The organism is Enterococcus sp. AZ194 (genome assembly GCF_051713825.1).
Taxonomy (GTDB): domain Bacteria; phylum Bacillota; class Bacilli; order Lactobacillales; family Enterococcaceae; genus Enterococcus_K.
This window is the reverse complement of the sequence record NZ_JBIOQR010000001.1, coordinates 1,757,574-1,800,000: the sequence shown is the minus strand read 5'-3', so window position 1 is coordinate 1,800,000 and position 42,427 is coordinate 1,757,574. Positions and strand designations below refer to the sequence as shown.

The following is a 42,427-nucleotide window of genomic DNA, read 5'->3' as shown; positions in this document are numbered from 1 at the left end:
TTTCTTAGGAAACCTTATTCGATCATAACCAACCAAATAGAATAGCTAATCCACCAATAAGATTATTTAAAAAATGAATACTTATACTGACTTCAAGACGTTTTGTTTTATAATAGCTATAACTCAAGACGAATCCGATTGCAGCATAGATTAGAAAACTGATGAAATTATCTGATTGATGGATTGCACCAAAAATTAAGGTACTACAAATGATTCCGACTATCGGATAATCTTTAAAAATTAACCCAATGATTCCACCACGAAAGACAATTTCTTCCATAATTGGTGCAGCAATGGATATCATAATAAATGATAATAGAGGACTGATTAGTTTGGTCATTTCAAGAATGGCTTCATCATTTTGTGTAGACTCATTTCCTTGTGCCATCATTAAGATACTTAATACATAGACAATCAACCGAGCAATGATAAAGGCTAGAAAGATAAACTTAATATTTTTTTTTGTTAAAAAATCAAGTGAAAAATCCATTATCTTTAGTTTTTTTGCAAGGAATATCAACAGCCAGATGCTTAATAAGGTAAAAATAATGCATGCGACATTTGCTAGAGTAGACATTTTCTCCTGACCACCTAGTTTAGCAAATTCAAGACCAAAGCCTAAGAACAAACCGTACAGCTGACTTAAGATAAAAAGCCCAATGACTATCAAAAAATTTTTTACGTAGGTCAATAACTCACTCCCTTTCTTTTTATAAGTGTACCATAAAATAAAAGAGAGGAAGAGGAAAACATTATAAGTTACCATACATATATTATGTAAACAAAATGTTTATAAATTACTAAATATACTTAAGAGTTTTTTATTTTCATAAATAAACGATTAAGATTAGGCTAAGATGCCCTTATTTGAAATGATAAAGACTATTATAAAGGAGTGGCAATGAATTAAGCCAAACTTCACTATTGGGAGGAAAAAAGAATGAATATGAAACAAAATCTAACAATCGCAATTATAACACTATCAATTATAGGAACGGTAAGCTTGAGCACGAAAGTAGCATTAGCAGAGACCAATTCTAGCAACGAAACAGTTATAAATGAACGTTGGGGCAAGCCAACATTTGTAGCAGGTGCTGGTTTAAATCAGAATCAAATGAACGAAACAATGAAAGTATTAGGTATTACTTCAGATTCGGTGAATACACAAAAAGCAACAGGGAAGGATTTAGTTACCTATCTAGGTTATGGAAGTGGAGATGATAGCGTCATGCTCAGTTCTGTAGTGGTCAATCGTGAGGATGAGGGGAAAGGAATTAATGTGGATATTCTTACACCGGAGAATATTACTTTAATTACTGCAGATCAGTATAAGAACCCTCTTGTGACAGCAGGTATTAGTGATGCGACTATTAAAGTTGCTAGTGTGGTTAAAGTGACTGGTGAGAGTGCTTTAACTGGCGTTTATAAGGCTTTTGAAGCGAATGGTGAGGAAGTCGACCCAGATAGAGCCAAACTTGCACAAGAAGAATTAGATACGACAGCTGATTTGTCGAAGTCAATTGTCGATCAGGCAACTGAGGAGAATAAATCTGAAACATTAACAGAAGATGAACAAGCCAAAGCAGATGAAGCATATAAAGCACAACTGAATCAAACCCTGGTTGATATTAAAAAGGAACTCGCAGAATTGAAAGAAAAGCAAGGAGAACTTGCAACTAAAGCGGATGTTGAAAAAATCGTAAATGATGCACTAGAAAAAAATAACCTCTCTAGCTATTTAACAAAAGATGATGTGGCAAAATTAGTTTCATTAGCTGAAAAATATCAATCAACAGATGGCGTGTTGGATAAAGATTCCATTGCCCAGCTAGATAAAATTAGCAAAGGCTTCACGGATACCGTGGATCGATTGGGTGACGAACTAGGAAAATTTGGAGACAAACTCAAAGGAACATTAGATGAAAATGAAGGTTTCTTTTCTAATTTGTGGTCAAGTATTACTGACTTTTTTGGAAATCTAATGAACTAAAAATCAGTAGAAGAGGGGAGAATGTGCTGTTCTGATCCCTCTTCTTCATTTTAAATTCAAACGTAATTTATCAATTTATTGTTCTTTTAAAGACTCTAAAAATGAAAAAAACACGAAAAAACCCTTTTAAGTGCTCAAACGATTAGATATCCCTAAGAACTATTGCTTTAAATGATGAATCATTTTCATTATAATGATAAAATAGAGACAGGTATTTTAGTGTTTAAAAAGGAGGTACATCTAATGACCGCATCGGATAGTCATAATGAAACAAGTGATAAATTGGTTGATTTTAGGGTTGAAGTAACAAGCTCTGATGAGTCAGAGTCTCAGAAAAATTCAAATTCATTTGAAGAGGTAAAACAAGTTGCTAGTATGAATGTTAGCAAGCTACTTCATGATCTACAAGAGTTTGAGGAAGCAATATCTGCGGAAAATATTCCAGCAATCTATCGGTTATACAATGGTGAATTGACAGATGAACTGAAGAAGAGTTCAAATCAAAATCATGAAATTGACCATATGTTGATACAAAAGCTTCATGAGCATTTTAAAGAGGCCTTTCCATTCATGTATTTCGAGGAACAAGTAGATACGACCGTTAACTATTATCGAATTGGTAACTATTACCGACAAAGAGCGACGATTGGAATTGATGCGTCTGTTCCAGAGGTCTTCATTTTACCAACGATTGACAGTGAGTGGCATACGTATTATGAAGATAAAGAAATTGAACTGGCATTAATCAGAGAACAAATGAATCAGCTGGATGCGAAAATGATTGCTGGGAAAGCTGAAATCGAAGAAATTAATAAAAAAATTAAAGTGGTTCAAGAGCAAAAGAATGAAGCCAATGAAACGAAAGGGTTACTTAATCGAAAAAAAGTGGACACTGAAGTGGATGAGTTGGATAAGAAATTAGTTGCTTTAAACAAACAGAAGGAAGAATGGTTACCTTTTGTTGATGGAAAAGGATATGTAGAAAAAGAACGTGCAAAACTTTCTGCTCAGTACAAACAAGTAGAATTAAAGAATTCAATCGTTGAAAAAGAACACCGCTTGATTCAGCGATATTTCGGTGGCTTCGAAGAGCTACGAACAAAAATTATCGCCTTTTTAGATGACTACTTGACTGAACAACCGGCAAATGCTGAAGAGGGAGGTTTTGTAAATGAGTGAAGAGAAACAAGTTGAAGAAGTTGAAACAAAGATTAATGAGAAAAAAATAATTACTCCTGATGAAGTTGAAGCCACAAATCTTGATGTAGAGCATGCAGTAAACACAGCAGATTCGGTGAGCTCTACAAAGGAGTTAGAACTTTCGAAAGCAGAACTGGCTTATTACGAGAAAAAAGAACAGAATCGTAAAAATATCGTTGACATGATTCAGGTTGCTGAATCAGAATTGGCGGATTTGAAGCTCAGAAAATCCTTAATGGAATCAGATTTCCCTGAATTATTAAGCTACTATCAGGAGTTATTGTTGGATGGTTCTACGTATCCTGAGATGTCAACAATTGCTCAGGCAACCTTATTAGAGTATATCACGTACGAATTATTGAAGCCGTTAACTCATATCGGCCTGAAATACTCACTAGCAGAGCTTGATAATTGGGAGACTGTTCATTTTCAGATTCGCTACTCTTTAGGTGAAGGGAATCGTTTGCAGTTTGCTTTCAAAATGAAGCCGATTAACAACAAATATGAAGCAGCCTATATGGATATGTTTGAGCTGGATTTGGATTCGAAGGAAGTAGCAATTAATGACGACCAAGTGTTGGCCTTGATTCGCTATTGGTCTGTAGATAATTTGTATTCATCTGTTCAACTTTCTGTCTTGAATCATGAGTTAAATCAATTGATTGTTCATTTTAAAACGTTAGGGTTTAATGTTGATGAAAGCTTACTCGATAATAGTAAACCATTGGATCTTCACTTAGAAAGTGCCTTTGAGCTTTCTACAGAGATATTAGATAATATATTTATCATTACTATGTCTAATCCTGAGTATGATATGGAAAAAATAGGTGAATATGGTTATGAAATCCTTTTAGATAAGGAACAATCTTTAGCCGTGGAGGTTAATGAGCATGGCCATAGCAACCTAAATATTCAAACAGGTCGAACGAATCGATCAATCCTAGATTTTTTTGGCAGCTATCCATTCTTAGTGCCACTTATGGTCCGATAAGTGGACTTATTGGATGAAAATCGCTGATGGGAATAGTTGTACTTTTAAAAATTATCAATAAATAATGAGTTAACAAAAGATTGAGTATGCAAATTCTCGATCTTTTGTTTTGTAATAAGACTAAATGATAAAAATACCGTCTGATAATTGGCATTAAAGTTCATTTTAATTAGATCGATAATGCTACAAACTCACTGTTTATACATATTTGTAGGTCCAATAGAGCTATGTATGACAACAAATTATGTAGTTAACGGTTAACAATAGTTCGATTGATTTAAGAGGAAAATCGCTGTAACTGAAGGGAAGATAGTGAGAATAGCACCTGTTTCTTGAGGAATGAATTTGTAAAATTAGTTAGTTTACATAATATATATTATACAAAGTAGTCTTGTAAAAGGCTTGGTATGTTGCTAATCCCAGTTATGACTATAATCAAAATATAGTTTACAATCTGTACATAAATCCTCACTTGATTCACAATACATAATGCAATGCATACACATTTTATAATCAGTTTTCTTTTTGTGTTTATGTATTTTTAGGAGCCTTTGAATTTCTTTTTCAGTGTCTCGTTTCTCTAAGAATCTATAAGAAAAATATAAGCTAGGAACCAATAACATAACAATTATAGCAACCATATAAAAACCTCCTAAAATATTATTGCAAGCCATTGGCTCGTTCATGATTGTACCAAAACTCTGTTAATGATTCGGGATCATTGGATAATTTATCTATTAAATCACGCATATCACGTTTTAATAACATTTTATTAAAACTATCACTTTTAAATTCATTAGCAAGCTCAATCTGAGCTTTTGACATTCTAGATTTCCCTAAAGCCTTTATGTAATCAAAAAACAATCTATCATCATCTAATGCTGTGTACACAGTAGCAAGACTAGATACAACTTGCTTATCAATCCAATCTTTTTTTCGTAATATTGATGGATATGGATGTACATTAGTTAATTTAATACGTTCTGCAGAACCAAGAAAATTATCCCACCATTTACAATTATTCCAGCGACTACGATTTGAGTCCGTACCTTTAATTTTAAAAGCAATATAGTTCCGTAGGATTCCACAAATATAATAGCCTAAATCACCACCTTGAGAAATGATTTTACAAGCTTCCATAGCACGTTCTTTACGTATTTGTAATTCAGTTCTCTGCCAAAAATCTATTTCATGACTCAAAGCATAATTATTAGCTTCACGTTCTTCCAATTTATCGTAAAACCTTATTATAACGTCACTTTTGCCAAAATAAATTGTTTGTCCCAATGTTTCACCAGTCTCTAGTAAAAATTCTTCGAAATTCCGTCCAGTTCTAAATTTACTTACCACACAGCCACGTTTAATAGTGTTTTCTATTTGTTTTAAAGTGAAATATCCTGTAAAATCATCAATCGCCAAATCTAATCTAGTTATATTCACCTCATAGCCTAGTAAATACTCAAAAAAAGTCTGCCAGCTGAATCCTGTTTTCTCAAAGGTCAACTCAAATTGTCTACAGGCTTGCCCAGACATATCAATAAAAACACCCATATCTTCAGTGCCATCATAACAGATAGTAATTGACTGCCAAACAGCACTTTTTCGGTACCCGTTCCTCCCCTTCTCTTGTTCTACAAATAGGGTAGAATCTAACAAAAAAACACCACAAACTTCTTTCCAGTTGTTCACATTTTTAAAAGTGCATGAAAACCAGTCTACTATTGAGATTAGGTTACTTCTAGATGTATTTCTAACCCCCCTGTTAGTAACGGGGGTTTGTAAGTTTTGATTCAGCATATTTTTCCAACTCCAAATGTTATTTTTTCCTACAAGAAACCAGCGTCCTTCATTTCCATATCTGCCTTAACCATCTTCTTAATTTCTTCACTAACTGTATGACGACCGCTATAATACCATCTATTTCTTTCTTTCGAAGTTTTGGCTTTCTCCTCTAAATAATTCCAATACTCAACAGGCAACGTAATAAAACGTCTTTCATTTCCCTCAGCAACTCCCATCTTATTCACTCCCTCCATAATCATGATTGGCGTAACACTGTAACACTTTCAGCTGAAGGCAGAAGTGTTACACTTACCTGTATAGATCAAAAATATAAGTGTAACACCTAGCCCCTGGATCAAAAACGTAAGTGTTGCACAAAAAATCGATTTTAAGAGTAACACTTTTGACCTGGTTATTTTTGGCCGTTTCGGCCAACTGCGTGGTGCAATCGCAGACCCTGCATCACATCTTTTTAAATGTTGATAAATCAACATCTAAAAAAACGTCTATTTAACTATCTAATTTGATAACTGAGACAATTTTAAATTGTGGTACTGTACTATCGTATCCCTTAGTAAACCAATCTAATTTTAAACGCACTATGTCGCCTTTTTTTAGATGGTTAATGTTAATCTGTCTATTGATACTAAAACATAAATTAGTTTTGTCGTTCGGGATCTCGACAAATAATAATTGATATCGTCTATCAACACCATTTTTATCAACACCCCACGTAGCAACCTTAAGAATTTTTAAATAATCAAAGTCAGTAAACATATTAGTATCCTAGTCTTGGTACAAAAAATACAATAAATATAACTAACAAAAAAACCATAGTCAAAATCATTAATACATCTTTAATATACATCAACTAGCAACCTCCTCATTGTTCGTTTTTAGTAGGTAAAGTAATTGTGCCTGGGCGCTTGATTGTTCGTTTTCTAGCGTATCTAATGAGTCTATAACGGCGTAACTATCGTATAAATCCCGCAAATCATCTGTTTGTATAAAGCTATGCTTTCGTTTACAACTCATTTTTTCCTTTTTATCAGGATTTTGGATAAAATACTCAAATTCAATTGGGTCGTAAAATTTTTCGAACGTCCAGCGACCGCCTAAAGTTGAACATTGTACAACCTCAAAAGTCTGTTCTCTGATAGGCTTAGCAACCCTCGTAAACACTTGACTTGTCGCAAGTATCTTAATACCTTGTTTACGCTGTTGCGTGATTGTGCGTAGTATTGTGAGTGGAAAAGAACGGGTTTGATTATCAAAATCGTTCTGAATTTCGTCCCAACCAATCACAACCCCCACATAGCCCATTTCACGAGCAATTTTAGCCACAACAGGTATCTCTGACAATGATTTTAACGGCAAATCTTGATGGATATAGCCAAAATTCGTAGCAATCAAAAGCTTTTTATAGTCCATACGATAAGCTTCCAACTGTTCCACCATGCTCATTGTTTTCCCCGACCCCTGCACACCACTATAGAGCCTTAGACCGTATTCTTTAAACGGTCTTAACCCTTCTTTTCTCATCTTAAAAAACCTATGTATGTCCGATAAGACGTATTTAATAAATATAAGTATTTTCAAAGGTTTCTTTACCTCCATCAATTTTTACTAAAAATAAAATCTTGAAAATTAGGCAGTGCGGAATCTCACACGTGAGACTCCGCTCACTGCCCTTAATTTATAAAAGGTATTTTACGTACTATAGCCATCAAAATGTTTTTGAGAAAAATAAAGTTATCTCTTATGATGACTACTGATATAATCATTAACAAAACGCCTACATCAACAAATACATTGATATATTTAAAAACAGCAGATAAGCCACCTATCCAACCCAAATCGATGGAAATATCAAAAGAGGGTATCAACCCAATAATTAAGTCGATGATCCCGAAAAGGAGCTTAAAAAGCAACTCGATAATCACTCGATGACCTCCCCCTTAGTATGGAACCATTTATACATATCAATTAGAAACTCAAGTAATATAAAGCCTGTAACAACCACTTTAACGAAAGGAGCAAAGTTATTAATCACAGATAAGGGTACATTAACATTGCCCTCAAAAAAGCCTAACGACAAATCAAAATCTTGGAAATCAACTTGACCACTAAGTAAGCTTTTAAATGAGTCGACCCAATTAAACAAAAAATTAAATTTAAGCTTGATTTTACTAGATGTCCCTTGAAAGCCATCATCTAAAAAATCTAAATTTTTAGGGACAATCAAGCCGATAACATCATCAATTAGGCCACTCAAAATATCTAGAATTTTTTGCGCAAGCCCACTAATTTCGGTTAAGCCCGTCGTAATAATATCACCTAAAGTCTCTATAAGACTCTTTAAAAAGTCCCACATGTTGGTGCCTGCTTCATTGACGATTTTTCCAAAATTCAACCCGTCAAGCATATTTTGAAGTCTATTATAATCAAACGCAGGTATGCTTATTATGATGTTTTTTTCATAAATCAACTTGAGCCACTGAGTAATAACATTAGTCGTTGTTTTTAAATCAGTTATACCTTTATGTATCAACTCAAGCCAACCGTTACTTGTATTTTGACCCTTACCAAGCAGATTAAGCCCATCAAAAATATGTTGTAGCAAATCATTAGTCTGTTTGTAACCATCTACCATCGTATATCTAAGTGCATAGATAGCACTACCAGCTTGTAAGCCAAAATATTTATCAAAAAGAAATTGCGTGTTTTTTTGATTAGAGTTGAGAGTATCAACAATAGCACTCTTTAACATAGCAAACTGATACTTGATAAGCTTAACCGCCATGCCGTCGCCAGCAACGACCGTCGCACTGTAATCTGATGATTTAAAAAGATTATTATTACTATTCTTTAAATCCAAAATACTCGCTATAATCCCTACATCAGACCAAGCAAATCCATTAATCTGATTTTTTATATCGTTAATCGCTAACCAAATGTCAGTTACAGCTAATCGCCTCGTAGTAATTTCGGTCTGTAAAGCAGAGTTAATGTTATCAGCCTTTATAGTGACATCGGTAATAGCTAAACGCCTCGTGTCAATCTCAGCCTGTAAAGCAGAATTAATCCCATCAGCTTTATCAGCGACATCGGTGATAGCCTTACGTCTCGTAGCAATTTCGGTCTGTAAAGCAGAGTTAATGTTATCAGCCTTGGTAGTGACATCGGTAATAGCTAAACGCCTCGTGTCAATCTCAGCCTGTAAAGCAGAGTTAATCCCATCAGCTTTATCAGTTACATCAGTGATAGCCTTACGTCTCGTAGCAATTTCGGTCTGTAAAGCAGAGTTAATGTTATTAGCCTTGGTAGTGACATCGGTAATAGCTAAACGCCTCGTGTTAATCTCAGCCTGTAAAGCAGAGTTAATCCCATCAGCTTTATCAGTTACATCAGTGATAGCCTTACGTCTCGTAGCAATTTCGGTCTGTAAAGCAGAGTTAATGTTATCAGCCTTTATAGTGACATCGGTAATAGCTAAACGCCTCGTGTCAATCTCAGCCTGTAAAGCAGAGTTAATCCCATCAGCTTTATCAGTGACATCGGTGATAGCCTTACGTCTCGTAGCAATTTCGTTCTGTAAAGCAGAATTAATCCCATCAGCTTTATCAGTGACATCGGTGATAGCTTTACGTCTCGTGGCAATTTCGGTCTGTAAAGCAGAGTTAATATTATCAGCCTTAGTAGTGACATCGGTGATAGCCTTACGTCTCGTAGCAATTTCGGTCTGTAAAGCAGAGTTAATATTATCAGCCTTAGTAGTAACATCGGTGATAGCCTTACGACGATTCGAAATCTCATTATTTAAGCTTAACCACAAATCACTCACAGCATTCTGTCTTGTTGATATTTCTCCATTAATTTTATTAGTTAAAATCGATATATTCGTCTCGCTATTAGCAATCCTTTTAAATGCATTAGTAATATTAGTCCCATAAGTGCCTAATTTACTATTAATCGTATCAATCTCATGTTTGCGGTCATCTATACGTGCATTTGTAGCCCACACACTGTTTTGTGTAGCTCTTGTAAGTAAATTTATCCTACTATATGGATCAGGAGCAGCATACCTATAACCATCGAATGCAGCTCCAATCCAGTCCCCAATTTCGCCACCATTATGCACTCTAGCAAAAAATGTTCCGCCCCAAACCCCAAAAGGATTTATCTTTTTTTTCTCATAACCATCTTCAAAAAGTGATTCATCTTCCCAAAAACTACTTTTTTTTAAATCTGATGACGGTTCTATATACTCATACTGACCTATGTCAGACGCAGAACTCTTTTCGCTACTTTCTTCACTGTTTTCGGCATTTTTGCTCGTCCTAGAGCTATCTGTATCAATGTCCACGATATTTTGAGGACTATCGCTACTATCGCTAGTCTTAACACTATTGATGTCAATTCCTCGATATATATCGTTATTAAGGATACTAGTGGCATAAACATAATCATTAGCAATGCCGAAGCTATTAAGAAAAAAATGATACCTACCCACTTAGCAATCTTTTTAATATTTATCATATTTCAACATCCTTTCTGAAAAAAATCAAAGAGCCAAGGCTTTAAGCCCTAGCCCTCATCCGGAGAAATATTCTCATTTTTTGTTTTTTTCCACTGCATACTACTTAACAGCAGATTTTGCGAAACCTTTAATCTTACGGATAGCCATTGGCAATAACGCCATAGCTAAACCAGCACCAACAACGAGACCAGCATTACTTGATACTAAACCAGTAAAACCAGTAACCATCCAGTTAATAGGCTCAGCCAAATCAACCGTAGGGAAAGTAGGTAAAGTCATTTTATGTCCTCCTTTTTAATTAATCATATTTATTATTTTTGAAACGATGAAACCACCAAATTTATAGAGTGCAAAAACGCCAAACCCAACAATTAGAACGGCTACTCCCATCGTCATCAAACTTTGATTATTAAGCTCATATTGATGACTATTTTCTTGATATGTAATGATTGATTTTAAATTTCCGTTAACATTCTGTAACTCTTTAATCAACGCTTCTTGTTCAGCATCTCCAGTATCAACAGTCAACTTATTATCAATAGAGCCTAGTTTTTCTAACACTTGATTAAATCGCTCTTGAGATTCAGTTTTACTTTTCTCAACTGCCTCTTGTTTTGCCTTATCAGCTTCGGACTGAGACTTTTTCTCTTGTTCGACAGATTCACTCTGTCTACTTCTTTCCTCTGCCTGTCGTTCAAGCTCTTTACTATATAACTCTTTTAGTTCACTAATTTCTTGTTTCACATCAGGTTTTTCGGTACTTTCGTTCTCCATGACAGCTTACGCAGGCGAAACAGTTAAACAGTTCATGCTTGTGCTATATCCCATTTTTTGAGCCTTCAGAACAACTTTACATGGGCTATTTAAGCCAGCTGTAACTTTTAGTTCTTCGTCCGCAAAAAATTCTAGACGCTGATAGTTATCAGTATCAATCAAATGGACCAACTTAAATGGATTTCCTTGCTTACTTACTTTCTCCTCTACTTTTTCAAATATAAATTTCCCTTGACTGACAAACATTGACATTCTCCATTCTTATTTTTTATTTAAACAATTAAGTTTGTTTACTATGTATCGTAATAACATTTTTAATATATACTATATATTATATATTGTCAATTATTTATAGTAAAAACATTATTTGATATATAGTAAGTTACATACTAAAATGGTTTCAAAGTAACTTTTTTGTTACTTTAAAAAAGTGATGAAAGGCTGTGATACAATGAAAAATACGGTAGAACATAATAAAATCATAGCCAGAAGAATCCAAGAACTGGCAGAATCGAAAAATCTTTCCGCTAATAGAATATCAATCCTAGCTGATTTAACACCTAGTACAGTTGATTCCATTTATAAAGGGCGAAGCAAGAATCCTACAATAAAAACTATTTATAATATATGCAAGGCCTTAGATATATCATTAACTGAATTCTTTGACTTTTCACCATATAACGAAAATCCAAATTCGTCACAACAGTCAAAAGAAGACCTAATAGAGTACGTTGGAAAACTATCTCGAGAAATTGAACGTATACAAGAAGAATTAAAGCAAGAATCAAAGTAGAGGAAAAAAATAAAACAGAAAAGCATAAAAAAAGAGACTCAAAAAAGTCTCTCCCCTATGTATTAAAATTTAATTATTGCATTACTTATCATGCCCACATATACAAAAAACATTGATACGATAACTAGTAATAAAGCTATCCAAAGAGCAAGTTTACTAGATGATTTTTTTGATAAGTAATCCTTTCTAATTTTACCGCTCGTGAGTATAAAATATAAAATACATATAATAGCCACACCAAGTAATAATTCTGTACCAATCCCAAACCACAAACGCTCATTATTAATTATTGTCATCTTCATCCCCCATTAAGTAGTTGATACTTCATTTTACCATTTAATGCGAGATACAGTAATATATATTATACAAAGTAGGAAAGTGGTTTTGCGAAAGCTGATAAGATAACCTAGAGTAAAATTACTGAACTCTGCTAAGTAACTGCCTTTTTAGTTCTACTTTGATGGTTTCTAATGTTCGATTATTCTATGATTTACATATCTTTAAACTTTTTTCAGTAAACAATCAGCTAGTTGATTGTTTACTTGTCCAGCAGATCAGCTGAGTAATTGTTTTAAGAATCATTTTCAAATATTTCAGACATAGATCAGTTCGTTTAGAAAGTTTTAAAACAAACGAATCTATGTCGTTTATATGCAGCTAGCTTACTTGATGAAATCATCTGTATTAGAACTGTACTGGTGATTGTCATCTTTAATTTTTACAGAATTGAATATTGATATGTCTCGTAATGTATCGTCTAAAGAATTTTGCTTGTAAATTTTATCAATATCCGAATATGCTAGGCTTATCTTGATCTTTTTATAAATTTACTATCAGATGAAGCCTGCTGTTTATACTAAAATAACTGGCTGATTTAATTAGTTACAATTGTGAAAAATTCACAATTAGCTTGTTCAAAAAACAACCCATTGATACTTTCGAGTAGTATCAATGGGTTGTCCCCTCTTTTTACTTATAACATGCCAAATTTTGAAAATTGAAAAATGCCATAAAGAAACAGCAAGCTAATCATGCTGAAAAGTACCCACTCATATTTGGTAAATAGATCCATAGAATTTTTCTTTTTTACATAAATATACATCAACGTACCTGGACATAAGGCCAAGATGGTTAAAATAAAATACATCATTCCTGATCCATAGATGAGCCAAAATATGTATAAAGATGCTAACCCCCCTACTAAGATATCTTTTGAAAATAGCTTTTCATTTTGTTGAAGTGAGAGCTTAATTTGATATAAAGCAACACAAGTGTATGGAAGTAAAATAGTTGCTGATGATAGTTTGGAAAGAACAGAATACGCTTCATCGGTTATCAAGAAGCTGAGTAATAATAGTTGAACAATCAAGGTAATGATTGTCACAGAATGAGCGGGTACATTGTTTTTATTCTGTTTACTAAAAATCTTTGGAAATAGCTGGCTGATACTTGCTTGAAAGGCAACTTCCTCTGCTAAAAGTGTTGTAGCAATCCATGCACCAAAGATTGAAATAATGACACCTATGTTGACAATAATGGCGCCCGTTTTCCCGATGATGTCTTCAAGAACATAGGCCATTGCTGGATTAGGTAAACTTTGCAACTGAGATTGCGAGAAAATCCCATAGGAAAATACAGTAATACATATGTAGATTAATGTGACCGCAATAAAGCCCAGAATGGTGGCTTTTCCGACATCGCTCCGTTTTTTTGCTCTTCCTGAAAAAACAATTGCCCCTTCTATTCCAATAAATACCCAAACAGTTGATAGGACAGTTCCTTTTAGTTGATCAAGAATCGAAATTGTTGTTTGGTTCATATCAAATGCGACAAAAAAGTTCGAGAAAAACAATTCTTTTTGAAAACCGAAGAATAGGCAAATAATAAAAATTAAAATGGGCACTAGTTTGGCAATCACCACTACTGTGTTTAACAAAGTCGCTTTATCTAGTCCCTTCAAAATGACATAATGAATGATCCATAAAATGAATGAAGCACCTATAATAGAAGGAATATTTTGCCCATTTCCAAAAATGGGGAAAAAGTAAGCGAGTGCGCTGAACAGTAGTGTACCAAATGCAACATTGGCGACGATGACAGAAATCCAATACCCCCAAATAGCATTAAACCCGATATAGTCACCAAATCCAGCTTTTGCATAAGAAAAAATCCCTGCATCTAAATCAGGTCGTTTTAAACTTAAGCGTTGCATACAATACACGAGTGCACCCATCCCTAGTCCTGTAACTAACCAACCAATAATTGTGACTCCAACAGAAGCAGTGTTTGCCATTTCTTTCATAAGGTTAAACACGCCAGCCCCAATGATTGCACTGGTAATAATCCCTACTAAAGAAAAAAGCCCTAATTTTTTTTCTTCTTTTGCCATTCAACTCCCTCCTAGCTCTTAAAATCTTAATGATAAACAGCTTAAACCGCCATCGATTTTCCGATATTCTGAGGTATCGACAACAATGACTGTATAACCTAATGCTTCAATTTTCTTTTGTATTTTTGGATAGCCCTTTGGAACCAGAACTGAATCGTTTACCCAAATACAGTTGGCCCCATATGCTTCATCCATGTCGACCATTAATTTATTGAACTTTTCAAATGTTGGTGAAGTTTGAAACTCACCAGCAACCAACAAATGATTATTTTCAAGATAGGCTAAGCCTGTCTTAAGATGAAGAACTTCCTTTAAGGGCACTATTTCCCCAGATAAACCATAGTTTTCTAAAATGGCAATCATTTGACTGGCTCCTTCACTATTAGTCCGTGCAGAAAGACCAATATAAAAATGATCCCCAACCATCATGATATCCCCGGCTTCCACTGTACCAGGTGCTTCAATTTTTTCAACGTGCGCATAAAATTCATGTAGTGCTTGAGCCATATCAGCCAATTCTGATTCCTTTTGACGCGTGGGTGCACCTGGTCGAGTAATAATGGCACATTTACTTGTACATAAAGCAACATCTTCAACAAAACAAGAATCCGGGAACTCGTCATTAGGCTCTAAAACAAGAACATTTACTCCGGCTTTCGTTAAGGCACTTACATAGTTTTCATGTTGAACTAATGCTTTACTATAAATAGGCTGGCCTTCATCGACACTGGTAATTCCTTCAGAAATAGTTGTTGCAGGTATTCGAACAATAGCATTTTTAAGCATAATTTTAACCACCTTTTAATATTTATTCATTAATTTATCATTAAACAATTATTTATGCAATAGTTTTTCGATAATAACTAGCGTGTTTTTCTGTTTTTATTAGAATTACTGTGTTTTTTTGATTTGATTTTTTAAGCAATCTTCTTTTTTATATGCATAAACAAGATTTTTTTGTATTCTTATACATAGGATGAATAGACTACCCATCCCCTATTAAAAAATTTAAGTAATAAATTAACTTTGTTATAAAATGCCAAAATCATGTTTCTTAATTTCCTATTTTCACGTATCATAAAATTTGGCGTTTTTGTTATAAAAAATGAAAGGGTGAATATATGTTACAGGTGAAAAATTTAAAACTAAAAACGAATACCATTCTAGCGGATCGAATTAATTTGACGCTTGATAAAGGGAGAATCTACGGACTCTCCGCTCCAAATGGCAGTGGCAAATCAACCTTATTGCGAACCATTGCCAGTGTTCGTAATGAAGAAATCGGTCATGCAGAAATTACTGAAAACGAACAAAAGATTTCGGCAAAAGAAGTCAAGAAATTAATCTATTATTTTGAATCATCGAATTGGTTCAACCCTGCTCTCTCAGGAAAGGATTATCTTGAGCTTGTTTGTGGATTATGGCAATCAGATAATAAATACATAGAAGAAGCAATCAATTACTGGGAGATGTCTTCCTTTATACATACACCAATAAAAAAATATTCTTTAGGAATGAAACAAAAGGTCTTAATCGCCATGTATATGGTGTCTAATGCAGACTATTGGTTACTCGATGAACCGACGATTGCTTTAGATAGACCAAGTATTAAACGGTTTGAAGAATTATTACTGGCAAAAAAAGCGGAAGGCAAAGCAATCCTGTTCTCCGCCCATGAAAATGAAGAATTTTTTACAATTTGTGATCAACAGTTTCGTTTAGAGCTAGGCATCTTTAAATCACTTGATTGTGAGGTGAGTTTATGAGAAGTTATTCTCTTTATTTACTAAGATCAACGTTTAAGAATCCATTAAACTATATCCCACTGTTACTTCCAGCTATTATTACTATTGTTTTATTTTGTTTGAATATGAGCGGGTCTGCAAACACAGCCTATGTACATGATCTTGGAAGGGAACTATCTATGGGAAGTGCGCATTTAGATAGGCTTAATGCTTCGCTTGAGGATGAGAATCTACCTGACGAAGAAAAAAAAGAATTAGAAGAGATTATCTTATTATCAGAGAATTATCAGGATAAGCTGCATCAAGCTTTAGCGTATGCACAACAAGGCGATTGGAAGAACGCCCTAGCTATCCAAGTGGAGTTGATGGAAAAATTTGATCTTCCAGCAATTGGAGAAATTGATGTGTTTGCTGAAAGAATCGTTAAAGTTGACCAAGATACGGAAAGACGATTGCTCATGACTACTTATAAAACGTATAAAGAACTGAGTAAACATAATTTGGAGCCTGATGTGAATGGGCAAGAAAAAAAGGGCCTATCCTATATGTATCGTATGATGGATTCTGTCTATCCAATCATCTTTTCTTTGTGTCTGATTGCGGTGTTAAGTAGTATTTTATGTATGAGTTTGATAGACAAAATAGACATAGAAGAGAGTTTTCCCAAATCGGCTCTTCGCCTCCACCTAGAAAAAAGTGCCTTTTTGATTTTATTTGGTTTTGCTTTTTACTGTTTGTTTTTATTTGTTCCTCTATTGATTGCTGGAGTAACGGATGGAATTGGCTCTCTAAACTATCCCATAAGTAGGCAATCGATAAGTGATGTTGAGTTGATGTCTCTGGGAGAAGTCATTTTGCGAGCGGGCGTTTTACAATTGTTAGCCATCATTTTTTTGGTTATGTTTGTTTATTTGATAGCTACACTCACAAGAAGTAACTTATCCACTTTATTTATTTCAACAGTCGTGATTTTAGGTCCAGTAATAGCAACAGAACTATTCGAGCCTATGCAAAAGATCATCCATTTACTGCCAACGACTTATTTTCATTCTGTAGGTATTGTTACGGATAGATTGACCTCTATAAATGAACAGGCTAGTTTTCAAATGGGCATTCTTGTTCTATTGGTATCTAGTGGTGTGATTTATGCTTTGATTATGTATATGAAATACTCTCGTGAAAAAGGTCAGTTATTCTTCAAGAAAATATAAAATAAAAGGAAGGGTTGTTTCTAGTGAGCAGCCTTTTTTTCTGTCATCTGATCCCCCCTTTTCTTCTAATGCTTCATTCATATTTTTTTAGCCACTCATTTATCACTAATTTGTTCATGAAAATGTCTAATTTATCCCCTATTCAACTTTGGCGATTCATGGTAATTTTAAGAAAAAGATACGGAGGCGCTTACATGAAATATAAAAACCCTATTCTATCAGGTTTTAATCCTGACCCTAGTATTTGTCGAGTGGAAGAAGATTATTATTTAGTGACGAGTTCATTTGAATACTTCCCTGGACTTCCTCTCTACCACAGCAAAGATCTTGTAAACTGGGAACTAATTGGCCATTGTATTACAAGAAATGAGCAGTTAGATTTATCTAATCAGGCACCTAATGCATTTGGTCTCTATGCACCAACCATTCGTTACCATGAAGGACGTTTTTATGTTGTCTGTACAAATGTGCCCAATCAAGGGAATTTTCTTATTTGGACAGACGATATTCTGGGAGAATGGTCAGACCCAATCTTTTTAGATTTACCTGGAATTGATCCCTCTTTGTTATTTGACACGAATGGAAAAGTTTATTATACCGGTACAGATAAAGAAATCTATCTGTGTGAAATTGATTTAGAAACGGGAAAAACTTCCCCTAGAATAAACATTTGGAAAGGAATTGGTGCGGCTGATCCTGAAGGGCCACATCTCTATCAAAAAGATGAGTATTACTATCTGGCTATCTCTGAAGGTGGAACGGGTTATGGACATATGTTTACCATGGCTCGAAGTAAGCAGATTGAAGGACCATATCTGCCTTATGAAAAGAATCCAGTATTAACAAATCGGAGTTTGCCTTCTGCTATTCAGGCAATTGGTCATGCAGATTTAGTTCAAGATACCAAGAATAATTGGTGGGCGGTTTGTCTGGGGATTCGTCCATTAAATGAGTTTCCAAAACGACATCTCTTAGGTCGAGAAACTTTCTTAGTTCCTATTGATTGGTCAAATGAATGGCCTGTTTTTGGCAATCAAGGAGCCGTGGCAGTAGAAATGGAAGGACATGATTTAGCCCGCCACCCTATTGAAAAGTTATCTTCTAAAGAGTGGTTTGCTAAAGAACCTTTGCGATTCGATTGGAATACGCTCTATCAGAGTGATCCAACGCATATTTATCAGACAGCTACAGGGCTGCAGCTGTTGGGGCAAAAGAACACGCTTGATGATGCAGAAAATGTTACATGGTTAGGTCAACGCCAAAAGTCTTTGGACGGCACGTTTACCACAAAATTTGAAGTTGCAAGTTTGTCGGGCAAAGCAGAAGTTGGTTTGACAGTCTTTTTAAATCGAGTGCATCATTATGAGCTTGCTGTAAAAAAACAGGGTTCTCAGTTACAAGTAACTTTGCGTCAGCGAATTGGGGAACTATCAGGTGTGACGCAAACACGGGTGATTGAAGCAACTGATATTGTCTATTTACAAATTACCACTAGCCCAGCGGTATACCTATTCTCAGCTGGTAGCGATGAAGAGAATTTGATGGCAATTGGTGAGGCGGCTACTCGATATGTAACAACTGAAGTAGGCGGTGTTTTTACTGGTGTCTTTTTAGGATTATATGCGACTGGAAATGGTACTGAGTTAACTGAACCTGTAACTTGTGAGTGGTGCGATTATTCTTATTCAGAGGAATAAAAAAGAGACTTGTATGAGAATTTTTCATACAGGTCTCTTTTCTCCAGCATTTGTATTAGTGCTACTTATAAGGAGGAGGTTGGGACAGAAGTGTTTAACTCCGAGAACCGGGTAGGTACTGTGCAACATCAACTCATACTTCGTTGTGTTTTACAGCACCGATTAGGTACTGTGCAACATCAACTCATGCTTCGTTGTGTTTTACAGCAATAAGAACCTTCAACTCTAGCATGTCTCATGCGTAGAAGTTGTTGAGAGCGGAACAACGTCCTTCAATTCTTAAGGTGTTTCACCTTTAGAGATTGATGAGATCGAAGTAGTTTTACGGAGTGAAGACCTTCAACTCTAGCATGTCTCATGCGTAGAAGTTGTTGAGAGCGGAACGCAGTCCATCAGTTCTAAAGGTGTTCCACCTTTAGAAATTGATGGGGCGGAGTGAAGATGGAGTTGCTTCTGTACCCACCGTTTATTCGGATAAAGAGAGGCAGAGACATAACTGATAAAGTTGTGTCCCAGCCTCTAATATCGCACTACGCATACCATTCTACTAGTAAGCCTGGATAAGTAGAACTGGCAACTAGTGCTAATTGAAGGAAGAGAAATGAGAACATTTCACTAGAATCGCACTACGTGTACCATTCTACTAGTAAGCTTGGATAAGTAGAACTGGCAACTAAATAGTTGACTTAGAGATATTTTGTATCTCATAACACACCCACTGTGCATTTTCTCTGGTGTTTATCAGTGCTAGCTGGAACGGAAAAAGAAATTTTTCGAGTTGTTGAGCCGTTTTTAAATGAGGTAAAAAGTAGGCTATCTTGGTTTTCTCTGCAGCAATTAAGACAATCCCTTGAGGCGCAAGTATTCGCTGAATTTCGCTAAAGGCTTGCGTTAAATCTGACCAATGAAAATGCGTCTGAAAAGCGCAGATTAAATCAAATTTTTCTTGGAACCCTGTGTCTTCTATAGGAACTAGTTGAAATAAAAGCGTTGGATAGTTCTTTTTTGCTTGTTTAATGGCAGTTTCTGAATAATCAATGCCAATAATACTAGTCGGAGCTAATTGATTGGATAAATAATAAGTTGAGCGACCATTTCCAACTCCCACATCTAAAATTTTTTTTTGAGGAAACGATATTCGCTGTGTGAAGAGCCCAACTAGTCATGGGTAAGTAGCTTTTGTTCCAAATTTTCATCAGCGCAAGCCCAATCCAGCCACTCGGATATTTGGATTGATAGAGCAAGTATTTATAGAGAAGATAAAGACTAATTAGAGTAATAAGAATAAATAAAAAGCTCATGGGTGTCTCCTATCAAGGATGTTAATTTTTTTGTTTTTTTGCAAAAGAACGAAGAAATAAGACGCTTGTTTATAATAATTTCATTATGTAAACCAACCTCCGATTTACCATGGTTGGCATCAAATTATCTTACAAGGTTCACGAATTTTGCCTATCAAGTAATTTCTATACTAACATAGTTTTCTAATCCTGTTGAGATTTCTTTATTATCGATTCATTAATTCGCGATTCTACTTACTTTACATAAGTAAAAATTCGTTCTATTATTAAGCTAGTTGGTAAATAATTTGATAGAAAAGGATGAATAACTTATGAAAATAGGAATTATTGCGGCAAATGGTAAATCAGGTCAAGCAATCGTTGATGAAGCTCTTTCAAGAAATCTCGATGTTACGGCTATCGTACGTGGAGAAAATAAAACGGCAGCGCCCCACTCTTTAAAAAAAGATTTGTTTGATTTAACTTATGAGGACGTTAAGGAGTTTGATGTATTAATTGATGCTTTTGGTGCTTGGACACCAGAAACACTGCCCCAACATACAACGTCTCTTCTTCATTTGTCTGATATATTAAGTGGAAAAACCAATCGTTTATTAGTTGTTGGAGGTGCGGGCAGCTTGTACACTGACGCGGATCATACAACACAACTTATGGAGGGAAAAGATTTTCCAGAATCATTCTATCCTCTTGCATCAAACATGTCCAAATCGTTAACCGCTTTACGTAAACGTTCAGATGTTAATTGGACCTATATTAGCCCAGCTGCAGATTTTCGGGCAGATGGCGAACGAACGGGTGAGTATTTATTACGTGGAGAGGAATTTTCTGTGAATGATCAAGGAGAAAGTCTGATTAGCTATAAAGATTATGCAATTGCGATGATTGATGAAGCAGTTTCTGGCACGCATATAAGAGAACGAATTTCTGTTTTAAGTAAGTAAATACCTGCTTTGTAGTGGATTTTTATATAAATAGGCCTAAAAATTCTTACTTTGGTAGTAATTTTTAGGCTGTGTTTTGTGTAAGGTGCTTTTTTAATATGTGAAGTGGCATCTAGTCTAAAACCATCAATTCCTTTAGCAAACCACCATTCAATTCATCGAAAATAGTTCTTGTTTTAATGGCTCATTCTCTCAATTCAAGTTGTTCTTTGGCAAAAACATACATAGGATATTTTGTTTTTCCTCGTAACTCCATAGAAAACCGCCAACTATAGATTCTCAATCAAGTGGATAAATTTGATAGCCAACAGACTCTTTCCACCAAACTTTTTCCCCATCCATCCTTATTTCTTATCAAGTCTAAACGAAAAGACGCTCTCTGTAGGACTTGTTACTAATAACAAGCTGAGAACGTACTTCATTCTGCAAATTAGAATTTCGGAATTTACAAAAGTTAGAAAATTGGCTATAAAAATAAATCCAACCCTTTCTATCTCAAAAACTTGCGTGAAAATAAGGTTGGATTTGTTTTTTATGAACAGGTTCTGGAAATCAGAAGTTTGTCAGCTGCTTTTTATAGATATCGAGCAATTAATTGAATCATTCGCTCAGGGAATACAGCCAAATCACTACTATCTAAATAGCGGTTTTCTCCATAGATTTCTTTGATAACTTCTTTGTCTTGGCCGATTGCGGCTGATAAAAAGAGAATCCCTTGACGTTCGTATTCGTTTAAGACAGATTGAATGTCCTCTCTCGCTTTAGCGCCTGTGTAATCTGGTAAGGCTTTTGGCTGGCCATCACTGATTGTTAGTAGGAGCTTGGTAGTAGCTGTTTGTTTTTGTAACTTATCAGAAAGGACCTTTAAAACAACACCATCTCGGTTGTTTTGACGAGGTTTCATCGACATTATTTTTGCATCGACATAATCAAATGAGTCATCAAACTCTTTATAAGAAAAGAGCGAAGTTTTTTCACGAGTTGAGACATCTGCGGTATCTCCATAAATCATCAGCGGGATATTCAGACGTTTGGCAAATTCTGTGATGGCTAAAGCCGCTAGTTGGGCACTGTTGATACGACCTTCTCGAATCATTGAGCCTGACTCATCTACTCTGACAGCCAAAGCTAACGAAGGTTCTTCATGAGGGGGATTCTTTTTATCAAAATTCTTAAACTCCCCATAAGCAATGCGACTTGCATTAAAGCGCTGACCGTCTGCTTTACCTATTTGATAGGTTGCGCTGACTTCTTTATCCAATAAATCGAGCATTTTTCGACTAAGTGTTTCAACAATCGGTAGGATTTTCTTTTTGGCTTCTTGTGCTGCCAGTCGATTTGACTCATCAAATGTTGGGCGATGAACAATTAAGCCCTCTTTTGCATGAATCGTTTCTTTTAAAATCTGACGAGCTTCCTTATTTAATGAGCGCTTTTTTTCCTTATCAACGGCTTCCATCTCAGAGGGGGACATAGAAGTCTCTTCTTCTACCGCGTCCTTTTCTTCTGTTCCGTTGGCTACGGTATCTTGGCTCTTTTTCGTTTCATTGACTTCGATGCCCTCTTCTTCTTGCTTCTCATCGCCGGTCTCTTGGTTTTCTGGATCGCTTAAGTTAGTGGGTTTGTGGCTCTCCCCTTCTACTCTATTTTCTTCTGTAGGGTCTTCAATATTTCGTCGATCAGCTTCTTCAGCAGAAAGTTTTCTACCTGAAATGTGCTGCTCCTCTTTAAGAAAGTCCTTCAAGGGTTTCTTTTGTAAAAGAACCTGTAATTCAGAAAGTAAACCACTCTCTTCTAGTGCTTGTTCTAAAATCATCAGTTCATCAGGATCTGTACTCAGCTTGTAGAAAACCTTAGGGTAGATGGTTTCTAAAGGTGCTTGGTTTTGACGTAGGGTATTGACCCAGTAAAAATAAGAACGCATGCCAGCGACTCCTTTAATGGCATTGGCCTTCGCTGTTTGATCTAATAGGCGAATAATTTCTGCCATCTTAAAGAGAATCGTGGGTTCGTTAACGCCTGTTTTCGCTAAAGCCCGTTCAGTCATAACAGATAAAGCGGGCAAATCCATTTTTTCCGCATGCTGCATACGGTCTCTGAGTGATTCATTTAGCGGTCGATTGCCTTGATAATTTCGGTTAGTGGTGATTACAACTACACAATCTGCATGTCTTTGAACAATCCCCGTTGGAATATTTAACATGCCATGGCTTTCTAGAGCAGAGTTTAAGGCGACTAAAACAGAAGCATCGCGAATCACTGTCGGCTCCTGAATCTCCAATAAATAGCCCTTTTCCATCGCTCGGACTATCTCTGAAGGATAAAACTTGTAGTGGACAATTTCTTGATTTTTTTCTTCCACCCGTTGAATCAGTTGAGTCATTCGTTCTTTGGCTGTCTCTTGACTGATACTATAGTGTTGTTGAATGAGTCGAAGCACGGCATCAAAGGATTCGGTTTGGTGAATCGCTTCTAAAAGCTCACTATCTAACTCATCATCGGTTGCAACAATTGGCAATAAAGCACCAAAAACATCTGACTTGTCCATATCAGCAAAACAAGTGACTTTTGTATAAGGTAATTGTAAATCTGCTGACAGAGCCTTAGCTAGTTGTGTTTTTCCGGATCCCGCATCACCTTCTAATAAAATATTAAAAATTTTCATTTCTGGATCATGCCAGTTCATTTTTATTTCTTGGGCAATTCGTAGTTCTTCTTGACTCGTTTGATGACTGCTCGGTTTCTGCCAAATCATTTGTTTCTCTAACTTGGAGAAAATCCGTCCGTCCGTCACTGAATAAGCATTCATAATAGGAATAACTCTCCTTCTTAATAGCCTAATTCATCTAATAAACGTTTTAAAACGCGCATCCGTTCACCGATTAATTCGCCATCTTTTTGTAATGTATCGTAGTATAATAAAATATCCTCATCAATCATCGGGTTATCTGTATCCACTTCAACAGTCATTCGACTCCCCTGTAACCCAATAATGTCAATTTCGGGATTGGACGGATCATAAAACTTTTCATGACGATACGCATCTTGAAAATAAAGGTTGCCTCGTGCCACCAAGATAGCTAAATCTAAAATTCTGGTAATCGGTAGCTCTTCTGATTGTCGAGACCATTTTTCACCAGTATGACGCCAAACTTTTCCTGAAATATCAACTTTTCCTCGGTCATTCCATTGAGCTAATCCTAGAGAGAGACCTTTTGCATCCGTGTGTAACGCATTATTACCATCAATTTTATCGTAGTCTTCAACAACAAGAACAGGTTTATGTTTTAAATTTGTTGGGATTTTCATAAATCCATCAACCTCCTTTAGTAATTTACTAATTTACTAAACTAGTAGTTTAGTAAATTATAATCTAAAGTTAAAAAAAAATCAAAAGGTAAGAACGAAAGAAAACCTCCGTGACTTTCCAGAATAACAAAAAAGCGTGTTCTAATGAACGACGCTCTTTGTTATTTTCGAGTATAATTATAGTTGTTGCCCATTTGTTTTGATGACTGTTTGATACCAGGCAAAGGAATCTTTTTTATAGCGTTTCATGGTTCCTTGACCTTCATTGTCTCGGTCGACATAAATCATACCATATCGTTTCTTCATTTCACCAGTTGTGAAGGAAACAACATCAATGATTCCCCATGGTGTATAACCTAATAGCTCAACTCCATCATGATCCATCGCTTTTTGCATTTCTTTAATGTGTTTTGTCAAATAATCGATTCTATTTTGGTCATGCACCTGATGATTTTCTTCTAAAACATCGATGGCACCAAAGCCGTTTTCAACAATAAATAGAGGAATTTGATAACGATCATACAAACGATTCAAAGTATAACGCAACCCTTCTGGATCAATCGCCCATCCCCAATCGCTTGATTGAATATAAGGATTTTCAACACCATTTGGCAATCCACCATTAACTACATCACCTGAATAGTTTACTTCCACATCAGATTTGACGACAGTCGACATATAATAACTTAAACCAATATAATCAACAGTTCCTTCAGCTAGGACGGCTAAATCCTCTTCACGAATATCCAATGAGTAGCCAGCACGTTCAAATTCTTTTAAAGCGTATCGTGGATAGTAGCCACGTACGTGAACATCAGCAAAGAAAAATCGTTGGTGCATCGCTTCTTCTGCAGCCATAATATCAGCAGGATTACAAGAATAAGGGTAAATAGGAACATGAGAGACCATGCAGCCAATCTGGAAATCAGGATTGATTTTTTTTCCGGCAATCACAGCTTTTGCACTAGCAACTAATTCATTATGAGCCACTTGATACATGACTTCTTTGGCATCTTCCCCCTCACTAACTTTAACTCCCGAGTTTGTCCATAAAAAGATCGGATTATTCACATCCATCTGGTTATTAATCTCATTAAAGGTCATCCAGTATTTTACTTTATTTTTATAACGTTCAAAAACAGTGAGTGCAAATTTTTCAAAAAAATCAATCACTTTTCGATTTCTAAAACCACCATATTCACGAGCCAAATGAAGAGGCATCTCAAAATGAGACAATGTAATAACAGGCTCAATATTGTAGCTTAATAGTTCATCAAATAAATCATCATAAAATTTTAAGCCAGCTTCATTCGGCGTTTCTTCATCACCTAAAGGAAAAATACGCGTCCAGGCGATAGAAGTTCGCAAACATTTTAGACCCATTTCAGCAAACAAAGCCACGTCTTTTTTGTAGTGATGATAAAAATCAATCGCCTCGTGATTAGGATAAAACTTGTTGGCTTCAATTGTTTCTGTAATTTCTCTAGGAACACCATGAGCACCAGCAGTCATCACATCGATGACACTGGGCCCTTTTCCACCTGCATTCCAACCACCTTCAAATTGGTGAGCAGCTAAAGCGCCGCCCCATAAAAATTCGTTCGTCATATTACGTCTCCTTAGTTTTTAATGTTTAGTATCGGATCAGTTAGTGTTGCATTTTTTGTTAAAATAGGTTGGATATCCTTATAATTAAAGGAATTTGTGATAATTATTGGTGTAATTGTTGGTAAATTCGCCGCTTCTATTTGTTCAAAATCAACTTCTAGTAAAAGATCCCCACGTTTGACTTTATCATTTTGGTTTACATGACAAACAAATGGTTTTCCAGCTAGCGTGACAGTATCCATTCCCACATGAATCAGTAATTCAACCCCTTCATCAGAAACTAAACCTATCGCATGTTTTGAATCAATTACCGTCACGACCGTTCCATCAAAAGGCGCAACTACTTGATTTCCTGAAGGCACAAGTCCAACTCCAGCACCCATAGCCCCGCTTGCGAAAACTTCATCTGGAATTTCTTGAAGTGGAATGATTTCCCCTTCCATTGGTGCAAGAATCTCTAGCTCTGTTACTGTTGAGGTAGTTGTTTCAGATAGATTCGTATCAGCTGTTTGTTGATCGGTAGTCATTATGTGTTCATTCGCTAACTCCTCTGTTTCGCCAAAGCCTAGGAAATGAGTCAGTAAAACAGGACCAACAATAGCAATCGCACAACCGATTATGATACCAATAAAGGAAGTCGGTACTTCACTACTGATTCCATTAACCGTAGTAAGTAAGCTTGGCAGTCCTGCATAAGCAAAATAAAACGGTTGGAAAAAGCTTGCGACAACCGCACCTACAGCTCCTGAAAGACAGCCATAAATAAAAGGTCGTTTAAACCGTAAAGTAACTCCGTAGATAGCTGGTTCAGTAATTCCAAATATTCCTGTAATAAAGGCAGATAAGGAAACACTCTTTAATTCCTTTTGTTTCGTTTTCAAGAAAACACCTAGAACAGCTCCGACCTGTGCGACAACCGCAATCGTTTGAAGTGCTTGGAAAGAATCTCTGCCATACATATCGAAGTTGGCCATAACAACAGGTGTAATTCCCCAATGAACACCAAAGATAACAAAGACTTGCCAAAAGCCACCAATTACTGCACCAGCTAAAGGAGGTGCGACACTGACTAACCAGTTATAGCCGTTAGCAATACCATTTGCGGCTATCGTAGAAATAGGACCTAAAATCAAGATGGTAACAGGTACCATGATTATCATTGAAAATAGAGGTGCGAATAATGGTCGAATGACTTCGTTTAAATGTTTATTTAAAAACTTTTCTAAATAAGAGAGCAGCCAAACTAAAATTAGTGGCGGTAAAACAGATGATGTATAAGTTGTTTGAGATAAAGGCAGCCCTAAAAAGGTTAAGTTGGCTCCGTCTGCAATTTGACTAGCCATATTTGCCCAGTCTGGAGAAACAAGCGCCATTGCACAAGCAACTGCTATATAGGTATTTACCCTAAAATGTTTAGAGGCAGTAATGGCAATAAATATTGGTAAGAACGTAAATGGTGCCCATGAAATAAAACTAAATACACTATAAGTGCTGGTTTCCGAAAAACCTGGATAAGCTAAATTAATTAAAATTAACGAACCTTGTAAAATCCCTGCTGCTGCTAAAATGTAGACAAATGGTGCAAAAACAGCAGACATCGTAGCAATAATTCGATTCATGATATTTCCTTTAGGAACATCATCTTCTTCAACATTCTCAATATTAATTAATTTGGCTAGCTCATCATAAACCTCGCCAACATGCTGGCCAATAACAATTTGAAATTGCCCATTATTGATGACCACAGAAATAACGCCAGGCAGCTGTGAAATCTTATCCTTGGCCTCTTCTGGTGCATCTTTTAAAACCAATCGTAGTCGAGTGGCACATCGTGTAGCATTTACGATATGCTCTTCTCCGATAATTTGTAAAATGTCATTTGCTAGTTTTGAATAATCCCTTATTTTTGCCATTGAAACATCTCCTTTTTTATTGATTGTCCATACATATAATAATTGTGAATGCACAATTTGTCAATGGAGGAACAATTTTTATTATTGATATACTAATAATTAGGAATATGATAAAATATGGTCAATTACGAGTAGGAGAAATTTATCATGTTAAAATATGTAGAAATTGCTGAAAAAATCGAACAATATATCATTGATAAAGACTTAAAACAAGGAACGAAGCTCCCTAAATTTAATGATTTAATTAAACAATATGGTGTAAGTAAAAGTACGATCGTTAATGCGTTGAATATTCTCGAAAAAAGTGGGATTATTTATCAGATTCAGGGAAGCGGTATTTTTGTTCGACGTAATCAAAGAATTGGTTACGTGAATTTGATTGAAAACCAAGGATTTACTACCGATTTAGATGAGTTTGTTATTACATCAAAAGTTTTATTATTAGAAAAAATAATTCCATCAGAGGAAGTTAGAAGTAATTTGGAGTGTTCAAAGGATGAGCTAGTCTATCATGTGAAGCGTTTGAGATATATCAATGAACAAATATTATGTGTTGAAGAATCCTATTATAATAGTACAATTGTCCCCTATTTGAATGAAGAAATCGCAAAAGAATCCATCTTTAATTATTTAAAAGCAGCCCTCCGATTGAGTGTCGGCTTTTCAGATAAGTACCTTCATGTAATAAAATTGTCTGAACAAGACAGTCAAATATTAGAGTTAAAAAAAGAAGATCCGGCTTTACTCACAGAAGAACTGTTTTATCTATCTTCTGGAACGCCATTTGATTTTTCTAGAACCATTTATCATTATGAACATTCTCAGTTTTTTGCTCAAAGTAATAGTTTAAATATATAAACTCCCTCCCTTTGTTTACAAACGATAAAGGAATGTTTTTTTTGGATTCTGTCAAAAGTATGATTGAAATTTTTTGAAGTCTGATTCTGGAGGCTGGGACAGGTTACTATTCATGGTCGAATTAAGAACGGGACACTCGTCTACCGGATTTTTCCTTGATATAAAAGAGGAGTTGCTTCTGCATCCACTGTTTATTGGATAAAGAGAGACTGGGACACAACTTAAAGTGATGTCCCAGTCTCCACGTTTTATGAAATTAAAAAAATAAATTATTGCGCTGAAATGGCTAATCCAATAGCCTTTTCTCCTAAATGTGTGCCGATAACTGGCCCGAAATGTCCGATTTCAATCTCTGCATCTGGGTATTGTTTTTGAAGTTTTTCCTTCTCTTCAATCGCAACTTCTAGATTATTGGCATGGATTACATAGAGTTTGACTGGATATTGAATTTCATTGTAGCGCAGCCCAAGGACCTTTTCTGCACGAGTGAAGGCTTTTTTTGTTGAGCGAATTTTTTCAGATAAGACAATTTTCCCGTCCTCAAAGGTTAGGATAGGTTTAATCTTCAACAAACCGCCAATTAACGCGGCGCCATTCGTCAAGCGTCCTCCACGTACCAAGTTATTTAAATCATCAACAATCAGATAAGCATAAGTGTTGTCTCGGATAATATCGATTTTTGAAAGAATCACTTCTATCGTTTCTTCTGTTTCAGACATATCCAATGCAGCTTCCACCATATGCCCCATAGGTACGCTTGTAATTTTAGAGTCATAAGGAATAATGGTCACCCCTTCAATTGCATCTTTGATCCCGTGTAATGTTCCAACGAAGCCTGAGATACCTGATGATAAATGGATACTGATAATCGTGTCATAGCCCTTATCTGCAATTGATTGGTAGACATCTAAGACTTCTCCTAGTGCAGGTTGTGACGTAGTAGGAAACTCCTTACTATTTTTTAGTAAATCATAATATTCATCTGCTTCAATATCAATGCCTTCATTATAAATTTTCCCATCTAAAATAACTGGGATAGGTATAATAAAGAGATTCTCTTTTGATTTTATTCGTTCAGGCAAGTATGCTGTACTGTCCGTAACTACTGCTAGTTTCATTTAAGCTTCCTCGTTTCAAAGAAATTTCACCATTCAATATTAATAATAGCATAAATTAAAAAACAATCAAAATAAATTTTCAGACAATCATTCAGCAAGAAAGGCCTGAATCGCCTGCTTATTTTGTTCTTTATCAACTACTAAAACACTGCCGGCATAATCAGAATTCCCGTAGCTCCATGAATCCTTAACTGGGACACTTAAACTAGAAACACCACTCGTTCCCCCTTTTACGATAGAAAAACTATTTTTCAAAAGGAAACTGGTTGGGATGTTCGTTGAGCTATAGCCAATCGCTTTTCCAGAAGCTAAAGGTAAATTAATTAGTGTCAACGGGCTTTTCATTTGAGAAAAAATCGCAGACATGGCTTGTTGCTGACGACGAACACGACCGAAATCACCTTCTTCATCCATTCGGAAGCGGGCGTATTGCAACAAGGTTAGACCATCCATTTTTTGTGGTCCTTTTTTGATAGGGACCTCTAAATGGCTACTCATATCTTTTTCTGCATCAATTTGCACACCACCTGGAAACAGTGAATCTATCACTTTTTCAAAGGATTGAAAATCAACTTTGGCGTAGTATTTACAATCAATTCCAAAGTTTTCTACGAGTGTTTGGCGCACCAAGTCAGCACCACCAAAGGCATAAGCTGCGTTTATCTTATTTTCCCCAACTCCAGGAATATTTACAAAGGTATCTCGCATAAAGGAAATCATTTTAGGCTTCTTACCTGAGCCGTCCAATTGAATGACCATGATCGTATCAGAACGCCCCGTTTCTTCCCCACGGCTGTCACTTCCCAATAATAGAATATTGTTTGAATGATCAGTACTGGTTACCCCATTAAAGGTTTCGACATCTTCTCTAGGTAAAGAGGTATCATGTTCTGCACTATATTTTCCATAAACGAACATGCCACCAGAAAAAATAATTAGAACAAGCACAAAAAATCCTAAAAGTTTTAGTCCTCTATGTTTTTTGCGTCTTTTTTTCTCTTTAGGTGGTTGCCCTTTTTTCTTAAAAAAGGAACTTGACTTATTTTCATGAGATGCAGGTCTTTCTGAAGAATAGTCGTCGGCCAATGACTGGTTTTGATAACTTTCTTTTGGCGTTCGTTCTTTTCTTGGAGAGAACTGTTTTTTCTCTGTTGTTTCTTCTATCTCTTTGTGTTTTTCTTTATAACGATCCATTCGACTCATAATAACTAGCCTCCATTTCTCTTCTCCTCTAGCATACCGCAAGAAAATGAAGTTCCTAGTCTTTTTATGAAATTTTAATAGAAAAAAAACCTTCTGATCTTCAAAAAACGAAATCAAACAAGGTTTAATCAGGTAACACAGTCAATTACTTCTTAAGTGAGTCGATTGATGGAAAAGGAAAAGGAGATGATTTTTTCTGAACGATTCATTTCAAAAGCGTAACAAGGAATCAACCGTCAGAAATAGTACAAACTCTTTAATTCATCTCTACAGGATAAATCCCATATTGACCAAATATTTTGACCTCGCCACCCAACAGGTGAATTTCCTCAATAGCATTTTCGACTAAAACACGTGGTTTATCCATTTCGATATCTACAAGGAAAAAATACTCTCCTAGACTCGTTTTTAACGGGCGAGACTCAATTTTACTTAAGTCAATCTGGCGCCAACCAAATGCGGATAGTGCTTGGAGTAAGGAGCCAGGATTATTCGAAGGCATCGTAATTGCTAGCGTCATTTTTTCCTTTTTTAAAGGCAATGATAAGGAAATCTTTGGCTGACCAATTACCCAAAAACGTGTGTGATTGACAGCCACGTCTTGAATATTTTCAGAGACAATGGCTACTTGATACGTTTGTGCAGCACTTTTTGGGGCGATGGCGCCAATCAACTCATCCGGATGTTCTGCAACATATTGTGCTGCATAGGCAGTCGATGGCGTTGATTCAATGAGAACTTCTGGGAAATGCTCTTGAATGAAGTTGGCAGACTGCGCCAATGCTTGTGGATGCGACAAAATCTTCGAAAGCTTTTGCCACTCGTGTTGATTTTGTTTGGCCACCATTAGTTGTTGGTGAATCGGTAAAATCAATTCAGCACCCACAGGAATAGATGACTGATGATAAAGGTAATCAACAGTGGTGTTGACAGAGCCTTCTAAGGTGTTTTCTATTGGTACAACAGCTAGTTCCACCTCTTGATATTCAACCGCCTTAATACAAGCAGGAATGCTAGGAAAAGGAACCAGTTGAACATTAGGAAACCCTTTTTTGGCTGCTTGATAAGTAAAGGAGCTTTCAGGTCCTAAGTAACCCACTTTCATTTACTCACCCACTTTTGACAGAATCGTGTCAACAATTTCAGCAGGTGTTTTTCCGGTTGTTTCAACAATAATGTTGGCACTTTCTTCGTAAAAAGGAATACGTGGTAGGTAGACTTGCTTAATCTCATCTGGTCCTTTTGAAACAACTAAAGGTCTGACTGTTTCCTTATCCGCTTTTAGACGTTTAACCAATTCATCTGCATCTGTTTTTAAATAAACCACTGAAGGCATCTGATTTAATAAGCGGCGATTTTCTTCTTTGATAACAATTCCCCCGCCTGTTGAGATGATATGCTCTAAATCCAACGATTTGGCTAGGATTTCCGTCTCTTTTTTGCGGAAGGCTTCTTCTCCGTGTAAATCAAAATACTCTTGAATGGTCATGCCAATTTCTTGAACAATTAAATCGTCAAAATCAATTTGTTCCAGACCCGTTCTTTGAGAAAGCAAATGGCCGACTGTTGTTTTTCCAGCACCCATAAAGCCAATTAATACGATTCCGTTCATACCGCACCTCCAGGTAATAGTGTCATTAAATCAGTAAAGAAGTCTGGATAAGAGACAGAGACTGCCTCCGCTTGATCTAGCTTTACTTCGCCTTCTTCTACAAGTAAGGCGGCAATTTGCAACATCATGCCAATACGATGATCGCCATAACTCGTCACATTTGCGCCATGAAGAGGGGTGGGTCCATTAATTAATAAACCATCCTCTGTCGCCTCAATACACGCCCCCATTTTTGTTAACTCGTTTGCGACTGCATCAATACGATTTGTTTCTTTGACCTTCAATTCTTGCGCATCCTTGATAATCGTTCGCCCATTTGCTTGAGTAGCTAGTAAGGCAATGATGGGTAATTCATCAATCAAACGTGGAATAATCGCTCCCCCAATTGTACAACTCTTAAGCTCAGAGGCCTGAGCAGTGATTGTAGCAGATTGGTTTTGCTCATCTATTTCACTAAGTTCCAACAAGCCACCCATTTCTTTGATGATGTCAAGAATACCCGTTCGAGTCGGATTAATTCCGACATTCGTTAGTTGAATCTGACTGTCCTTACAGATAAGTGCAGCAACTAAGAAAAAAGCTGCAGAAGAGATGTCACCAGGGACGATGACGGTTTGTCCAGTTAGACTTTGTGGGCCTTTCACACGAATTGTTTTCTCTTCAACCGTGATGCTGCCACCAAATTGACGAATCATTTCTTCTGTATGATTTCTTGAGGACTCTTTTTCAACAATCACTGTCTCGCCTTCCGCTTGTAAGGCAGCAAATAAAATCGCTGACTTCACTTGAGCACTGGCTACAGGCATCTCATAAGTCATTGGTTTCAAATGTGGACTGCCTTGAATCGTGATCGGTGGAAATTGTGTGTGCTGAAAGCCCGAAATTTGGCCATTCATTTGATTAATGGGATCCATGACACGTGCCATGGGGCGTTTGTTTAAAGACGCATCGCCTGTTAAAACAGTAGTGAAAGGCGTACCTGCTAAAATGCCCATCATTAAACGAATGGTTGTGCCAGAGTTCCCCACATCAATGGGAGAATCAACCGACTTTAGTGCCTCAAGACCCTGTCCATGCACTTGAATAACTGCGCCGTCATCTTCTATAGGCACACCTAAAGCTTTAAAGGCTTCTAGTGTTGACAAGCAGTCTTCTCCTCTAAGAAAGTTGTGAATGGTTGTCTTTCCTTTAGCCATCGCACCAAACATAATACTGCGATGAGAAATTGATTTATCTGCTGGAACGACGATCGTTCCTTGTAAGTTTTGTTTATTTGTAACGAGTTTCATTCAGCCACATCCTATTTTATTCGACAAGTATAAGTTGTCTTTTTTTCTAAACATTCTTTACCTTTAAGTAAATCAACCTCTGTTTTAAAGGTGACCTGTAAAATACCAATTATATCTTCTCTGGTTTCTTGAATTCGTAAGTTGATGATAGAAATTTCGGCTTGGCCTAGTAATCCTGTGACTTCAGCAATCACACCTGGCACATCAGGGACATCAACGAACAAATCATAAAATGCTGGAATGGCACCTTTTTCATGGACAGGCAATTGATCACGAGTTTCTTTTGCTGCTTCAAAATAACGATAAATACTTTGTTCATCGCGTTCTTCTATCCATGTTCGAACTTCCTCAATGGTCGTTTCCCATTCTTCAATCTTATGTAACAAGGCTTCACGATTACTTAACAAAATGTCTGTCCACATCGTAGGATCAGAGGAGGCGATTCGAGTGATGTCACGGAATCCTCCTGCTGCCAATTGACGAGAGCGTGGAAAGACCTGGTTAAATCGATCACTTTGGTTAACTAAACCTGCTGCTATAATATGCGGTAAATGGCTTAGCATACCAGTAATCTCATCATGCTCTGTCGCATCTAGTGCGACATATTTTGCTCTTGTTCCGATAAGCAATCTTTGTAACTGCGCCACCATTACTTGATTTTTTTCGTTGGCTGTAAAAATATAATATGCATTTTCAAACAAATCCACGTCTGCGGCTAGCACACCCGATTTGTGAGAACCTGCCATGGGATGGCCGCCAATAAAACTGAATGAAGCATCCCGGGCGGCTTTCATAATTTCAGATTTTGTACTACACGCATCAGTCACAATGACTTCAGGCCTTAGTTTGAAAGTCTTTAATTGGGCAATCAGTTGAATGCAGACTCGCACTGGAACGGCTAGTAAGATGATATCTGCCTGTTCAGCAGCTTCTTTAAAGGAAGGCGCAATTTCATCAATCATCTTCAAGTCTTTGGCGATGTTTTCTGACTCTTTTGACTGGTCGAGACCTGTAATTTGAACAGTTGGGTGCCCTTTTTTGATGGCCAAAGCAAGGGAGCTACCAATGAGCCCCAAACCGACAATTAGAATTTTTTCCTTCATATTAGGATACGCCTCCTAATAATTTCTTAAGTAATTTCGGTAGTCTTCAATCGTTTGTTGAAGCTCTTCAAAAGAATCACTTGAGAATTTTTCTAATAGTTCTTTGGCAATTTCTGTTGCTACAACACTCTCACACACAACGCTTGCTGCAGGAACTGCTGTACTGTCTGAGCGCTCAACGCTGGCTTTATACGGTTCTTTTGTATCAATATTGACACTTTGTAGAGGTTTGTATAGGGTCGGGATGGGTTTCATAACTCCTTGAACCACGATTGGCTCGCCATTAGTCATACCACCTTCAAACCCACCTAAGTTGTTGCTACGACGTGTGTAGCCAGTCGTTTCTTCCCAAATGATTTCATCCATCACTTTTGAACCTGGTCGATTGGCCATTTCAAAACCTAAGCCAAACTGAACGCCTTTAAATGCATTGATACTAGTGACTGCTTGAGCAATTTTGGCATCAAGTTTTTTATCCCATTGCACATAACTACCTAGGCCGGCAGGAATGCCGCCGATTATCACTTCGACAACACCACCAATTGTATCACCGTTCTTTTTCGTTTGATCAATCAGACTTTTCATCTCTTCTTCAACTGTCGGATCTACCACACGAACTTCTGAAGCCTCTGAGCGTTCACGAATTTCAGAGACGGTTAAGCCGTCTGGAATCTCTGCATGAATGCCTCCAAGTGTGACCACATGCCCAGCTACTTCAATGTTCAGTTCTTTTAAGAGTTTTTTTGCAACAGCCCCAATAGCTACTCGCATAGTTGTTTCTCTAGCAGATGAGCGCTCTAAGACGTTTCTTAAATCATCGTGATGATATTTCATCCCGCCAACTAAATCAGCGTGACCTGGACGAGGTTTGCTTACGCGACGTAGCTTTTTGTCTTTTTCAGGGACTTCTTCAATCGACATGACTTTTGTCCAGTTTTTCCAATCTTTATTCTCAACTACTAAAGTGACAGGAGAGCCCAAAGTTTTTCCGTGACGAATTCCTGAAGTAATTTTTACTTGGTCTTTTTCAATAAGCATTCGCCCACCTCGACCATATCCTGTCTGGCGGCGAGCCAATTCTAAGTTAATATCTTCTGCTGACAAGGGCATGCCTGCGGGTAACCCTTCAATAATTGTTGTTAATTCTGGTCCATGTGATTCTCCTGCGGTTAGAAATCTCATATTGTTCACTCCTCAATAACTAAAAATTCTTTGACGGTCTGTGTATCAACTGTTTCAATCTTCGCTTGTCCAATTGATGCCAGTAAAATCAGTTTAATAGTCTTTCCACGTGTTTTTTTATCATGCGTAATGGCATGATATAAGGTCTCCTCTTGCCAAGGAAGATGACTTGTAGGTAAGCCAAATTTGTGAATCATTTGTTTTAATTTATCAGTCGTTCCTTTTTCAGTGAGGCCTTTTTCTTCAGCAATTCTAGTGATTTGATGCATCCCAATCGCTACGCCCTCGCCGTGGGTAACTATGCCATAACCGGCTGTCGCTTCAATCGCATGACCAATCGTGTGACCAAAGTTTAAAAGTAATCGATTGCCGTTATCTAAGACATCCTCTTCCACAACAGCGCGTTTAATTTTTAAACAAGCAGTAATTATTTCTTCTGCACAATCAAGTAACGCTTGCTCATCTTTAAGTTGCTCTAATTGCGACCAGAGAGCGGTATCAGCAATCGCTGCTGACTTGATGATTTCTGCAATCCCCTCTCTCACTCGGCGAACGTCAAGTGAGCGCAGAGTCAGAGAATCAATCAAAACGCCTTCTGGTTGCCAAAATGCGCCAACCAAATTTTTCGCTTTTTCTGTATTAACAGCTGTTTTACCACCAATACTGCTATCAACCTGAGCGAGTAAAGTAGTTGGAACTTGTAGATAGTGAATCCCTCGCATGTAAGAGGCGGCAACATATCCTGCCAAATCGCCAACAACGCCGCCACCTAAGGCAAGAATACCATCTGTTCGAGTAAATTCCTGTTCTGCTAAAAAATCAAATATTTGTGTCGCAACAGGCAAAGATTTACTTTTTTCACCAGGTGTTATGGAGAAACGTACTGCCTCAAAACCAGCTTCATTGAGCTGGTCTAAGACAAGACTTCCGTAAAGTTCGTTTACCGTATCATCGGTTATGAGACAAATTTTTTGTTTATCCCAAAGCGTGGCAACCCAAGAGCCAATTCGCTTTAAAGCGTCACGTTCTATGAGAATATCATAATTGTGTTCTGGTAGATGAACGGTTAATTTCATCTCAGTCACCTACTTTTCTAAGGCTTTAATTTCATTCATGGCTTTTTCCATAATGTTCACTTCTTGCATCATGTTTAAGTATGTTTTTTCTGTTAATGATTGTGGACCGTCTGACCAAGCATTCGCAGGGTCTGGATGAATCTCAACAATCATTCCATCTGCACCAGCAGCAACTCCTGCACGTGCCATTGGTGGCACCAAATCCCAAATTCCTGTTCCGTGACTTGGATCAACGATGATTGGGAAATGACTTAATTTTTTGATTAGTGGAACTGCGCTTAAATCAAATGTGTTTCTTGTAGCTGTTTCGTAAGTTCTGATGCCTCGTTCGATAAAGATGACATTGTTATTGTTTTGAACGGCGATGTATTCTGCTGCGTTTAACCATTCATCAATCGTACCAGAGATTCCACGTTTTAAGCCAATGGGTTTGCCTGTTTTACCGACTGCTTGCAAAAGCTTGAAGTTTTGCATATTTCTTGCACCAATTTGAAGGATATCGCTGTATTTTGCGACCATCTCAATATGTGCTTCATCCATAACTTCTGTGATGACTTGCATATCAAGTTCATCTGCAGCTTGACGAATGTATTTTAAGCCTTCTTCTTCTAAGCCTTGGAAAGCGTAAGGAGAAGTTCTTGGCTTGAAGGCTCCTCCACGTAACACTTGTGCACCACCAGCTTTGGCGATTCTTGCACATTCACGAATTTGGTCAAGGCTTTCAATTGAACAAGGACCCGCCATGGTTACGAAGTTTTCATCGCCGCCAATTTTAACACCATTAACATCAACCACTGTATCTTGTGGGTGGAATTCTCTTGAGGTTAGTTTGTACGTATTTGAAATTTTCACAGTATTTTCAACTCCATCGTAACTATTGAATGCGACATCTTGAATTGTATGTGTATCACCTAATAAGCCAATAACAACATGGTCTTTTCCTTGGTTAATCTGGACGTCTAGTCCCTCTTTTTTCACTCGGTTCACGACTCTGTCTAATTGTTCCTTCGTAGCATTTGATTTCATAATAACGATCATATTTTTTTCCTCTTTTCTATGTGATTGATTGCATTCTCTAGAGATGCAACGCAGGGTTCATTTTTAATTATTTTCGATTATTGGTTTGATTTTTTCAATGGGCATTTCTTGTCCTGTCCAAAGTTCAAAGGCAGCCGCTCCTTGATACAACAACATACCTAACCCATTCGCAGTTTTTGCGCCACGTATTTTCGCTTCTTTCAATAAGCGTGTTTCTCTTGGGTTATAAATGACATCATAAACCGCCAAATCCTCACGTATGATAGAAAAGTCTTCAATTGGACTCGCTTGTGTATTTGGTTGCATTCCCACACCTGTTGCATTGACTAATAAAACACTTTGCGCAACATCTTTTTCTAAACCTTCTTTATCGGCTAAGTCATGTAATGAAATTTTACAATCCGTATTTTCTTCAACATAAGCTAACTTTTCTTGGACTTTTGTGTAGAATTCATCTTTTCGGTTATACACCGCAATTTCTTTCACACCGTCCAGTGCGGCTTGAACAATAATTGCTGTCGCTGCTCCACCAGCTCCAATAATCGTGATCTTTTGATGGATGATATCTATCTCAATATCTTGAAGGCTTCTCATAAAACCAGTACCATCTGTGATATGGCCAATCAATTTCCCGTTTTGATTGACAATTGTGTTGATTGCTCCGACTAATTTTGCTGCGGTGCTTAACTCATCCATTAACGGCACGGCTGCCATTTTATTTGGCATAGATAAGTTTGCTCCAAGCATTTCTAGGTTTTTAATTGATTCGATTGCTTGAGGTAATCTATCAACACCCAAATCAAAGGCTAAATAGACTGCATCAATTCCTAATTCTTGAAACGCTGTGTTCTGAATCATAGGGGAAACGCTGTGGCGAATCGGTGTTGCGAAAAGCCCTACAAGTCTCGTGTGTCCAGTAATTCCATTCTCCATTTTTTCTCCTCCAATCAATTAAAAAAGATGTCCACTGTAAATTTTCAGAAAAATCTACAGTGGACACCTTCTTACAAGTGTAGAAAATAAAAAGCCACTATAGATTTTCATCTATGTGGCAGAAAAGACAACTTCGCATCTTAAATTCCCCTAGCCATCATAGATACAAACGTTCAGGTTTGCATCCATGAATTCATGAATACAACCCTATCTAAAATAGCTAAAGTAATAATTATTCAGTTGTGGTTTTTGTAATTGTATCATGACAATCGCTCCAAACTGTTTTTTAAGATTGAGTTAAGTATAGGCTGAACGAAGAAAGGTGTCAACACTTTTTTAATTATTTTTTCATTTTCTTTTCGTAGCAGTTGTTATCTTTAAAGAAAAATTGCTTGATAAAATGTGAATTTCCCAAGCAATTTATTGATGGATAAAGCCTTATCCCACAATCACTTCCTCTTGTTCTTCAAAAAATAGAAGTAAATCAGAAAGGTTCAGTTTCTCTTTTTCTTTGGCAGAAAGGTCTTTGATAATTTTTCCTTTCTGTAAAACAATGAGACGATTGCCATAATGCAAAGCGTCTTCCATTCGGTGAGTAATCATTAAACAAGTCAAATTTTCTTCTTTAATACGTCGATCGGTTAACGCCATTAATTGTTTTGAGGTTTTTGGATCAAGAGCAGCTGTATGTTCATCCAAAAGTAACAGCTCCGGACGTTTAATCGTCGCCATTAACAAACTTAAGGCTTGCCTTTGCCCACCTGATAAATGCCCTGTTGGTGTATCTAAGTGTTGTTCTAAGCCGTTTCCGACCTCTTTACATAGCTCATAGAAAAAGTCACGTTGTTGTTTTAGCTGTCTATGTTTTAAAAAACGTCGCTCGCCTCTTTTTTGTGCGAGAAGTAAATTTTCGGCAACTGTCATTCGAGGTGCGGTGCCCATTTTAGGATCTTGAAAGACCCGTGAAAGAAATTCTGCTCTTTTTTCTTCCGAATAATTATTCACTAAGCGTTCACCCATTGTAATGGTTCCACTGCTCACCGAGGTTGTTCCTGCAATCGTGTTAAATAACGTACTTTTCCCAGCACCATTGCCACCTAAAACCGTTACGAATTCTCCTGCATTGATGGTTAAATCAACAGCATCAAGTAGAACTTTTTTTTCTTGCATCCCGTTATCGATTTCTTTAGAAACCTGTTTTATTTCAATAATCGCCATATCCGTTTACTCCTTTTCTGTGCCGACTGTTAAGTTCAACGTCCGTTTTAATTGAGGAATCATTAAGCAAATAGCTAAAATTCCTGCAGAGAATATTTTCAGATACGTGGTGTCAAATCCGGCTTTTATCACTAGTAAAATTAGTAATTGATAGATAATGCTACCAATAACAATAGCAATCAGGCGTTCTACAAAGGTCAGTTCCCCGAAAAGAACTTCACCAATAATAATAGAGGCAAGACCAATCACGATGACCCCTGTCCCCTTACTTACATCCGCATATCCGTCATTTTGAGCAATCAGAGCACCAGACAATGCGATGATACCGTTTGAAAGAGTTAAACCGAGAATTTTCATGCGGTCTGTTGGTACGCCCAATGAACGAGCCATGGTTTCATTATCTCCTGTTGCAATATATGATTGTCCTAAATCTGTATTAAAGAAAAATAAGAGTAAGGAAATGATAATAAATAGTGCAATAATGCCAACAATCACGATATCAAAATAATCAGGGAGTGGTAAGTTGGTGAAGAAATCCTGAATTTTTGGTTTATTCATTAATGATAGATTGGGTGTTTTCATAACAAAAAGAATAACAGAGTTTAAACCAGACATAACTAAAATTCCTGCTAAAATAACGGGGATCTTGCCTTTTGTAAAGAGCAGTCCAGTCACCATTCCAGCAAGCATGCCTGCCAAAACGCCTAATAAAGTTGCCAGTAATGGATGGATACCGTATGTAATTGCTGTGACACAAACAGCTCCTCCTAGTGGAAATGAACCTTCCGTAGTCATATCAGGAAAGTTGAGTATCCGATAAGTCATATAGATACCTAAACCAAGTATTGCCCATATCATTCCTTGACCAATTGCTGAGACGATCATATTTCTTCCTCCAAGTTCGTTGTCTATTTTCTATTTTAGAAAAGCGAGTATAAGTCAAACCGCCTGTTTATTTTTATACTCGCTTCTATTTTCCTTGTTTTACTCTTCTGTAGTGACTAGTTTTGCTGAACCTTTTAAGCTTTCTGGAATCTCAATACCTAGTTTTTCCGCCTGAGAGGTGTTGATTATCGTGTCCCCTTCAGTAAATGTATACACAGGTGTCGTTGCTGGATCTGATTTTCCAGCTAAAATATCTGCTGCCATCTTCCCTGTTTGAACCCCTAAATCAAATTGATTAATCCCAACAGTCGCTAATCCTCCCTGTGCAACCATGGTATCTACAGAAGGAATAATTGGTGTTTTTGATTTGTTGGCTTCATTGGCAACTGTTTGCATGGCATTAGCAATTGTGTTGTCAGTAGGAATGTAAATGAAATCAACGTCTTGACTCATTACTTGAACTGTTTGAGCGACCTCGTTAGTAGAAGGAACCGCCATTTTTTTTGTTTGGAAACCTTGTTTTTTAGCTGCTTCTTCTGCTTCTGCCACTTGGTATTTTGAATTATCTTCTGTTGAAGAATAAAGGATACCCATTGTTTTAGCTTGTGGCAGTAATTCTTTTGCTAAAACCATTTGCGCTTCTACAGGTGATTTATCTGAGACACCAGTAATATTTGCACCAGGAGCTTCATTATCTGCTACTAAACCAGCGCCTACAGGATCAGTAA

At 36.8% G+C, this 42,427-nt stretch carries 39 protein-coding genes (1 of these 39 running past the window's edge); 9 read left to right on the top strand and 30 right to left on the bottom strand.

Annotated features, from left to right (window positions below):
* Positions 1–22: 22 nt before the first annotated feature.
* On the bottom strand, positions 23–691 hold the full coding sequence (locus IGI37_RS08385) for a lysostaphin resistance A-like protein (protein WP_438761148.1): 669 nt from the start codon (positions 689–691) through the stop codon (positions 23–25).
* A 249-nt stretch (positions 692–940) separates the two neighbouring features.
* Here IGI37_RS08385 and IGI37_RS08380 point away from each other — a divergent pair, with 249 nt between their 5' ends.
* The 3 genes from IGI37_RS08380 (at position 941) to IGI37_RS08370 (ending at position 4,181) form a co-directional block, all read left to right on the top strand.
* Positions 941–1,990 (top strand): DUF1002 domain-containing protein, encoded by a 1,050-nt coding sequence (locus IGI37_RS08380; RefSeq protein ID WP_438761147.1) that lies wholly within the window; start codon positions 941–943, stop codon positions 1,988–1,990.
* Between the two features lie 243 nt (positions 1,991–2,233).
* A complete protein-coding gene (locus tag IGI37_RS08375) occupies positions 2,234–3,169 on the top strand; it encodes a viral A-type inclusion protein (RefSeq protein ID WP_438761146.1) in 936 nt (311 codons plus the stop codon).
* A complete protein-coding gene (locus IGI37_RS08370; RefSeq protein WP_438761145.1) occupies positions 3,162–4,181 on the top strand; it encodes a hypothetical protein in 1,020 nt (339 codons plus the stop codon). Before IGI37_RS08375 ends, IGI37_RS08370 begins: the two co-directional genes overlap by 8 nt.
* A 660-nt stretch (positions 4,182–4,841) precedes the next feature.
* Here IGI37_RS08370 and IGI37_RS08365 read toward each other — a convergent pair.
* The 8 genes from IGI37_RS08365 to IGI37_RS08330 all read right to left on the bottom strand — a co-directional run bounded on the left by IGI37_RS08365 (position 4,842) and on the right by IGI37_RS08330 (position 11,523).
* Positions 4,842–5,978 carry a replication initiation factor domain-containing protein gene (locus IGI37_RS08365; protein ID WP_438761144.1) on the bottom strand — a complete coding sequence of 379 codons (1,137 nt, stop codon included), beginning with the start codon at positions 5,976–5,978 and terminating at the stop codon, positions 4,842–4,844.
* Between the two features lie 29 nt (positions 5,979–6,007).
* Positions 6,008–6,199, bottom strand: a complete 192-nt coding sequence (locus IGI37_RS08360; protein ID WP_438761143.1) for a hypothetical protein — start codon at positions 6,197–6,199, stop codon at positions 6,008–6,010.
* Positions 6,200–6,830: 631 nt separating this feature from the next.
* Positions 6,831–7,505 (bottom strand): ATPase, encoded by a 675-nt coding sequence (locus IGI37_RS08355; protein ID WP_438761142.1) that lies wholly within the window; start codon positions 7,503–7,505, stop codon positions 6,831–6,833.
* A 149-nt stretch (positions 7,506–7,654) separates the two neighbouring features.
* Complete coding sequence (locus IGI37_RS08350; RefSeq protein WP_438761141.1) at positions 7,655–7,906, bottom strand: hypothetical protein; 252 nt, start codon at positions 7,904–7,906, stop codon at positions 7,655–7,657.
* Positions 7,903–10,476, bottom strand: a complete 2,574-nt coding sequence (locus IGI37_RS08345) for a hypothetical protein (RefSeq protein ID WP_438761140.1) — start codon at positions 10,474–10,476, stop codon at positions 7,903–7,905. The genes IGI37_RS08350 and IGI37_RS08345 overlap by 4 nt, the downstream gene beginning before the upstream one ends.
* A 126-nt stretch (positions 10,477–10,602) precedes the next feature.
* Positions 10,603–10,782: a hypothetical protein gene (locus IGI37_RS08340; protein WP_438761139.1), complete on the bottom strand. Its 180-nt coding sequence runs from the start codon at positions 10,780–10,782 to the stop codon at positions 10,603–10,605.
* Between the two features lie 15 nt (positions 10,783–10,797).
* Entirely contained in the window at positions 10,798–11,277 is a 480-nt protein-coding gene (locus IGI37_RS08335) for a hypothetical protein (protein WP_438761138.1), read from the bottom strand.
* A 6-nt stretch (positions 11,278–11,283) separates the two neighbouring features.
* A complete protein-coding gene (locus tag IGI37_RS08330) occupies positions 11,284–11,523 on the bottom strand; it encodes a hypothetical protein (RefSeq protein WP_438761137.1) in 240 nt (79 codons plus the stop codon).
* Between the two features lie 205 nt (positions 11,524–11,728).
* Between IGI37_RS08330 and IGI37_RS08325 the strand changes: the two genes are divergently transcribed.
* A complete protein-coding gene (locus tag IGI37_RS08325) occupies positions 11,729–12,070 on the top strand; it encodes a helix-turn-helix domain-containing protein (RefSeq protein WP_438761136.1) in 342 nt (113 codons plus the stop codon).
* A gap of 62 nt (positions 12,071–12,132) precedes the next feature.
* Here IGI37_RS08325 and IGI37_RS08320 read toward each other — a convergent pair whose 3' ends face one another.
* The 3 genes from IGI37_RS08320 to IGI37_RS08310 form a co-directional block, all read right to left on the bottom strand.
* Complete coding sequence (locus IGI37_RS08320) at positions 12,133–12,366, bottom strand: hypothetical protein (protein WP_438761135.1); 234 nt, start codon at positions 12,364–12,366, stop codon at positions 12,133–12,135.
* 677 nt (positions 12,367–13,043) lie between these two features.
* On the bottom strand, positions 13,044–14,459 hold the full coding sequence (locus IGI37_RS08315) for a basic amino acid/polyamine antiporter (RefSeq protein WP_438761134.1): 1,416 nt from the start codon (positions 14,457–14,459) through the stop codon (positions 13,044–13,046).
* 18 nt (positions 14,460–14,477) lie between these two features.
* Entirely contained in the window at positions 14,478–15,245 is a 768-nt protein-coding gene (locus tag IGI37_RS08310; protein WP_438761133.1) for a dimethylarginine dimethylaminohydrolase family protein, read from the bottom strand.
* A gap of 335 nt (positions 15,246–15,580) precedes the next feature.
* Here IGI37_RS08310 and IGI37_RS08305 point away from each other — a divergent pair, with 335 nt between their 5' ends.
* The 3 genes from IGI37_RS08305 to IGI37_RS08295 all read left to right on the top strand — a co-directional run bounded on the left by IGI37_RS08305 (position 15,581) and on the right by IGI37_RS08295 (position 19,112).
* On the top strand, positions 15,581–16,225 hold the full coding sequence (locus IGI37_RS08305; RefSeq protein WP_438761132.1) for an ABC transporter ATP-binding protein: 645 nt from the start codon (positions 15,581–15,583) through the stop codon (positions 16,223–16,225).
* Positions 16,222–17,415 carry a hypothetical protein gene (locus IGI37_RS08300; protein ID WP_438761131.1) on the top strand — a complete coding sequence of 398 codons (1,194 nt, stop codon included), beginning with the start codon at positions 16,222–16,224 and terminating at the stop codon, positions 17,413–17,415. Before IGI37_RS08305 ends, IGI37_RS08300 begins: the two co-directional genes overlap by 4 nt.
* A gap of 194 nt (positions 17,416–17,609) precedes the next feature.
* On the top strand, positions 17,610–19,112 hold the full coding sequence (locus tag IGI37_RS08295) for a glycoside hydrolase family 43 protein (RefSeq protein WP_438761130.1): 1,503 nt from the start codon (positions 17,610–17,612) through the stop codon (positions 19,110–19,112).
* 673 nt (positions 19,113–19,785) lie between these two features.
* On the opposite strand, the gene IGI37_RS08290 is transcribed toward IGI37_RS08295, so the two are convergent.
* Positions 19,786–20,250, bottom strand: coding sequence for a class I SAM-dependent methyltransferase (locus IGI37_RS08290; protein ID WP_438763618.1), 465 nt, complete (start codon positions 20,248–20,250; stop codon positions 19,786–19,788).
* A gap of 474 nt (positions 20,251–20,724) precedes the next feature.
* Between IGI37_RS08290 and IGI37_RS08285 the strand changes: the two genes are divergently transcribed.
* Positions 20,725–21,354, top strand: coding sequence for an SDR family oxidoreductase (locus IGI37_RS08285; protein ID WP_438761129.1), 630 nt, complete (start codon positions 20,725–20,727; stop codon positions 21,352–21,354).
* Positions 21,355–21,928: 574 nt separating this feature from the next.
* Here the strand turns inward: IGI37_RS08285 and IGI37_RS08280 are convergent.
* The 4 genes from IGI37_RS08280 to IGI37_RS08265 all read right to left on the bottom strand — a co-directional run bounded on the left by IGI37_RS08280 (position 21,929) and on the right by IGI37_RS08265 (position 28,184).
* Complete coding sequence (locus IGI37_RS08280; protein ID WP_438761128.1) at positions 21,929–24,163, bottom strand: AAA family ATPase; 2,235 nt, start codon at positions 24,161–24,163, stop codon at positions 21,929–21,931.
* Positions 24,164–24,183: 20 nt separating this feature from the next.
* A complete protein-coding gene (locus tag IGI37_RS08275; protein WP_438761127.1) occupies positions 24,184–24,663 on the bottom strand; it encodes a DUF6530 family protein in 480 nt (159 codons plus the stop codon).
* A 177-nt stretch (positions 24,664–24,840) separates the two neighbouring features.
* Positions 24,841–26,271 (bottom strand): 6-phospho-beta-glucosidase, encoded by a 1,431-nt coding sequence (locus IGI37_RS08270; RefSeq protein WP_438761126.1) that lies wholly within the window; start codon positions 26,269–26,271, stop codon positions 24,841–24,843.
* A gap of 11 nt (positions 26,272–26,282) precedes the next feature.
* Positions 26,283–28,184: a beta-glucoside-specific PTS transporter subunit IIABC gene (locus tag IGI37_RS08265; RefSeq protein ID WP_438761125.1), complete on the bottom strand. Its 1,902-nt coding sequence runs from the start codon at positions 28,182–28,184 to the stop codon at positions 26,283–26,285.
* Positions 28,185–28,331: 147 nt separating this feature from the next.
* Between IGI37_RS08265 and IGI37_RS08260 the strand changes: the two genes are divergently transcribed.
* Positions 28,332–29,042 (top strand): GntR family transcriptional regulator, encoded by a 711-nt coding sequence (locus IGI37_RS08260; protein ID WP_438761124.1) that lies wholly within the window; start codon positions 28,332–28,334, stop codon positions 29,040–29,042.
* Between the two features lie 269 nt (positions 29,043–29,311).
* Here the strand turns inward: IGI37_RS08260 and IGI37_RS08255 are convergent, their stop codons facing one another.
* The 13 genes from IGI37_RS08255 to trpX form a co-directional block, all read right to left on the bottom strand.
* On the bottom strand, positions 29,312–30,160 hold the full coding sequence (locus IGI37_RS08255; protein WP_438761123.1) for a DegV family protein: 849 nt from the start codon (positions 30,158–30,160) through the stop codon (positions 29,312–29,314).
* Positions 30,161–30,247: 87 nt separating this feature from the next.
* Positions 30,248–31,363 carry an LCP family protein gene (locus tag IGI37_RS08250; protein WP_438761122.1) on the bottom strand — a complete coding sequence of 372 codons (1,116 nt, stop codon included), beginning with the start codon at positions 31,361–31,363 and terminating at the stop codon, positions 30,248–30,250.
* Between the two features lie 256 nt (positions 31,364–31,619).
* The gene (gene pheA, locus IGI37_RS08245) at positions 31,620–32,468 is read right to left on the bottom strand and encodes a prephenate dehydratase (RefSeq protein ID WP_438761121.1); all 849 of its coding nucleotides are present in this window, start codon (positions 32,466–32,468) and stop codon (positions 31,620–31,622) included.
* Positions 32,469–32,975, bottom strand: coding sequence for a shikimate kinase (locus IGI37_RS08240; RefSeq protein WP_438761120.1), 507 nt, complete (start codon positions 32,973–32,975; stop codon positions 32,469–32,471).
* Positions 32,972–34,264, bottom strand: a complete 1,293-nt coding sequence (aroA, locus tag IGI37_RS08235) for a 3-phosphoshikimate 1-carboxyvinyltransferase (protein ID WP_438761119.1) — start codon at positions 34,262–34,264, stop codon at positions 32,972–32,974. Before aroA ends, IGI37_RS08240 begins: the two co-directional genes overlap by 4 nt.
* A gap of 11 nt (positions 34,265–34,275) precedes the next feature.
* Positions 34,276–35,367, bottom strand: coding sequence for a prephenate dehydrogenase (locus IGI37_RS08230; RefSeq protein ID WP_438761118.1), 1,092 nt, complete (start codon positions 35,365–35,367; stop codon positions 34,276–34,278).
* 15 nt (positions 35,368–35,382) lie between these two features.
* Positions 35,383–36,549 (bottom strand): chorismate synthase, encoded by a 1,167-nt coding sequence (gene aroC, locus IGI37_RS08225; RefSeq protein ID WP_438761117.1) that lies wholly within the window; start codon positions 36,547–36,549, stop codon positions 35,383–35,385.
* Between the two features lie 5 nt (positions 36,550–36,554).
* Positions 36,555–37,625, bottom strand: coding sequence for a 3-dehydroquinate synthase (gene aroB / locus IGI37_RS08220; protein ID WP_438761116.1), 1,071 nt, complete (start codon positions 37,623–37,625; stop codon positions 36,555–36,557).
* Between the two features lie 9 nt (positions 37,626–37,634).
* A complete protein-coding gene (gene aroF / locus IGI37_RS08215) occupies positions 37,635–38,663 on the bottom strand; it encodes a 3-deoxy-7-phosphoheptulonate synthase (RefSeq protein WP_438761115.1) in 1,029 nt (342 codons plus the stop codon).
* A 63-nt stretch (positions 38,664–38,726) separates the two neighbouring features.
* Positions 38,727–39,596: a shikimate dehydrogenase gene (gene aroE / locus IGI37_RS08210; protein WP_438761114.1), complete on the bottom strand. Its 870-nt coding sequence runs from the start codon at positions 39,594–39,596 to the stop codon at positions 38,727–38,729.
* A gap of 438 nt (positions 39,597–40,034) precedes the next feature.
* Complete coding sequence (locus tag IGI37_RS08205) at positions 40,035–40,814, bottom strand: ABC transporter ATP-binding protein (protein ID WP_438761113.1); 780 nt, start codon at positions 40,812–40,814, stop codon at positions 40,035–40,037.
* Positions 40,815–40,820: 6 nt separating this feature from the next.
* Positions 40,821–41,699 carry an ABC transporter permease gene (locus IGI37_RS08200; protein ID WP_438761112.1) on the bottom strand — a complete coding sequence of 293 codons (879 nt, stop codon included), beginning with the start codon at positions 41,697–41,699 and terminating at the stop codon, positions 40,821–40,823.
* A gap of 99 nt (positions 41,700–41,798) precedes the next feature.
* Positions 41,799–42,427, bottom strand: the 3' portion of a protein-coding gene (gene trpX, locus IGI37_RS08195; protein ID WP_438761111.1) for a tryptophan ABC transporter substrate-binding protein. Its footprint extends 370 nt past the window's final position; only the last 629 of its 999 coding nucleotides appear in the window; its start codon lies beyond the right edge, outside the window — the gene reads right to left on this strand; the stop codon is at positions 41,799–41,801.

What these genes read in the sequence shown, in the direction of transcription:
- IGI37_RS08380 (WP_438761147.1), top strand. Translation starts at nt 941, where the DNA reads ATGAATATGAAACAAAATCTAACAATCGCAATTATAACACTATCAATT.
- IGI37_RS08375 (WP_438761146.1), top strand. Translation starts at nt 2,234, where the DNA reads ATGACCGCATCGGATAGTCATAATGAAACAAGTGATAAATTGGTTGAT.
- IGI37_RS08370 (WP_438761145.1), top strand. Translation starts at nt 3,162, where the DNA reads ATGAGTGAAGAGAAACAAGTTGAAGAAGTTGAAACAAAGATTAATGAG.
- IGI37_RS08365 (WP_438761144.1), bottom strand. Translation starts at nt 5,978, where the DNA reads ATGCTGAATCAAAACTTACAAACCCCCGTTACTAACAGGGGGGTTAGA.
- IGI37_RS08360 (WP_438761143.1), bottom strand. Translation starts at nt 6,199, where the DNA reads ATGGGAGTTGCTGAGGGAAATGAAAGACGTTTTATTACGTTGCCTGTT.
- IGI37_RS08355 (WP_438761142.1), bottom strand. Translation starts at nt 7,505, where the DNA reads ATGAGAAAAGAAGGGTTAAGACCGTTTAAAGAATACGGTCTAAGGCTC.
- IGI37_RS08340 (WP_438761139.1), bottom strand. Translation starts at nt 10,782, where the DNA reads ATGACTTTACCTACTTTCCCTACGGTTGATTTGGCTGAGCCTATTAAC.
- IGI37_RS08335 (WP_438761138.1), bottom strand. Translation starts at nt 11,277, where the DNA reads ATGGAGAACGAAAGTACCGAAAAACCTGATGTGAAACAAGAAATTAGT.
- IGI37_RS08330 (WP_438761137.1), bottom strand. Translation starts at nt 11,523, where the DNA reads ATGTTTGTCAGTCAAGGGAAATTTATATTTGAAAAAGTAGAGGAGAAA.
- IGI37_RS08325 (WP_438761136.1), top strand. Translation starts at nt 11,729, where the DNA reads ATGAAAAATACGGTAGAACATAATAAAATCATAGCCAGAAGAATCCAA.
- IGI37_RS08320 (WP_438761135.1), bottom strand. Translation starts at nt 12,366, where the DNA reads ATGACAATAATTAATAATGAGCGTTTGTGGTTTGGGATTGGTACAGAA.
- IGI37_RS08315 (WP_438761134.1), bottom strand. Translation starts at nt 14,459, where the DNA reads ATGGCAAAAGAAGAAAAAAAATTAGGGCTTTTTTCTTTAGTAGGGATT.
- IGI37_RS08310 (WP_438761133.1), bottom strand. Translation starts at nt 15,245, where the DNA reads ATGCTTAAAAATGCTATTGTTCGAATACCTGCAACAACTATTTCTGAA.
- IGI37_RS08305 (WP_438761132.1), top strand. Translation starts at nt 15,581, where the DNA reads ATGTTACAGGTGAAAAATTTAAAACTAAAAACGAATACCATTCTAGCG.
- IGI37_RS08300 (WP_438761131.1), top strand. Translation starts at nt 16,222, where the DNA reads ATGAGAAGTTATTCTCTTTATTTACTAAGATCAACGTTTAAGAATCCA.
- IGI37_RS08295 (WP_438761130.1), top strand. Translation starts at nt 17,610, where the DNA reads ATGAAATATAAAAACCCTATTCTATCAGGTTTTAATCCTGACCCTAGT.
- IGI37_RS08285 (WP_438761129.1), top strand. Translation starts at nt 20,725, where the DNA reads ATGAAAATAGGAATTATTGCGGCAAATGGTAAATCAGGTCAAGCAATC.
- IGI37_RS08280 (WP_438761128.1), bottom strand. Translation starts at nt 24,163, where the DNA reads ATGAATGCTTATTCAGTGACGGACGGACGGATTTTCTCCAAGTTAGAG.
- IGI37_RS08275 (WP_438761127.1), bottom strand. Translation starts at nt 24,663, where the DNA reads ATGAAAATCCCAACAAATTTAAAACATAAACCTGTTCTTGTTGTTGAA.
- IGI37_RS08270 (WP_438761126.1), bottom strand. Translation starts at nt 26,271, where the DNA reads ATGACGAACGAATTTTTATGGGGCGGCGCTTTAGCTGCTCACCAATTT.
- IGI37_RS08265 (WP_438761125.1), bottom strand. Translation starts at nt 28,184, where the DNA reads ATGGCAAAAATAAGGGATTATTCAAAACTAGCAAATGACATTTTACAA.
- IGI37_RS08260 (WP_438761124.1), top strand. Translation starts at nt 28,332, where the DNA reads ATGTTAAAATATGTAGAAATTGCTGAAAAAATCGAACAATATATCATT.
- IGI37_RS08255 (WP_438761123.1), bottom strand. Translation starts at nt 30,160, where the DNA reads ATGAAACTAGCAGTAGTTACGGACAGTACAGCATACTTGCCTGAACGA.
- IGI37_RS08250 (WP_438761122.1), bottom strand. Translation starts at nt 31,363, where the DNA reads ATGAGTCGAATGGATCGTTATAAAGAAAAACACAAAGAGATAGAAGAA.
- pheA (WP_438761121.1), bottom strand. Translation starts at nt 32,468, where the DNA reads ATGAAAGTGGGTTACTTAGGACCTGAAAGCTCCTTTACTTATCAAGCA.
- IGI37_RS08240 (WP_438761120.1), bottom strand. Translation starts at nt 32,975, where the DNA reads ATGAACGGAATCGTATTAATTGGCTTTATGGGTGCTGGAAAAACAACA.
- aroA (WP_438761119.1), bottom strand. Translation starts at nt 34,264, where the DNA reads ATGAAACTCGTTACAAATAAACAAAACTTACAAGGAACGATCGTCGTT.
- IGI37_RS08230 (WP_438761118.1), bottom strand. Translation starts at nt 35,367, where the DNA reads ATGAAGGAAAAAATTCTAATTGTCGGTTTGGGGCTCATTGGTAGCTCC.
- aroC (WP_438761117.1), bottom strand. Translation starts at nt 36,549, where the DNA reads ATGAGATTTCTAACCGCAGGAGAATCACATGGACCAGAATTAACAACA.
- aroB (WP_438761116.1), bottom strand. Translation starts at nt 37,625, where the DNA reads ATGAAATTAACCGTTCATCTACCAGAACACAATTATGATATTCTCATA.
- aroF (WP_438761115.1), bottom strand. Translation starts at nt 38,663, where the DNA reads ATGATCGTTATTATGAAATCAAATGCTACGAAGGAACAATTAGACAGA.
- aroE (WP_438761114.1), bottom strand. Translation starts at nt 39,596, where the DNA reads ATGGAGAATGGAATTACTGGACACACGAGACTTGTAGGGCTTTTCGCA.
- IGI37_RS08205 (WP_438761113.1), bottom strand. Translation starts at nt 40,814, where the DNA reads ATGGCGATTATTGAAATAAAACAGGTTTCTAAAGAAATCGATAACGGG.
- IGI37_RS08200 (WP_438761112.1), bottom strand. Translation starts at nt 41,699, where the DNA reads ATGATCGTCTCAGCAATTGGTCAAGGAATGATATGGGCAATACTTGGT.